This window comes from Anaerosalibacter sp. Marseille-P3206 (assembly GCF_900155565.1).
Lineage (GTDB): Bacteria > Bacillota > Clostridia > Tissierellales > Sporanaerobacteraceae > FUHM01.
The window spans coordinates 1-57,671 of record NZ_FUHM01000001.1 but is presented as its reverse complement, the minus strand read 5'-3'; the positions used below and the strand labels follow the sequence as shown (position 1 = coordinate 57,671).

Below are 57,671 nucleotides of genomic sequence, written 5' to 3'. Positions count from 1 at the left end.
AAAAAGCTTACTACGATAGAAATAAATACTACAATTGCACCAATCCAAATGAATATTATAGCCATACTCTTTATAGTTCTATTTGTTTCCCTAAGAGAAGTAATAAATCGAATAATTCCAATTATCTTTCCGTCAGAAGTAAGTGGATAGGATACAGCCATTACTGGAGCATCATCATATTCTACATTTCCAATCCAAGTACCTTTTTCTCCATTTAATGATTTTTTCACATCATCCGTCTGAACTACATTTGGATAGGAAACTCCTATTGAATCCATTAGTACATTTCCTTTTAAATCGAGTATTTGAACTTCTGCATCTGTCTGTTGCCAAAAAACATCTACATCATCAATAATCAAATCCTCAATAGATGAAGAAGAAAAATATCTTGAATAAAATTCAGCAGAAAATATTATTTGATTCGACAGTATCTCCTCAACACTTTCATGAAAATAATGAGTTACTGCATTTATCAAAAATATTTCTAGTACAATAACAGTTATAAATATAACTAACATAAAATTGCCTACAAGCCTAGTTCTAATACTCTTTTTCATAGTTTTCTCTATTCTTCCTCTCTGTTTTCCCATCTGTAACCAACACCCCATACCGTGCCGATATATTTAGGGTTACTTGGATCCTCCTCTATTTTTGCTCTCAATCTTCTCACATTTACATCTACTATCTTCGAATCTCCAAAAAAATCTACTCCCCATACCCAATTAAGAATTTCATCACGTTTAAAAGCCTTTCCCGGATTTTCCATGAATATTTTCATAATTGAATACTCTGTTGGGGTTAATTCTATCTCTTCATCATTTTTATAAAACTTTCTAGAATAAGTATCTATTTTAAAAGGTTCATCCAATAACAAATCTTCTTCCACAGTATTTACCATTTCCAATCTTCTTACAAGGGATTTAATTCGTAATACTAATTCCATTGGATTAAATGGTTTTACCATATAATCATCAGTACCATATTCAAGTCCCGTTATTTTATCTATATCTTGACTTTTAGCTGTCAACATGATTATTCCAATAGTAGGAAATTCTTTCCTAAGTATCTTACAAACTTCGTATCCATCTATGCCAGGTAGCATTATATCTAATACCACTATGTCAATTTCACCCAATCTAGCTTTTTCTAAGCCCTCTTCTCCAGTAGCCGCTTCTACTACATCAAATCCTTCTCTCTCTAAGTTGATTTTGATGAATTTCCTTATAGAATCCTCATCTTCAACAACTAATATTGAATATATCTTATTGTTCATAATCACACCACCTTCCACCAATATTATACCATTAATTAGACAATTAAAAGTTGCAAAATAATTACAAAAAAATAAGGAGACAGAAAACTGTCCCCCACCTCTCTGCTATTTAGTTGTTAAATAGATAATTAAAAATCATATTTACGCCATCTTCTCTTTTTAGTTCAGCCTTAGGGTTTAAGTAACCATTGTTTCCCTCTACTATTTTAAGTCCATAGGCAATAGACACATATCCCTTAAGCTCAGGATTGATATCTTTTGTATCTTTAAATAGCTCTTTATATATTTCATTTAAATCAGCAACTTTATCATATTTTAATGCTCTTATTATATATTTGATTGCTTCTTCTTTAGTGATTATTTTTTCTGGAGCCTTTTCATCTTCTTTTACAATTCCCATATTGATTAAATAATTGTATATAGTATCTTTTGAATCATCTAATTCAAAATAAGAACCATTTGCTTTAGCTAATAAATATAAGAAATCACTTTGAACCATCTTATCACTTGGCTTAAATTCATCTCCAGGTAATGCTATACCATATTGAGCTAAAATATTTATTTTTTCCTTTGCATAACTTTTATCAATATCACTATAGCTAACTAATGTAGGTTCCTTAAAAGGCTTCCCTTGATAATCTAATATTGTAGCAGTGTTAGCATCAATATTTGCTGGTTTTTCATTCTTAAGGCCATATACTAATATAGCTTCTTTCTTTTCTGTTGAATAATTACCATCATATCTATCAGGATTAATATATTTAAGTTCCATTCCAATTTCATTAAACAATATATCATAAGCTTTATCAATTGCTATTACCTTCTCTTGAGATGGTAATTTGTCTTTACCCCAACTAATTCTGTATTCGTTTATACTTCCATCTCTTGTATCAACTGAAACCTCTATACAATCATTTACAACATATGCATCCTTTTCTTTTCTTACAAATTCAAATCTATATTCTGTTTGCTCTTCTTCTACTGGTATATAATAATTATAGTTCTTTTTATACTCAATAAGATTAACTTTATCAGGATTCATCTTTGTGATGTATTCCTTTGCAATCTTTAGAGCTTCAGCTTCTTTGTATTGTACTTTTTTACTTGGATCTACATAACCAAATTTATCAAACTGTACAAGTTCCTTAGTCTTTGCATCTATACCAATACTTGCATAGAAATCTTTTGAATCTACTTTTTTAATGAAACTTATATTCCATGTATAATCATTTTTATTTCTCCAATTCTTATGCAAACTAATATACTCAATTTTATATTCTGAATCTATTTTTAGTAATTCTCTACCAACTTTTTCAGCTTCTTCTTTTGAAATAAGGCCTGAAATACTATCTACCGCTTCTTGTTCATCTGGATTTAATTCTGCTTCTTCTACGCCTTTCGCACCTTCAGCTTTGTCATAAGCTCTATAATAATTAGAATAGAAAGTAACCTCTCCATTTTTTGCATTGATACCTAAATTAGTATCCAATGGTCCATAGGCCAAATATTTATTCTCTTTTTGACCATCTAAATCAAAATTATAACTAGACTTAATTAAAAGCTTTAAACCGATTTTTTCCTTATATAATTCTTTTGCCTTTTCTGCAGAAATCATATCTTTTGCATCTGGAAATGCTATATTCATATCCCAATTTGTATAATAATTTTTTACTTCTCCTGTAGTATTGTCTACAGATATGTCAATAGAATTTTCATTAAAAGGAATACCATTAACAGTTCTTACAAAATAATAATAATAACTATCCGAATTTGGATTTAAAATTTCATCATTATCTACATATTTAATATTACTTGCAAATTCAGGATTAACCTTTTTTATAAAGTCTTTTGCTATTTTAAGTCCTTCTTCTTTACTTACCTTTGGAAGTTTTGGCTTATTATCTCCAAAATAAGGTTTCCACTTCCCATAGCTTAAAACTGTTCCATCTACTGTAATAGAAACATCAATATTACCTAATTTCCCCTTGCTGTCTGACCAGTTTAAATAAAATACTGTATTTTCATCATAAGAATTGATATTATGTTCAAACTTGTCATATTCACTGCCAATATTAAATAGCTTTTTACTTTTGACAATAGCTTCTTTTAATTGTTTATCAAAATTTTGTTGTGCAAATGAACTAAATGGAATGAAAGTTAAAATCATTGTCAATACCAATAAAATAGATATTTTCCTTTTCATTTAAATCCCCCTCTTATATTTCTCTTTTAGAAAAATCATCCTACAACTATATTATACTACCAAGTTAGGAAATATAAGTTACAAATAAGTTACGATTGAAGTATTTTTCTACTTAAGAACTCGTCTACTTTCTCTTTATCTTCTTTATAAACCTTTAGTATCAATGGATTAGTATCCTCATTAGTTATGGCCTTTCCTACTTTACTTTTATATACACCTAAATTTAATTTACAATACTTGACTACAATATCTCCATTCTTCTTCTTTGTTTCTTTTTCCCATTTATAATCTTTTATCTCTTCCCAAAACAAAGTAGATCCATCATAATAAATCCCCTCTTCCCATATCTCATCCCTAGTTAACCATGTATAAATATAATAAATTCCAATTATGATAAGCAATAATCCGGTATAGAAATTCTTACTTTTCCCTGCTAATCTAAATGTCTGAATAGCTAATACATCTTCGCCATCATTTAATAATCTATTTGCAATTGCATCTAATATTTTAGGATCTAATAGATTATAAATACTATCAACATATTTTGGTGACAAACTTGTATACAATTCCTTCATATCTCTCACAAAGAAATTAATACTAAAATAGGCAATTAAAAAATAGCTTATAAACATTGAAAAGTACTTTCCAAAGTTAATAGGTAAATATGCTATAACATAATCTCTTCTTTCTCTCCTTTTTACATCTTTAACAATAATAATTGTAAATACAATCAGTGCCATAATTCCAATAATAATTAAGTACATATTATATTTCATAATATCACCTACCATTTAATATTATTATTAATATTCTATAAATATCATATAAAACCTCTTTTTATATTTAAATTTGGATTCTTATCTCCTATGTTATAAAATGAGTCAAAAAAAATAAGCCCTAAAGGCTTATTTCATACTAATACCAAGGTTCATATCCATACCCTGGCCCATAACCGTACCCTGGTCCATAGTTATTGTAGGGACTCCTCCTTCTAAGCAATTCTGATATAAGTATTATTGATATTATGTCTCTTAAAAGCCTTCCTCTACCATAGAAAGGTCTTTGCATAGCCCTAAATCTTGGCATTCTCTGTCTTCTTTCCATAGGATCTTCACCTATTTCTGGACACTCTTCTAACATCTGTTCATACACTTCATTTACCATATTGTCCACTTTGTCTTGTGAGATAATTTCATCCATTTGAGTAAAACCAACATTTTTGTTTACCACATCTACTACTTTAGGATATATCCGATAGTACAGCTCTGGATATGGAATATTATAATTATTATCCATTACATAACCTCCCCATTTATATTACAATATTATGATATGAATGGGGAGGTACTTTTGAAACTTGTCTACTACTACAAAGCTTTAAATTGTGATTCATAGAGTTCAGCATATATGCCATTTAATTCAAGAAGTTCTTCATGTCTACCTCTTTCTTCAATACCTTCACTGCTTAATACAACAATCTCATCTGCATTTTTTATAGTTGATAATCTATGGGCTATAACCAATGTTGTTCTACCATGAGATAGTTCTTCTAATGATTTCTGTATAGCTATTTCTGTTTGATTGTCTAAGGCAGATGTAGCTTCATCTAATACTAATATAGGAGGATTTTTTAAAAATACTCTTGCTATAGATATCCTCTGTTTTTGTCCTCCAGATAACATAACTCCTTTTTCTCCAATATAGGTATCATATCCATTTGGTAAAGTTTCAATAAAATCATGGATACTAGCTCTTTTAGCTGCATCAATTATATCTTCATCAGTTGCATTTGGATTTCCATATAGTATATTGTCTTTTATTGTTCCTGTAAACAAAAATACATCTTGCTGAACTAAACCAATATTTTTTCTTAGAGATTTAAGCTTTATGTCCTTTATATCTATTCCATCAATACTTATTTTCCCTTCATCTATTTCATAAAATCTTGGAATTAAGTGACATAATGTGGTTTTTCCAGCTCCAGATGGGCCAACTATTGCCACCGTCTTTCCTGCATCAATATTTAAATTTACTCCTGAGAGAACTGTTTCCTTGCCATTATTATAACTAAATGAAACATTTTCAAAATCAATTTCTCCCTTAACATCTTCTAATGCAACTGAATTCTTGCTATCAACAATATCAGGTTCAATATTCATTATTTCCATAAATCTTTCAAAACCTGTCATTCCATCTTGATATTGCTGGGCAAACTCAGTAAGTCTTCTTATTGGTTGTAAGAAATGATTTACAAACAATATATAAGCTGCCAAGTCACCATATTTTATAATTCCTTTATAGACAAATAAGCCACCAACACTTAGTACGATTAGATTTAATATATTTGACATAAAGTTAATACCAGACATAAACTCTGCCATTACCTTATATGAAGCTTCCCTAGCTTCCATAAACGCTTCATTTCCTTCAGCAAACTTATCTATTTCATAATCTTCATTTGTAAAAGATTTAGCTACTCTTATTCCTGAAATACTATTCTCTAGTTGTGAGTTTACATTGGCTATTTTCTTTCTAACTTGCCTAAATGACTCTGACATTTTGTTTCTCTTAGAAATTGCAAACCATATCATTATTGGAACAAAAGCAAATATTATTAAAGTCAATCTCCACTCAATTCTTACAAGAATGATAAAAGTACCTATCAACATAACAAGAGATATAAATAAATCCTCAGGGCCATGATGAGCAAGTTCTGTTATTTCTCTTAAATCATTAACTATCCTAGACATGATATGCCCAGTTTTATTTTTGTCAAAATAAGTAAAGGACAATGTCTGAAGGTGTTCAAATATATCTCTTCTCATATCGTGCTCAATCCTAACGCCTACAACATGCCCCCAATAGTTTACAATATACTGTGCAATATATCTTAGTATAAAAAGTAATGCTAAATAAATTGTCCATCTAATCATTAAAGATACATTTCCATTTGGAATATAGTCATTAATAAAATTTTTAGTAACCACTGGAAATACTAAATCTAATATAGCTATAAAAAATGCACATACCATATCAAGAATAAATAATTTCTTATGTGGTTTGTAATATGAAACAAACTTTTTAATCATTTATTATTCCTCCTCTTCTAGATGTAAATATAAATTTTCTAATTGTCTAATAAGTTCATCAACATCTTCTTCCTTCATGTTTGCAATAGCATTTAAAACAAAAACACTACTCCTTTCTTTCCTAATAGTTTCTACTAACTCTTTACCTTCTTTAGTAATATTAACTCTTGTAATTCTTCTGTCTTCTAAATCATTAATTCTTTCAACTAATTTTTTTTCTTCAAGTCTAGATATTCTCTCTGACATGGTGTTTTGTGCTTTACAAAATTTATCAGCAATTTCACCAATAGTTGGTGTTAATTGAGAATGGTTAAGTACAACCAATATATGATACTGATCTATTGTTAAATTATGCTCTTGTGCTATTTCATGTCCTTTTCTATGAATTATTTTTTCACATTCTCTAATGTACTCATAAATCTTCTCCGCTTTTTCAATTTTTTTCATACTTTTCACTCCAAATTATAGTATCGTTATACGATATATTAGACTCACGAATATTATACATTCTTTTTGTTGAAAATTCAACTAAAATATACTAGAATTAGATGTGATGTCTTAAAGAGCAATCTGGTAATATGTCAAGAACAAATTTCTAAATAAAACAAGCGAAATGATTAAAAAAGGATAACTTCAATAAAACCTATGGTTATTTACCAAAAAATAGGCTATTGGAATAAAAATATTTTATTGTGTCTCTCCAACTTTATCGCTGGAGTAGATTTGATTCTTGGTCAGCAATCCAAAAATCAGGCGTACTAATTTACGAGATGTAAGTGCGAGTGCTCGTTTATGCTGGTGAGTAGTCACTTCACCGAATTTTTTAAGGTAATATTTATTGTATTCAGGCACATTGTTTTTAACACTATTAGCAGATTCAATTAAATAATATCTAAGATATTTATTGCCAGTTTTAGTCATGCTCGTATTGTCAGAGGTGTAATCTCCTGATTGGTTAACCCGCCAGGTTAGACCTGCATATTTAGCTAAAGCATTATGAGAACCAAATACACTAATAGAACCAATCTCTGCTAAGATACCACTAGCTAATACGGGACCAATACCAGGAATAGACTTTAGAGATTGATATTCAGTAGTATTAATGCCTTTAATATTCTTTTCAATAGCTTTATCAATAGTTTTAACCTCACGTTCAAAGGCTTTAATGAGGTTAAAAGAAGAAGCAATTGAAACATTTAAAGGTTCATATAATACTTTATCTAATCGATAAGAATCCCTAGCAGCTTTTTGTAGTAATTTAGCTGTTTTATTAGGATTACTAAATCGATTCTTACCTTTTTCTTTGATAAAAGCAACTAAATCTTCAATCGAAGAATAGGTAATATCATCTAAGGATAAAAACTCTGTTAAAACAGCGGCAGAGGTGGCACCATATTTATCAGAAAATGGTTTATCTTCCTTATCTAAAACTGCTAATTGACTAAATTTTAGATATATGTTAGAAATCATATAAGTTTTTTCACGTGTAATGCATTCAACTAAATGAAGTCTATGCCTGGTTAACCTTTGTAGAGCAAGAAACTGAGAACCACGCCAAGGAGAAGAGGTAATTCTTCCGCATCTGGCAAAATCAGCAATAACATATGCATCCAGTGGGTCTGTTTTATCCATGTCCACAAAAGACTTTCTATAGTTAACAATAGTCTTTGGATTAAGACAATAGACTTTAGGTTCAAACAAGGCTAAATTCTCATGTGAAGATAAGAAATTAGCCACATGAACACTATAGATAGAAGTAGATTCTAAGGCAATAACAGCATATTTAAGGTTATTAGAATTTAAACATTCCAAGATGCTTTTTAACATAGATTCGGCACCAGGATTGTTATTCGAAGCCTTTAGGTTGAGAAGTTTATTACCTTGAAAATCGAGAGCACATAAGACATTAGTCTTAGAACTAACATCAATACCAACAAACAAAGTTGATAAAATATTGTTCTTCATGTTATCACCACCTTTCATAGATAATAGGAGAACAATTAGAAAAAGAGATATCCTAATCCTAGCTACTAACTTCAACCTCGCATTATTAGCATTCATCTTTGAAAATTACCTTGCTGTTGGTCTAGTCAAAGAGATGCAGCATCTGAGTTGGAAGGTATGATAGCTAAGTCAGGAAGCATGCTTTTTAGGCAAAAACTATATAGTTTTGCAAGGAGGAGCAGAATTATCCTTCGCTAACCATTCTTTATTTAATTATAGCATTAGGATATCTCAATTAAAAATTGCTTTTAAAGTGCAAATTGTATATTAAGGTGAATCTGTGAGGTCGGCGCGCGTATTTGAATCTTCGGTCGGCTACGCCTCCCTACAATTCAAATACGCGCCTGAGATTAAAAATCTCATTTTGATAATAATTTAAAATTACATTTTCATTGTTACAATTTGCTAAAAATAAAATATGTTTAAAACATCTAATTTGATGTTCTAAACATATTATACGAGGAGGAATATTATGAACTTTTTTTTAATTTTTTTAACAGGATTTTTGATTCATTTAATAGTTTCTATGGAACTAAACTCTATAAGCCCTATAGCTCCATTTTTAGCCAACTATTTTAATATTGCAGATAGTTCAGTAATTAGATTAGGTTTAGGATTTTCATTAGTTGGACTATTTGTACCACTTTTAGGAGTTTGGGCAGATAAATATGGGAAGAAAAAGTATATCTCTTTTTCTTTGATTATTTATATCATAGGTACTTTGATTAGTGGTTTTGCAAAGACCCCATTAGTCTTTGCCTTCGGAAGAACCTTCATAGGCTTAGGATATTTTTCATTAAATGCTTCAGTTATATCCTACATAAGTGATTTTGTTCCCTTTGAAAAAAGAGGAAAAGCAGCTGGAATAATTCGAATTGCCTTTGGTGTTGCAATACTAGTAAGTCCACTATACGCAACTTACATAGTTAATACCTTTAATAATATTAAGGGAATATACATACCGTTTGCAATAATAGCACTTATATGCTTGACATTACTAACAAGACTTCCTGAATCTAAAAAATCAAATAATCAAAATATCAGCTTTAAGGATGTACTAGAAATACTTAAAAACCCAGTAGGTTTAAAACTTTTAATTATTCAATTTTTGTCAATAACATCACCTTATATTTTTTTCAGTTATTTAGGCGTTTATCTTAATAATGATTTTAATCTAAGTCAACTTCAAATAGGATATATATATACTATTTTAGGTTGTGGCACCGTAATAGGTGTAACACTATGTACTTTTATTTCAGATAAAATAGGCAAAGAAAAATTCACAAAAATATTCTTTACCCTAATGGTAATAACAATAATACCAATTGCCTATGTAAAATCTATTCCTGCATTTACTATAATTGCTACACTATATGCTATAGGAATAGATGGAGGCTGGAGTGCCTTTCAAGCTATATGTACAGAAGCATTTCCAGAGAAAAGAACAACATTTATGACATTATTATCCTTCACAAATGCACTAATGATTATTCTGTTTTCAATCTTTGGACCTTTCCTTTATGTTTTAAAGGGGTACAAGCTTATATTAACTATTTCTTCTATTTCTAGTTCCTTAGCATTGTTATTATTTTTTAATGTAACAAAAAAAAGATAATGAGTCAGGAGTCCCTAACTCATTGATTAAGCTTCACAATTTCTACTGGATTTACAGGATTTCCATTTTTCCATATTTCAAAATGTAAATATCTATTTCCACCTTCAGAATTGGTTCCAAGGGAACCAATTTTTTGTCCTTTCAAAACATTATCACCTTTATTTATATATATTTTCTTTAAATATCCATAAACTGCTTCAAAATCTTCATATTTAATAGTTACAAAATATCCTAAGCTATTCTTGTCTTCAACTTGAGTAACGATACCATCTCCTACAGAAAATATAGTGCTATCTCCACTTGGTATAATATCAACGCCCTTATTGAATATTTTCTTTTCCCTTGTAGTGCTAAGCTCACCAAAAGGCTTATAAATATTTCCCTCTACAGGTGGCGCAAAATCTAGATTTCCTCCTTTTATATTGAATACTTTCTTCACTTTTTCAGGGACAATCAATATTTTTTTAGATCCTTCTATTATTTTTTTACCATCTTCTTTTATACTAAACTCATAAGAGGTACCATTTTTGATTATTCTAATAACATTATCTGTAAAAGTTGAACTGATTTTTCTAAATACTACCACAATCAATAAAATTATTAGAACTATAATTATTCTGTTCAATAATTTTTTGTAGTACCTTTTATCTTTATAAAAATATCTATATCTATTAAGAATATTTCCTGTACTTTTCCTTTTCATAAAATCACCCACCTATTATTAATATGATATTTATAATAGATGGGTTTTATTCACATTATCAATTATTATTCATTATATTGAATTCACTATTTTTAAGTTTAAATTTATCTTCTAAACTCAAAGGTACAAAAACTTGTTTTTCCTTGGTAATAAACAATGCATCTACATTGTCAACTTCTTTTAACAATTCTTGTCCTTCTTCAATCCCAAGTATAAAAAGTGCTGTAGATAGTGCATCTCCGTCAATTGAATCTTTGCTTATAACAGATACAGCTGAAAGTTCATTTTGTGAAGGATATCCAGTTTTAGAATCAATTATATGATGATATCTCTTTCCATTAAGTTCAAAGTATCTCTCATAACCTCCAGATGTAACTATTGAATTATCTACTGCATTTATTATTCCTATATAGTTACTTAAGTCAAAAGGATTTTGTACTCCTATTTTCCAAGCTTCTCCTGAAGTTTTACTTCCATAAGCATAAATGTTTCCACCAAGATCTATTATAGCACTTTTAACACCTTTTTCTTTTAGGATTCTTTTAATCTCATCTGCTGCATATCCTTTTACAATTCCCCCAAGGTCGACTTTCATCCCCTTTTCTTTTAAAAAAACTTTGTTGTCTTCTAATAGTTGAAGTTTTTTGTAATCAACTTTTTCTAAAGCTTCATGTATATCATTCTCATCAGGTAATGATTTTACTTCACTTTCATTTTGACCTTTTATATTCCAAAGTTCAACTAATGGTCCAATGGTAGGTTCATATGCACCATTTGTTAGTTTAGCAAAATAAAGGGCCTTTTCAAGAACATAGTAAACATCTTCGTGAACTTGTACAGCTTCTATACCTGCTTTAGCATTTATATTACTTACATCACTTTTTTCTATAGTCTTACTCATCCTATTTTCTATTTCTTTTAAACGTTCAAATACTGTATCTAATAAATTTTCATCTATTTTATCATATATTTTAATGGTTATTACAGTATCCATCATAAACTCAGTTCTTGATATATTATCATCTTCTTTTTGTACTATATTTCCACAAGCAGTTAAAATAATCATAAAAAACATAATTACTAATAAAACAAAAGCTATCTTTTTATTTTTCATTTTATATCCCTTTCTAATAAATTAAAACCCTAACTTAAGCTAGGGTTTTAATTTATTTTACACATTTAAAATATTTTAATCTTATCCTACATTTTTATTCTTCATCTTTATAATAGGTATATTAGCTACTAATGAAGGTACAGGTTTATCATCACTTTCTCTAATAGATCTAGTAAGTTTAATATCTAATTCTTCTTCATCTATTACCATATATTCAGATAGGACTCTAGTGATATCATTTCTTATCATATCTAAATATTTAGGAGAAATATCTGCTCTATCATTTATGAGGACAAGCTTGAGTCTTTCTTTAGCCACTGACCTACTGTTCGCTTTGTCTTTAGAAAATATTTTAAACAGATCCAAACCAATTCCCCCTTTTATTTACCAAACAATATTTTAAAAATCTTAGTCAACTTTCCATCTTCAGTCTCTAAGTTCATCAACTCAACCTCTTCACCTAATATTCTTTTAGAAATATTTCTATAAGCTTTTCCAGAAAGAGCTCCCTCATCTGTAACTACAGGTTCTCCTCTATTTGTAGAAATAACTATAGCTTCATCATCAGGCACAACACCTAATAATTCTATAGCTAATATATCAATCATATCATCTATATTCATCATATCTCCTTTTTTAACCATCTCAGGTCTAAGTCTATTGACAATAAGCCTAGGATTATGTAACCCTTTTGCTTCTAAAAGACCAATAACTCTGTCTGCATCTCTTACTGCAGATATCTCTGGAGTTGTAACTATAATTGCTTCATCTGCACCAACTATTGAATTTTGAAAACCTTGTTCTATACCTGCAGGCGAATCTATTAGTACAAAATCAAACTCTTCTTTTAACTCATTACATAACTCAAGCATTTGTTCTGGTTTAATTGCATTTTTATCTTTTGTCTGTGCTGCAGGTAAAAGATAAAGCCCTTCATAACGCTTGTCCCTAATAAGACCTTGCTTTAATCTACAAGTTTTTTCTACTACATCTACTATGTCATAAACTATTCTGTTTTCTAATCCCATAACTACATCTAAATTTCTAAGACCAATATCAGCATCTGCTACAACAACCTTTTTTCCTAACATGGCAAGTCCAGTCCCTATATTAGCAGTAGTTGTAGTCTTACCAACCCCACCTTTACCTGAGGTTATTACCAATACTTTTCCCATATCATCAATCCTCCTCTACAAATTGTTTTTAGGTAAATATGTCTCAATTACCACTTCATCGCCCTCTATTTTAGCTATTTCTGGCCATCTTGAACTTTTAATAACTTCTCCATCAGGACTTCTAGCAATCAAATCAGCAATTCGAAGTTGAGTAGGCTGAAGGTCATAAGCTGAAACTATAGCATCTCTATTGCCATCACATCCTGCATGAGCGACACCCCGTAAAGTACCTAGAACAACAATATTACCTTTAGCTTCAATTATTCCTCCTGGATTTACATCACCGAGTACAACTATATTACCTCCATATTGAATTATTTGTCCAGACCTTACAGTTGTCCTAATAAATGAAGTCATCCCTTTCTCAATTCCTTGAAAACAATCACTTTTTTGAGCTTCTTCAATATTATCTTCCTCTATATTTTCTTTCTCTTTTAATTTTAATTTATATTTATCCTTAATGATATTTCTTAATTGGCTCTTTTCCTCCTCGGACAATCGCTTTCCCTTAAAAGCAACAATCTGACCACCTTTGAAAAACGAACCAGCTTTGCTAAGTTTCATATCTAACTCTTCTTTTATATAATTAAAATCTCCTTCTTTTATGTGGATATAAATTCCATCCTGTGTCCCTTTAAATGAAATAAAGTCATAATCCATTGCAAAACCTCCACAAACCTTCATTAATTAGTATTCTTCATTTTTTATTAAATTCCTTCTTATATTTTAAAAAAGTATTAATTTTATATTTTATTATCACTCATTCATTAAAACAAAACTGAATTGGTAGGCTTCTTACCTGTCCAATTCAGTTGTAAAAGGCAATTTCTCTATTTGTTCTTCCTTATTTAGCCCTAAATATTCTGCTATCACTTCTCTAGCTATAGGCCCCGCATAACCTCCACTTCCACCTTGAAACAGTACGACAGCCACAGCTATTTCTGGTTCTTCATATGGTGCAAAGGCTACAAACCAAGCAAAATCATCATAAGTATCTCCAGTAGCTGGATTGATTCCACTCTTTTGTGCAGTTCCAGTCTTTGCCGCTACTGAAACAGGAAAGTTTGGAAAAATACTTCTAGCTGTACCCTCACTAACTACTTTTCTCATACCGATCTTTACATGATCCAAATTATCATAATTATTAAGTTCAATTCTTTCTCCTTTATTTTCAATATCTTGTAAAACCATAGTATTATCATAATTTTTAATATTATCAACTACACTCACTTTGTGTCTATAACCACCATTAGCCAAAGTAGCAACATAGTTTGCCATCTGTATAGGAGTATAGGAATTTTCCCCTTGCCCTATAGAAATATTAAGTGTATCTACTATATTCCATTTTGCTTGATTCAAATAGTCATATTTTATCCTATCTGCTAATCCTTGTCTTTCTCCATTGACTTTCTTTTCTGGGTCGATTCCCATCTTATCTAATCTTCTAATAACTTCTCCCCTAGTTAAAACCTCTTCTAAATCAATCCAACTTACAATCTCCTCAATATTCTTTGTAAGTTGTTTGTCTGTAATCTTAACATCTTCTTTTATATAATTCTTGATATTTTGTTTTAAATATCTCTTTAATAATGCTTTTGTTGAAGCAATCTTTACTGCTGGATCTGGAACTCCTCCATGTGTTTCATTTGGAATATTTATTTCAATACCAGTTTTATCGTTTAATCCAAATTCTTTTGATAAAGCAACTATATCTTCTATATTTACCTTCATTCCTAAGTTTTCCCCTGTACGAGGATTTTTTCCCATTACAACAGAATAAAAGTAATAGTTACATGAATCTCTCAAAGCATCATAGATATTTTCAGGACCATGGGTCCCTCTATGGCTATTCCATAACCAACAGCCAAACCTTTTATTTCCAATATCAACATAGCCCATGTCCCTAATAGTTTTATTTGGACTTAAACCTTTTTCTAAAGCAGCTAAACCAGTTATCATCTTATACGTTGAACCAGGTTGTATCGCTGTTTGTATGGATATATTGTAAAGAGGTCTAGGTGCTAGTGGATCATCTTCATTTTCTGGAAAAAGGCTGGCCCAATCTGCACTAGATATACCTGTTGCAAATAAATTTGGATCATATGCTGGATAATTAGCAAGAGCTAACACTTCTCCAGTTTTTACATCTATAGCAACAACTGCACCTGAAGTAGCATTTACATATGGTCTTCCTTTTTTTCTATTTGTGCCATATTTATAATTACCCCACTTGCTCTCATATGTTCCACCTTTTTGTATTTGTTCAAGACTATATTTCAAAGATTCCTCAGCTACTTGCTGAAGTTTTGCATCTATTGTTAAATATAAATTATTTCCAGGCGTAGCTTTTTCTTCATCTAATACATTAATAGTGTTTCCAAACACATCAACTTCAACTTTCTTGATACCTTCTTCACCCTTTAATTGATCTTCAAACTTTTCTTCAACACCTGTTTTACCAATAATATCATTTGGAGAATATTTTTTTTCTTTTACATATTTATCAATTTCATTAGTCTGAGATATTTTCCCCAGGTAACCTAATATATGAGCTGCTGTAGAACCCATAGGATAATATCTGACAGGTTCTATAGAAACACTTACTCCAGGTAAGTCCATACCACCCTCTTCAATTTTAGCTACTGTCTTATCTTTTATACCATAAGCTATATTTATAGGTTGATAAGCTCTATAACCTTGCTTACTTAGTTGCTCATAAATAAGCAGCATACTTCTAACTTCATATACACTTAAATCATCACTTATTTTATATGATTTCCTAAGATCATTAAATGCTTCCTCTACATTATGTTTCTCTGGTATTTTAAATCTACTATACCATTCATTTTTATTATTTATAGAAACATACTCTATATTATCCAAATCAGCAATAGATATTTTTGGATTTACACCATTGCTTAACAAGATCTCTTGTGCTTTAGATATAATATCTTTATTAAGTATCATTTCATTTATAGCTTTAGTTTTTTTACCTTTATCAATAAGATACTTAATAGGGCTTTGTACATTGGAGGATTTATTTTCCTTAAATTTATAAGTAACTTTATTTTTTTCATCTACATTAAAAGTAACTAAACATTCTTCTCCTTTTTCTTCTATTAAATTAATTAATACCTCACCAGGTATAATCTTTTTAATTACCTTGCCGTCCTTACCTGTTTTTTCTATAATACTTTCTAACAAATCACTAATAGCAGTATCTAATACAATGTTTACAAAATCATCTTTTGCACTAGATTCCATCGTTACTCCATTAAAGTTTTTCATTAGATGTTTTTTCTGTTTAACATATTCTTCTTCAAATTCAAGAGAAAAGTCTTCCATCTTAATGTTGTTAATAAGTCCTTTCTCATTTAGCATATTATAAGTCAACTCTCTAGAAATAGGATGGTCTATAAGCTTTCTAATAACACTTTTGTCATTATTTATAAGATTTATTATAGCCCTCTTTGGTTCTATCTCAGAAGGTAAACTATTCTCTTCTTTCCATTTTTCAATATCCATATTTTCATAAAAAGTATAAACCACACTTTCCCCGTTTAATGAAGTAGATATAGGTATATCTATTCCTTTACTTTCTAAGGCATGTATAGCTTTATTTGCTGTTAAAAACAAAAAATGTCCTTCTCTTTGTCCTAAATAGTATGTGTCTAATAATTCAGCTAATAAATCGTTATTAATAATTACATCAATAATTTCATCTACAGGATCAACATTTTCTATTTCAAGTTTACTTTCATTAACATAATGAAATGTGTTTAATTTTATAGGGAATTCATCTATATAAACTACACCATCTTCTTCAAGCAACTTTACTAATTCTAAAATAACTTTATTTTTTTCCTTTTTATCTTTTATATTTAATTCATCTTTTAAAATTTGTACAGTAAAACTTGGCTTATTGCCAGCTAATAATCTCCCATATCTATCTCTTATTTCTCCTCTAGGAGGTGTGATAGCAATTTCCTTTACCCTTTTTGTATCAGATAATTCCCTATATTTATCTCCTTCTACTATAGTAAGAGTTGCCAACCTAAACGAAAGCACTATAAACATTAGAGAAAGAAATAGCATTATAATATTGTATCTGTTTTTTAATTTCTTTAAAAATTTCACTTACCTCACTCCTATCTCTTACCAAAACGAATGGAAGGAACGGTAAATATTTTTGAAAACCATTTATAAATGGGAATAGCTAAAATACTATTATATAGTATTTCAATCAATACTATTCTTTTAAAAAAGTAAGTAAATCTAATATTCGTACCTAAAAAAAACATTAAAACATAATATAAGCCATGATAAGCTAAGGTAGATATTGCAGTAATAATAAATGGAATAAATAAACTATCTTTATATAACTTTTGATCTGTCATACCTACTAGATAGCCAATAAAAAAAAGTACTAATGCATTAGGCCCTATAGTCTGACTAAACATAATATCTTGTATAAAACCAGCTAATAGACCTATTACACCACCAATATGTTTGCCTTTCAATATCGCTATACATACCACTATTATTAATGCAGTATTTGGCATAACACCAAATATTCTTGTATACTGAAATACTGTACTCTGTAATATAAAATTTATCACAACTATAATAAACATAATTAAACCTTGCAATGTAAATACCCCTTTATTAATTATTGGAAATAATATATACTTTATAAATCTTTTTAAAGTCAACTGCTGGTGAAACTGATATTCTTTTCATTAAATCTTCTTCTTTTTTTACTACATCACTTATTTCACCTATATAAAGGTCTTTTACATAAACTCCACCTAGTCCTGAAGTAAAAAGCTTGTCTCCCTTCATGACATCTGCCTTGCTATCAAATAAATAACCCTTTATTTCATTGTCTACATTTCCAGACAAAATACCACCATCTTGTGTTCTAATAATTTTAAAAGATATATTGCTACCTTCATCTATTATTGAAATAACCTTTGCCCAGTTATCTCCTACATCTGCTACCCTACCTATAATGCCTTCTTGAACTACATTTTGTTCAACTTCCACTCCTTGTATAACCGTATCACCTTTTTTTACTCCATCCTTTGTACCCTTATCTATTGTGAACTTATCAAACCAATTTTCTGGTTCCTTGCCAATAATCTGAGCAGAAATCAAATTATGTTTTGTACCCTCTTTAAGTTTGTATTCATTTCTCAAAAAATCAGTTTTAGAAATAATATCTTCATATTTTCTATTTTGATCTTCTAACTTCGCTATTTCATTTTTTAATTTTTCATTTTCTTCTTTTATTTTTCCTATATTACCTATAGTACTAAAAGCATCAGAAATAGATTTACCTATATTGAAAAAAAACTTTTGTACTGGAGATAGTATATTTCCAATGCTTTTTTCTATCCCTGTTAATTTAATTCGTTCACTACTAGTCATACCAATAATAACAATGAGAATGATAGTAACTACAGCTACTATCATTCTATTTTTATATTTTTTAAAAAACGACATTTATTATCACCACTTATTAATTTCTTTTATAATTTACAGTAGTCTTTTTAAGCACTTCTATACTATCTAAAGCTCTTCCAGTACCTATTGCTACACAATCAAGTGGATCTTCAGCAATATGAACTGGCATTCCAGTTTCACTTTTAATAAGTCTATCAATACCATTCAAGAGTGCTCCTCCACCTGTAAGCATGATTCCTTGTTCCATAATATCTGATGCCAATTCTGGTGGGGTCTTTTCTAGGGTGAATTTTATAGCATCAATGATATTTGATATTGGTTCTTTCATTGCCTCATGAATTTCCCTAGATGTAATCTCTAAAGTTTTTGGTAAACCACTGATTAAATCTCTTCCTCTTATTTGCATTTTTGTTTCTTTATTGCCTCCATCTGCTGAACCAATGACTATTTTTACTTCTTCAGCAGTTCTTTCACCTATCATAAGACTATATTCTTTCTTAATATAACTTACAATAGACTCATCAAGTTCATCTCCACCAATTCTGATAGATTTACTAGTTACAATTCCACCTAAAGATATAACTGCAACTTCTGTAGTTCCTCCTCCAATATCTACTATCATACTACCTGTTGCTTCATGTACTGGTAATCCTGCACCAATAGCTGCAGCCATTGGTTCTTCAATAAGATATGCATCCCTAGCTCCTGCATGTATTGTAGCTTCCTCTACAGCTCTCTTTTCAACCTCTGTTACTCCAGATGGCACACAGACTACCACTCTAGGTTGAAAAATTGAACGTTGACTATTTGCCTTTTTTATGAAATATTTCAACATATTTTGAGTTATATCGAAATCTGCAATAACCCCATCTTTTAACGGTCTTATTGCTACTATATGTCCTGGTGTTCTTCCTATCATCTTCTTTGCTTCTTCACCAACGGCTAAAACCTCATTTGTATTGGCATGTATTGCAACTACAGAAGGTTCTCTAGTTACAATACTCTTTCCCTTAATATAAACTAAAGTGTTCGCTGTACCTAAATCAATACCCATATCTTTAATAAAAGCATTAAATAATCCCATATATTTTAGCTCCTTCCTTGCATGTCTAATTTATATTATACTTCTCTCTTTAAAACTTATATATCTATTATCTCCTATAATGATGTGATCTAATACCTTAATGCCAATAATATTACCAGCTTCAATTATTCTATTGGTAATATTAATATCTTCCCTACTCGGTGTAGGATCTCCACTTGGATGATTGTGAATAAGTATAATTGCATTTGCACTACGTCTAATGGCTGCATTGAATACTTCCCTAGGATGAACAATCGATGAGTTTAAATTTCCAATAGAAATACCCTCAATACTTATTATTTGATTCTTAGTATCTAATATAGCAACATTAAAATGCTCTTTATTTAGATACCTCATCTCTTCCATAAGTAAATTAACTATATCTATAGGAGAAGTAACTTTTACTTTTTCTTCTCCACGCTGAGTACTAATCCTTTTTCCAAGTTCTATAGCAGACAGAATCTGAGATGCTTTGCATTTACCTATTCCTTTAACACTTGTCAATTCTTCAAAAGAAGCATCAGACAAAAATCCTAATCCTTTACTATCCATACTTAGAAGTCTATTTGCTAAATCAATAGCAGTATCTTCTCTATTGCCTGTTCGTATAATAACTGCAATAAGTTCTGCATTAGATAGTGATTTAACTCCATATTTATAAAGTTTTTCTCTAGGTCTTTCACTTAATGGCATATCTTTTATAGTGTAGCTTGTATTTAAATCTACATTGTCCCCCATAGTATTCTCCTTTCAATCATCATAATAGACTCATATCAAAATGCTTTTCTAAAAGCATTTCAAGCTTAGTAATAGGTAGTCCTACTACATTTGAATATGAGCCTTCTATTCCCTTTACAAGCACTTCTCCCTTTCCCTGAATAGCATAAGCTCCTGCTTTATCTTTGTATTCTAATGTCTCTAAATAATTTTTTATTTTTTTATCTGTTAACTGTCTAAAAACCACTTTAGTCTTTTCATAGTCTATTATTTTAATATCTGTGTTTGCTTTTAAAATCGCTATTCCTGTAATTACATGATGATAGTGATTACTTAACATTCTTAACATATTAAAAGCTTCCATATAGTCCTTTGGTTTTCCCAAGATAGTATTGTCAAAACATACTACAGTGTCTGCAGCAATTATTATTTCATTATCATTCAATTTATTTGCCACATCTAAAGCTTTTTCGTAAGCTAACGCCATGGTTATCTGTTCTGGTGTTTCACCAATATGTGTAGCTTCATCGATATTGCTTGATATAATTTTATAACTTAAGTTATACTTATCTAAAAGCTCTTTTCTCCTAGGAGAAGAAGATGCAAGAACTATTTTTTTCATAATAATCACCTATACTTTACTAATTTGTCTTGTATATTTTAGGAAATGTCTTTTTTAAATTTTTACTAATAAATATTGAAGCTAATCCAGTAAAATATCCAGTGAAAAGACTAGTCAATAGTAAAACAGGTAGATAAGAAAATATTTTATAATTATTCATCATCAGACTAGCTACTAATATTTGAGCAGTGTTATGAGCAACTGCTCCCAAAATACTAACCCCAATCAAACTAAAAATATTTGAAAAATATTTAAACACTAAAAACATAGTTATACAGCTCAATATTGAGCCTGATAAACTATAAAATAAACTTGAAATACTTCCTGTAGCTAGTGTAAAAACTAAGCTTTTAAGTATTCCAACAATTAAGGCTTCTTTGAATCCAAAAACTACAAGAGTTATCAAAACAACCATATTTGACAATCCTAATTTTGCTCCTGGAACAATAAATGGGATTGGAATGAAAGATTCAATGATACTTAAAGCAAGTCCAAGTGAAACTAATAAGGACAAAAAAATAAGTTTTTTTAAATTTTTCACTTTATCACACTTTCTTTAATGACTAATATAATCTAAATCCTCATCTATACTATCTCCCTTAATTTCAATTACTAATCTATTTGGTAAACAAACTATAACCTCTCCAGGATTAGATATATATCCTTGTTTAACACCTAATTTATCTGGACAATCTGATTCAATTATCCTTACCTTTCCATCTCCTATTTCAATTAGATTATATCCGAATTCGGTTTTTATTGGTATCTTTTTTCCTATAACTTCTGGCCCAAAAGATATTTTTTTATAGTCTTTACCATCTACTTGAATAAGTATATATTTTTCATCATATCTAGTAATAGCTTTTTTTGCATAAAATAGTGACAATAAACTAATTACTATAATAAAAATTATTAAATATTTATCCCCTTTTGTCAACTAAAAACACCCTTTTTTTTACTATGATTCACATATTAAGTTTACCATTAATATTTTTCATTTACAAGTTACAATTTTATGAATGAATAAAAAGAAAAAGGCCTAAACTAGGCCCTTTTCTTTTTATTTATCTGCTACTTTCTTTTTTTCTAGAATAGACCATATGGCACCCGTTGGACATTTTTCAGCACATAGTCCACAATTAATACATTTCTCATAATCTATATGAGGTACATTATTTTCGAATTGCATAGCTTTTGGTTCCGCAGGACATGCTCTTACGCACATTTGACATCCAATACATCCAGTACTACATTTTTCTTTTACTGGTTTACCAAATTCTAAACTTCTACATTTTACAACCAATTTTTGAGAATAAGGCACTAATTGTATAATACCCTTTGGACATGCTTTTATACATTGACCACAAGAAGTACATTTTTCTGGATCGATAACAGCAATTCCATCTACTATTTCTATAGCACCAAATTTACAAACATCTTTACAGCTTCCAAGACCTAGACAACCATATTGACAGGCTTTATCTCCACCTGATACTATATTTGCTGCCTTACAATCATGAATTCCAATATATTTATATTTCTTAACTGCTTTTGAATTATTACCTTGACATAATACTACAGCCACTTTCTTTTCAGTTTCCCCAGCTCCTACGCCCATTATTTTTGCAACTTTTTCAGCAACCGCTTTTCCACCTACAGCACAACCATTTACAGGTGCTTTTCCTTCAACAACTGAAGAAGCAAATCCATCACATCCTGGGTATCCACAGGCTCCACAATTCGCTCCAGGAAGAACACTTCTTACTTCTTCTACCTTAGGGTCTGTTTCAACTGCAAAAGCTTTTGAGGCTAATGAAAGAATTATACCAAATAATAATCCTAACCCTCCTAATACTAATAATGGATATAATATTATACTCATTTTTTTAACCCCCTATACAAGTCCATTAAATCCTAGAAATGCTATTGACATTAGCCCTGCTGAAATAAGCGCAATTGGAAAACCCTCTAATGGTTTTGGTATATCAGAAAGTTCTAATTGTTCTCTAACTCCAGCCATCAATACTAATGCTAGGCCAAAACCTACAGATGCTCCTATAGAGTTAACAATTGTTTGGATTAAATTATATCCTTCTTGAATATTTAATATTGCAACTCCTAATACAACACAGTTTGTAGTTATTAAAGGTAAATATACTCCAAGAGCACTATAAAGTGTAGGACTTGTCTTTTTCATAACCATCTCAACAAATTGAACTAATGTAGCAATTACTAAAATAAATACAATGGTTTGAAGATATTCAAGACCTAATTTATCTAATATAGCTTTTTGTATCATCCAAGTTATAACAGAAGCAAGTGTTATAACAAAAGTTACAGCAACTCCCATTCCAAATGCCGTTTCTGTCTTCTTTGAAACTCCTAAAAACGGACAGATACCTAAAAATCTAGCAAAAACATAATTATTAACAAATATAGTACTAATCAAAATCGTAAACAATGACATCTAACATTTCCCCCCTTACACTAAGCTTCAACAGCAGTTTTTTTACCTTTCATTTCATCTTTTTTCTTTTCTTCATTATTCATTCTAATTTTATTAAATATACCTATAAGAATTCCAAGAATAATAAAAGCTCCTGGTGGCATTATAGCTATAGATGCTGGTTGATATGCTTCAGGCATAATTTGATAACCTAAAATAGTCCCTGCACCAAATAATTCTCTTACAACCGCTAATATAGTTAATGCCATAGTATACCCTAGTCCCATTCCCAAACCATCTACTAGAGATGGAACTATTCCATTTTTTGAAGCAAAAGCTTCTGCTCTCGCAAATATTATACAGTTAACTACTATCAATGGAATAAATATTCCTAATGCACTATAAAGCTCTGGTGAATAAGCCTTCATAAACATATCAATAATTGTTACAAATGTAGCAATTACGACTATAAATGACGGAATACGAATTTTATCCGGTATTATATTTCTAATAAGTGATATTACAAGATTCGAACCCATTAATACAACTGTTACAGCAATTCCCATTGCCAAACCATTTTTAACTGATGTTGTTACTGCAAGGGTAGAACACATTCCAACAAGTTGTACAAATATTGGATTATCTTTAAACAACCCATCTTTAAATACTTTAGATAACTTCAATTTTTACACCTCCAAAGAGTAAATCCTTATTTCGCTAAAACTTCATTATATATCTCAATTGCTGAGTTAACTCCATTTACAACTCCTTTTGTTGTTATAGTAGCACTACTTATAGCTTGTATCTCATCATCGGAAGTTGTCTCTTCTTTTACCACAGTTAATTCGCCTTCTGCTGATTTATCTACAAATCTATTTTGGAAATCAGGTTCTGCTGCCTTAGCTCCTAAACCAGGAGTTTCACTATGATTTAAAACCTTAATTCCAGCAACTTTTTTATCTATTGTTATACCTACTAATAGTTCAACATTTCCATGATATGCCTTTGTATCCAAAGATATTGTATATCCTATTACGTTTCCATCACTATCAAAAGCTTTATATATTTCTTTTACTTCATTTTTATTTTCTTTTATGCTATCTAGAACTTCACTTTCTATTTCTTCAAATTCTTTAGCATCTTCAAACACTTCTCTTCTAGCTGTATCATTTAATATTTTTGCTTGCTCTTCTATTGCCACAGAAGTAACGTTATTTGATACTGCTAATACCACTGCTGATATAGAAGTGATTATTAGTAATATAAGTCCTAGTTTTAATGTATCATTCACTTACTTCACCTCCCCAAATACTTTAGGCCTAGTAAATCTTTCTATAAGTGGTGTTGCTACATTCATTAACAATATAGAATATGAAACACCTTCAGGATATCCTCCTTTTACTCTAATAAGAGCAGTTAAAAATCCCGCACCTATACCAAATACTATTTTACCCATAGGGGTAACTGGTGTTGATGAATAGTCTGTTGCCATATAAAATGATCCTAATATCAAACCACCGCCAAAAATATGGTATGGAATAAGATTTGGTTCTACTCCAAATAAGAATAACATTATAACAGTAGTTCCTATAAATGAAATTGGAGTCTTCCAATCAATAACTCCTCTTAATAATAGATAAACTGCACCGATTAATAATAACAGTGATGAAGTTTCTCCAATTGCTCCTCCAATATTACCTACAAACATTTGACTTAAACTTGGTAATGTTATTTCTGTTCCTGCTAAACCTTTCATAATTGCTAATGGTGTAGCAGTTGTAACTGCATCTGGACCTGGTGCTGTGAAAGTTGACATAATTCCAGGCCATGAAGTTAATAACATTGCTCTTGCAGCTAATGCTGGGTTCATAAAATTTTCACCCAATCCACCAAAAAATTGTTTTACTATTATAATTGCAAAAGCTGAACCTACAACTGGAATCCACCATGGTGCATTAGCAGGTAAATTGAAAGCCAAAAGTATACCTGTTACCACTGCACTAAAATCATCTATTGTAACAGGTTTTTTTAAAGCCTTTTGTGTTAAAGCTTCAAATACCACTGCTGATACAACGGATAATAATATAAGCTTAAATGCTTTAAATCCAAAAAAATATATACTACCTATTATCGCTGGTGTTAGTGCAATACATACATCTAACATTATCCTTTTAACACTCTCTTCTGATCTAATATGTGGAGAAGAAGAGGCGAATAGTGTATTATTCATTAGTTATTCCTCCTATCTTTATTTAGCTTTTTTCCTCTTTGCAATTATCTCTCTTTTTGCCACCCTAATTGACTCTACTAAAGGTCTTTTAGCTGGACAAATAAAAGAACATGAACCACATTCAATACAATCTAATGCCCTTGATTCTTCAGCTTTATCATATTTCTTATTTAAAGAAAATTTGCTAATATATAATGGTTGTAAATGAACTGGACATACTTGTACACATTTACCACATTTAATACATGGTGCTACTGGTTGTGGTTTTACTTCTTCTTCAGTTAGTATCAAAATACCTGAAGTTCCTTTGATAACAGGTATTTCATCTGTAAATTGACTTAATCCCATCATTGGTCCACCCATAATCAGTTTTCCAGGAGTTCCTTTATAACCACCACATTGTTCAATTACCTCATTAAAAGAAGTTCCAATTTTTACAATTAAGTTTTGTGGTTCCATAATTCCTTTTCCTGTAACTGTAACTATTCTCTCATATAATGGTTTTCCAAATTTAATAGCTTCTGCTATTGCATTTGCTGTACCTACGTTATCAACAACAACGCCAACATCCATTGGAAGTCCTCCAGATGGTACTTCTCTTCCTGTTACTGCGTTGATAATACGCTTTTCATCTCCTTGAGGAAACTTTGCCTTTAAAGTTACTAATTTAATATTTGTTTCCCCAGCACAGGCCTTTCTCATTGAATCAATAGCATCAGGCTTGTTATCCTCTATAGCTATAAAACCTCTATCTACTTCAACAGCCTTCATTATTGCTTTTAAACCTAATACGACCATTTCAGGTCTTTCTAACATTAATCTATGGTCAGCAGTAAGGTAAGGCTCACATTCTGCTCCATTTAATATTATGGTGTCGATTTTCTTCTCTGGTGGTGGTGATAATTTAACATGAGTAGGAAATCCTGCACCACCCATACCGGTAATTCCAGATTCCTTAATGATTTCAAGTACTTCTTTGGAACTAAGGGATTCTAATGTACCCTTTGGTTTCACACTCTCATCTAATTCATTAGTTCCATCTGACTCAATTGTTATACAATTGATATTCATTCCAGTAGGTGTAGTCATAGGTGCTATTTTTTTAACAATACCAGCTATGCTTGAATGAACAGGCGCTGACACAAATGCCTTAGCTTGTCCGATTTTCTGTCCTACTTTTACCCTGTCACCAACCTTTACCAGTGGATCACAAGGAGCTCCAATATGTTGTTGTAAAGGTATAATAACCATTTCTGGTTCTTTTGCACTTTTAAGGGGAATTCCTTGTGTTAATTCCTTATAATGAGGAACATGAACTCCTCCTTTAAAAGTAAGATTCTCTAGCTTCATCTTTTCCACCTCTCTTAATGATATTGTAAAAAAGGCTTCTATAATTTTTAATCCATGAAGCCCTTTTAACTTTTAACACATTTAAAAAATTAAGTACTAATTTTATCAAATACTTTTTTTAGTAAAACGGAAATATCATATTAAAAGACCCATAAATCTTCATTTGGGTCTCTTTCATTATGATATTTTAATTATAGCACTATTTTATAAACTTGTATATATTGTTAAAAAACTCACATAGTAGGCCTTTATACTTAAATAAAATAAATAAAAAAATAGGTTTAAGATATTTATTATAAAGTAAAAATATCTTAAACCTATTTTTAGTTGGTGCAGAGGAAGGGATTCGAACCCTCACAGCGTTTCCACCAATAGCCCCTCAAGCTATCGTGTATACCAATTCCACCACCTCTGCATAGATTTAAATCATTGTCTCAACTACTAATAGGTGGAACAGCAAATTACATATGCTAATTCCACCTTTTTTACAATCATTCATCCATAGTAATATTATAAACATTTTTTAAATATTATCAACCCTTATTTTTTATGGTATTCACTGGAAATATACCATTCTTCAATATTAGAATATATATTAAAAAAAGTAGGAGATATATTTCCTTTTATTTTCTTATCTACAAGTATTGATTTATTTCTAAAATAAAGGCTCACATAGGGTAGTTCTTCTACGATATGATTTTGTAACTTTTTATAGGCTTCACTTTTCATATTCCTATTTGGTGCACTAAAAGCGCCCACCAATAATTCATCCATTTTTTCATCACTATATCTTATAAAATTTGTTCCTTGTTTTATCTGAGACGAATGAAAAGCAAAGGACAAATCAGGAATACTTGCCAAATTCCACCCTAATAATGCTACATCAAAGTTTCCTTTGGAAATCTTTCCTTGAAACTTTTCCCATTCATTGTTTATCATTTCATCTGTTAGCTTATCAGGAATATTTGTATTATAATCTTTTATTACCTCTATTCCAATAGCATTTAAGTTCTCTGCAATCATATCAGCTGCTTTTATTCTAAGCAAGTTATTGTTATCTGTTGTCAATGTTATAGAAAGCTTATTCCCAGATTCATCTCTATAAATTCCATCAACATTAGTCCATCCGGCGTCTTCTAATATTTTTTTTGCAACAGTAGTATTATATCCATAGGCATTAGCATCTTCACTTACAAGCCAAGAATTAGGGTGAATTGGAACATCAATTTGAGTAGCATGTCCCAAATATACTTTTTGTATTATATCTTGAATATCTATACCATAAGCAATTGCCTTTCTAATTGCAACTCCAGATTCTCCTTGGAACATCTTCTTTGAAAAGTTAAAAGCTAGAAACTCATAGTTCTGCCCAATATATTCATATATTTTAACTCTTTCACTTTGTGCATATTTCTCCCAATCAATACCTACTGTATTAGCTAAATCTATCTGTCCTGTTTCAAAAGAAGTGAGAACCAATTCATCATCATCTAACATTTTGCCTATAATAGTTTCTATATAGGGTTTACCTTTCCACCAACTCTCATTTACTTTAAGTTTAATAGTTTTCAACTTCTCATATTCATCAAATTTGTAAGGTCCAGTTCCAACTGGAGTTATATTACTTGCTAAAGCATTTAAATAAGAGTCTTTTTCACTTTTTCCCATTGCAAATCTATGTTTTGGTATTATTGGAAATGTCAATATTTCTAATGCATTACTATAACTTTTATCAAATATTATTTTTAAAGTATAATCTCCTGTTACATTTACATCTAAAACATGACGTATATCAGATGAACCAAAAGGTTTAACCCCACTCAAAATCAAACTCCTATAAGCCGACTCACTACTTCCAAACTTTATCGAATCAATAGTAAACTTTACATCCTCTGCTGTAAATTTCTCTCCATCATGCCAGAACACATCATTCCTTAAATTTATATTAACTATTTTGCCTCCATTTTCTAGTGAGTAATCTTCTACCAAAACATTCTTTACATTCATATCATTATCTAATTCAAATAAACTCTCAAATATCAACTTGCTAAAATAATAGTAACTTACATTTTCACTCAAAAGAGGATTAAGAGATTTAATAGTTGTTATAGGCAATACTAATTCTCCACCATATTTAGGTTCTTCTTCTTTTGAAGTAGTTTGATTTTCTCCTTCTCTAAAATCAATGTTTTTTATTAGATTGTCCTTTTTATCACAACCCGATACCATTAATGAAATAACTATAATCAATAATATAGTCATAATGCTCTTTTTTTTCAAGTTTGTTTCCTCCTACCCAAACTAGATATTTGCTAAAAACTGTTTTAACATTTTTTTTAGTATTATTATGCTGTTTCCTAATAGAGAATCTAATTTGTTTTGCCCCTGTTCAAAAGTATTTTTATATATTTTTTTATACATACTATAGTTTTTTAATACCTTTTTTACATACTCATCTGTCTCTTTAAATGGAATATCATGTAGATTCTCTCCATCCTTACTGTACTCATCGTTTTTAAGCCATTTATTCACATTACCACTGCCACCATTATATGCAGCTAAAATCAGTTTTAAGTTTCCATTAAACTCCTCATTTAATACATTTATATACCAACAGCCAATTTGAATATTTGTTTTAGGATTATAAAGACTCTCTAAAGAAAAGTCTTCCATATTCAATTTATTTGAAGCCCATTTTGCAGTAGTAGGTGATATCTGCATAAGGCCTCTAGCTTCTTTCTGAGACTTAGCATTTACATCATAATTACTTTCAACATTGATTATTGCTGCAACTAAATGTGGATCTATCTCGTATTCACTAGAATACTTAATTATATACTCCGTATAATGAAGTGGATAAACTAATTTTAATCCAATATTAATTCCCATAAACAATAATAATATAAACAATATAATTATAATTATTTTTTTCAAAAACATCCCTCCGATGTCTACTTGAAAGGTTCAATTAGTTTTTTTACTTTTATTATTAATTCATCGATTCCATTATTGTTGTCTATTATCACAGTTGCATATTCTCTTTTCTTTTCTAAAGACATCTGTGAATTAATCCTAGCTATTGCTTCCTCGCAATCATATTTATCTCTTTTTATAAGTCTTTTCAACTGTTCTTCTCTATCTATATATACTAACCATATCTCATCTATATTCACATCATATAATTTGAAATTATCTAGTTCTTCAATTAATAGAGGGACATCAATAAATATTACCCTTTGACTTTTGCAATAATTATCAATTAAATGTACAATTTCTTCAAATATCTTAGGATGAATTATTTTATTTAACTTATCTATAAGATTTGAATCATTAAATACTAATTGTCCTAGTCTTCTTCTGTTGATATTTAAATCTGATTCTAATATTTCTACACCAAATGTATTTACGATTTCTGTATAAGCGGGTTTTCCTATTTCAACTACTTTTCTAGCAATTTTATCTGCATCTATTATTTTGAAACCTTCTTTTATTAATACCTCTGTAACAGTACTCTTCCCAGATGCTATTCCTCCTGTAATACCTATAACCTTACAACTATTTTGTTTCATACCAATTGTTACCTACCTTCATATCTACTTTTAATGGCACACTTAATGTTATAGCATCTTCCATAACTTCTTGCAACAATTCTTTTACCCTTTCTATTTCATCTTTATGTGCCTCTATTATCAGCTCATCATGGACTTGAAGTATCAATCTAGATTTGAATTTTCCTTTTTTTAGCTTGGTATAAATTTTCACCATAGCTACTTTAATTATATCTGCTGCACTTCCTTGAATTGGCGTATTCATTGCAATTCTCTCACCAAAAGATCTAACTACAAAGTTTTTAGATTTAAGCTCTGGTAAATATCTCCTTCTATGCAATATGGTTTCAACAAATCCATCTCTTTTTCCCACTTCAATTATATTATCCATATATTCATTTACTTTTTCATAGTTATTCAAATAATTATCTATATACTCTTTTGCTTCTTTCCTAGAAATATTCAAATCTCTAGACAAGCCATAATCACTAATCCCATAAACTATTCCAAAGTTTACTGCCTTTGCTCTACTTCTCATAAGAGGTGTTACCTCCTCTTTTGCAACCCCAAATACTTCGCTAGCAGTTTTTGTATGAATATCTTCATTATGATAAAAAGCTTCTTTCAATTTTGGATCATCTGAAATATGAGCTAATACTCTCAATTCAATTTGAGAATAGTCTCCATCAACTAACACATAATCTTGATTTTGTGAAACAAATGCCTTCCTTATTTCCCTACCTTCTTCAGTTTTTACTGGTATGTTTTGAAGATTAGGTTCAGTGCTACTTATCCTTCCTGTATTTGTAACGGTTTGATTGAAACTAGAATGTATTCTGTTTGTATCTTCATCTACTAATGCTATTAATCCATCAATATAAGTTGATTTTAGCTTTATTATTTGTCTATACTTTAGTATTTTTTCTATAATTGGATGTTTATCAAATAACTTATCAAGAACCTCTGCATTTGTAGAATATCCAGTTTTGGTCTTCTTAATAACTGGCAAATCTAATTTATCAAAAAGTATTTCTCCCAGCTGTTTTGGCGAGTTGATATTGAATTCTTCTCCTGCTAGAGAATATATCTCTTTAGTTAATCCTTCTATTTCCTCATCAAATTTTGTTCCTAAATCTTTCAATATGTCCATGTCTATTTTAAATCCATAGTACTCCATACTAGCTAATACCTCTATAAGAGGTAATTCTACATTATTAAAAAGTTCATTCATTCCTTGACTTTCAATGATACCTAGTATTTCATTTTCTAACATAAATACTAAGTCTAATATCTTTGAAGTATACTCTCCTCGTTGTTCTACAGTTAAAGATTTATATGTTTTTTTGTTTTTACCTTTACCAAGTAAATCTTCTTCACCTTCTATTTGAATATTTAAATACTCATTTGCTAACTCACTGATGCTATAATTTGTTTGAGAAGGATTGATTAAATATTGACCAATTATTGTATCAAAAGTAATAGATGTAACATTTATACCTAATTTGAAAAGTATTACTATATCATTTTTTAGATTATGACCTATTTTTCCTATATCTTCTCTTTCAAATATATTTTTAAAACTATTTATAAAACAAGGTAAAAGTTCATTTCCTTCAAAGTTTATGTAATAAGTATTAGAGTCTTCTGTTTTTATAGCTATACCTAATATCTCACCCTTATGTATGTTCTCATCTGATATTACAAACTTAAAAGCAAATTTTTTAGTTTTTTCTATATTCTCAATGATCTTTTCAAAATCTACTTTAGATTCAACAATAGTAAAATTAGTTTCAAATGTTTTGGTATCCACTTCTACTTTGTCATTTGGTATTTTTTCAATTAATGACTTAAATTCAAGCTTTTCATAGATAATCTTTAACTTTTCCCAATCAGGTTCAACTAATTCCATTTTTTCAATATCTAGATCAATAGGTACATTGGTTACAATTTCAGCTAATTTTCTGCTCATAAAAGCTTGTTGTTTATGCTCTATAAGAGATTCCCTTGTCTTATTCCCTCTTACTTCTTCAATATGTTCATAAATATTTTCCATTGAATTAAATTGCTTTAATAGTTTTAAACCTGTTTTTTCTCCAATACCAGGTACTCCAGGTATATTGTCAGAATTATCTCCCATAAGTCCTTTTAAGTCAATGAATTGCTCAGGTGTTATACCATATTTATTTGACATGGCATCTAAATCATATTCTTCAAGTTCAGTTATCCCTTTTCTTGTTAACAATACTTTACTCTTTTCAGATACCAACTGTAGATAATCTTTGTCCCCTGAAACTAATATAACATCTAAATCGTTCGCTTCTCCAAATTTAGCTACTGTACCAGCTATGTCATCAGCTTCAAAGCCATCAATTTCTATTTGATTTACATTCATTGCATTTAAAACATCCTTTAAAATTGGAAATTGTAATGACAATTCATTTGGTGCCTTATCTCTATTAGCCTTATATTGTTCAAATTCTAAATGTCTAAAAGTTGGACCTTTTTTATCAAAGGCAACACATAAATATTTTGGATCATATTCCTCTTTAATTTTATATAACATAGTCAAAAATCCATATACTCCATTTGTATATATGCCATCTTTTGTAGATAAGAGTGGTAGAGCATAAAATGCCCTATATATTAAACTACTTCCATCTATTATCATTAATCTATCTTTTCCCAAAATAATCATCCCTTCTATATTAGTATGTATTTAGTATATCGTAAAAAAAGTTTTGAGTAAACAAATAAAATCCTTGATTTTTAATTTGTTTTATGTTATTATATCTTTTGTAATTGAATGAGCCGAAGTGGTGGAACTGGCAGACGCGCTGGACTCAAAATCCTGTGAGGCTTAACCCTCGTGCGGGTTCGATTCCCGCCTTCGGCACCATTGATAAAATAATAGTTTAAATATAACAGCTAGTCTATTAAGACTAGCTGTTATATTTAATTAAAATCGCATTTCTATGCTTATATGCTTCATTAGCGCAGTTGGTAGCGCAACTGATTCGTAATCAGTAGGTCGGGGGTTCAAGTCCCCCATGAAGCTCCAAAGCCACCTTATAAAGGTCGCTATTTTATTACATTTTTTATATCTTTCGTATGAAAATATTTATCTATTATAAAAATTAAAGCTAATGCTATCACTCCAATTAAAATATCAGTAGTTGTATTTGTATATATAAGCATTTTTCTAGCTATGGCATATAACATTACTTCTAACACATTAGCTGGAGTATGCTTTATTAGCATAAGAGCAAGCTCTAATCCTACTACTAAAAGTAGTAAATGAGATAAGAATTTTTGAAATATATCATAAGAATTTATTGCTTCAGTAACATATACTTTATAAATTATATTTATTAAATCCTTACCACTTAAAAATACTGCCATCATAATCAAAATAGCAAGTATTACTTCAATCCATTTTATCACCTTTTCAAGTTTATTTTCTACAATAACTAGTTTATCTTTCTTCTTATCTTCCATCAAATCACCTCGTAAATCATTTACTTATAAGCATATTAACATCCATTAGTTTTTGCTGTAATTCTAATAATTTATTCTTTAGATTATCATAATCTTCACTTAAAAATTTAGGATCTATTAATTCGTCTGTTCTATATACTAAAGATTCAAATTGATTGTATACTTCTTGAAGTTCTCTTTTAATGTCTTCGCTTTCCTTAATAGGTTCTAAAACAACTCCAGTATGACTCTGTTTAACAACCTCTTCTATCTTAAATCCATCTCCTAAATTTGGTACTATAGTTTCTACACTTAATTTTGTTTCTATAAGTTCCGCAAATTCTTCTGATGAGTCTTTTTCTCCATGAACAACAAATATTTTCTTTGGTTTTTGTTCAAATTTGTTTAACCAATCCATAAGAACGTTTTGATCTGCATGACCTGAAAAACCTTCTAAATTATATATTTCTGCTTCAACCTTTATATCTTCTCCTAGTATTTTTACGTTTTTTTCTCCATCTAAAAGTCTTCTACCTAAGGTTCCTTCAGCTTGGTAACCTACAAACACTATACTATTACTACCCTTCCAAAGATTGTGTTTTAAATGATGTCTTATCCTTCCAGCTGTACACATTCCACTTGATGAAATGACAACTCTAGGAAAATTGTACTTATTTAATTTCATGGATTCTTGCTGGCTCTTTACATAAAATAAATTTGGAAATTCAAAAGGATTATCCCCATTTAAAATCATTTTTTTAGTTTCCTCATTAAAACAGTTTGGGTTAGCTTGAAAAGCTTCAGTAGCTCGCACTGCCATTGGACTATCTACATATACTGGAATTCTCATATACTCTTCTACACTCTTATCGTATTCATAATATTTATTTAACTCGTATATGATTTCCTGAGTTCTTCCAACTGCAAAAGAAGGTATGATAACAGATCCCCCTCTTAGAGCAGTAGTATTTATAATGTCTACCAATTTTTTAGCACTAGCTTTTATATCTTCATGAATCCTATTTCCATAAGTTGATTCAATAATTAAATAATCTGCTTCATCAATATACTCAGGCTTTTTGATTATAGGTCTTCCAGGCATACCTAAATCTCCTGAAAAAACTATTTTGGTAAATTCCTTTTTCTCCTTAACCCATAACTCTATAATTGATGAGCCTAAAATATGCCCTGCGTCCTTAAATCTAACTATTATATCTTCATTTAAAGTAATTTTTTGATCATATAAATATGTTTCAAAATATTTTAAACTCAATTCAGCATCATCTACTGTATAAAGTGGTTCTATAGGTTCCTTACCAGCTCTTTGCCTTTTTCTGTTCTCCCACTCCACGTCTGACTGTTGAATATTTGCGCTATCTATAAGCATTATCTTGCACAAATCAAATGTAGCACTAGTACATATTATCTTTCCCTTAAACCCTTCTTTTACAAGCTTCGGTATTCTTCCACTATGGTCTATATGGGCATGGCTCAAGATTAAATAATCAATATCTGCAGGATTGTAACTGAATTTTTCAAAATTTAATTTTTCAAGTTCTTCACTTCCTTGGAACATCCCACAGTCTAAAAGAATTTTGTACTTATCTGTTTCAATCAAGAAATTTGAACCTGTTACTACTTTAGAAGCTCCTAAAAATCTTATTTGCATCATAAAACCCCCTGTTATGTTTAGGAATAGTTTATAATATAATTATAATACATTTATACAACAAAAGTATATATTTTACTACTTTTTTAAAAAACTCTAGGGAAAATCCCTAGAGTCTTTTCTATTCTTCAACTAAAACTTCTGTCCATATCCTTGAATATTCCTTTACAAAATCCCCCGGATCTTTAAATATTTCTGTTTTAACTAAATCTTTATCTTCTGGATATGCAGATTTATCCTTTTGCAATTCCTCAGGTAGTAATTTAAATGTTTCTACATTTGGAGTTGAATAACCTATATATTCAGTGTTCTTTAACCCAACCTCTGGCCTACACAAATAATTTATAAACAATTCAGCTTCTTCTTTGTTTTTGCTAGTATTTGGAACAACAATATTGTCAAACCACAAATTTGTACCTTCTTTTGGAATGGCATATTCTAAATTCTCATTTTGTTCTTTCATAAATACAGCATCTCCAGACCAAACTACTGCCATAGCTGCTTCTTCACCTATCATCATGTCTTTAACTTCGTCACCAACATAAGCATATACTAATGGTTTTTGTTTTACCAAAAGTTCTTTAGCTTCTTGTAATTCATTTAAATCTCTTGTGTTCATTGAATATCCAAGTTTTAAAAGAGCTACAGCTATAGAATCTCTTTGACTATTAAGCATAAGTATTTGACCTTTATATTTTTCATCCCATAGTATATCCCAACTATCTACATTTTCCTTAACCATGTTTTTATTGTAAATAATCCCTACAGTTCCCCACATATATGGAACAGAGTACTCATTGTTAGGATCAAATTCAAGATTTTTAAATTTGTCATCTATATATTTATAATTAGGTATATTATTCATGTCTAATTTCAATAGCATATCTTCTCTTATCATCTTCTCAATTATATAATCAGATGGAAATAACACATCGTAACTAGTACCACCTGATTTTACTTTTACATACATATCTTCATTGGTATCAAAAGTACTGTAATTAACTTTAATATTGTATTCCTTTTCAAAATCCTTAATAACTGATGGGTCAATGTAATCTCCCCAATTATATACATTTAATGTCTTTTTGTCTCCACCTTTACCACAAGCGGATAAACTAACACTAATTAAGACACCAACTAAAACCATCAACAAAATTTTTACACTTTTTTTCATTACATTTCACCTCTTCTTTCAATATCTTTTGAAGTTCTATTGTTAATAATCAAAAGCAATACTAATACTGTAATAAACATAAGGGAAGAAAGAGCATTTATTTCTGGTTTGATCCCTCTTCTAGCCATAGAATATACAGTAATACTTAAATTTGTGACTCCAGAGCCCGTATTAAAGAAGCTTATTACAAAATCATCAATTGACAATGTAAAAGCCATCAGCGCTCCCGTAATTATACCTGGCATTATTTCTGGAATAATCACTTTTCTAAGTGCATAAAACGGAGTGGCTCCTAAATCCATTGCTGCCTCAGCTAAATGCTTATTCATCTGTTTTAACTTAGGTAGTACTGATAGAATTACATAAGGTATACAAAATGTAATATGTGATAATAACATTGACAAAAACCCTAATTCCAAATTCATAAATCTAAATAATGTCATTAAAGATATTGCTGTAACTATATCTGGGTTTAGTACAGGCAAATAATTTAAATTTAAAACTACTTTTTTACCAAAATAATTCATATTATATATACCTATTGCCGCAAAAGTACCTATTACAGTAGATATCACAGCAGATAATATAGCAATTGTTATAGTATAATAAAGAGCCTTCATTATTTCCTGATTTTTAAACAATTCTATATACCACTTAAATGTAAAACTATCCCAAGTTCCTCTTGATTTAGAGCTATTAAATGAAAAAACTATTAGTATTATAATGGGAGCATACAGAAATAGAAAAATTAGTGTAGTATAAAGTCTTTTTAAAAATTTATTTACCATAAGCCCCCTCCTTCCTTATCTTTATCAAATTTAGTAGTTATTATCATGGCAATTAAAATAAATATCATCATTATTATAGAAATTGCTGAACCAAAATTCCAATCTCCTGCCAATAAGAATTGTTGCTCTACTAAATTACCTATTAAATAATATTGTCCTCCTCCTAAAAGTCTTGATATAACAAAAGTACTTAATGCTGGCATGAAAACCATAGTAATTCCTGAAATAACACCAGGTAAGCTAAGTGGAAATATTACTTTTGAAAACACTTCCAATTTACTTGCACCTAAATCTTCTGCTGCTTCTATAAGACTTTTATCAATCTTTATAAGTACTGAATATATTGGTAATACCATAAAGGGTAGAAAATTGTATATCATTCCCATAAGTACAGCACTATCATTATATAATAAATTAAGTGGTTCAAATCCCATTTTAGTTAATAAAAAATTTATAACTCCATTCTTACCCAACAAGGTCATCCATGCATATGTTCTAAGTAAAAAGTTCATCCACATTGGAAGTACAAATAGTAAAATCATAGCATTTCTCTTTTTTATACTCTCCTTAGAAATAATCATAGCTATAGGATAACCCAAAATAAGGCAAGCCAATGTAGATTTTAATGCTAAATCTACAGATTTCCCTAGTACTTTTAAGTAAAGGGGCTGAAAAAACTTTTTAAAATTTTCAAGAGTAAATGTCAAATCTCCCGGTAAATCTCCCGTTGTAAAACTAAAAACAAGTACAAGCATAAGTGGAATAACTATAAATAAAATCATCCAAAATACATAAGGATAAGAAATCCATTTTAGTTTCATTTTTTTCTCACCTTCTTCATAACATGAATATTTTCTGGAATTATACTCATTCCAATTTCAGTATTTACAGGTTTCATTATTGTACTATGGACTTTCCATTGAAAATCTCCACTGTCTACAATCATTTCATAATGCACACCCTTAAAGGTAACAGATTTAACTATGCCCTTTAACATGCCTTCGTCTGCAGTGACAATATTTAAATCTTCAGGTCTTATAACTACATCTATTTCTTCATCATTTGCAAAACCTTTATCTACACATTCAAAAGTTTTACCAGCAAACTCAACGACAAAATCTTCATGCATAATTCCATCTATAATATTGCTTTCACCTATAAATTTGGCTACAAAAGCATTTTTAGGTTCATTGTATATATCAACAGGAGTGCCAATTTGTTGTATTTCTCCTTTATCCAAAACAACAATAGTATCTGACATGGTCAATGCTTCTTCTTGATCATGAGTTACATATATAAAAGTAATGCCAACTCTTTTTTGCATGTTCTTAAGTTCTATTTGCATTTCTTTTCTAAGTTTTAAATCTAGTGCTCCCAAAGGCTCATCTAGTAACAATACTTTTGGTTCATTTACTAAGGCTCTAGCTATAGCAACTCTCTGTTGCTGACCCCCACTAAGTGAATCAATTGATCTATTTTCAAATCCCTCTAAGTTGATCATTTTTAACATAGACGTAACTTTTTCTTTGATTACACTCTTATGTATTTTCTTTATTTTTAAGCCAAAGGCTACATTATCAAATACATCCATATGTGGGAAAAGTGCATATTTTTGAAAAACCGTATTTATTTGTCTTTCATAAGGTGGAATACTAGTTATATTTTTCCCTTCAAAAATAACTTCACCACTAGTAGGTTGTTCAAAACCTCCTATAATTCTAAGTGTAGTTGTTTTTCCACAACCACTAGGTCCTAATAATGTAAGAAATTCGTTTTCCCTCACATAGAGATTGATATTTTTCAAAACTTCTACCCCGTTATATTCTTTGTTTACATTTTTCAAGTCAATTACTTTATTATTCTTCATTTCAATCCCCCCTACTAAATATTAAAAACTTGGTGGAGTGCTCACCCATATGATCCTTGCAATTGTTTTTCCTGCATTTTCTACATAATGATTAGCATTTGCCTTAAAATAAAAACTCTCACCTTTTCTCACCTTAAAAACTTGACTTCCTATATATATATTTATACTTCCCGAAATCACATATCCAAATTCTTCTCCTTCATGGGGTGAATCTTCTTTGGATCTTCCACCCTGTTCAATTTCTAAAAGTATAGGCTCCATAAGATTCTTTTGTGCATTTGGGATAACCCACTTTAAGGTGTATTTATAGTCTTCATTTACAGTTTCAAAAGCATCTTCTTTAGAAAAAACTATCTTTTCATCTTCTACATCATTAAAAAAATCTTTTAAGTTTGTTCCAAGTCCCTCTAAAATATCTACCAAAGTAGCAATTGAAGGAGAAGTTAAATCTCTCTCTACTTGTGAAATAAAACCTTTGGTTAATTCACAACGTTCTGCTAACTCTTCTTGAGTTAGAGAATTTTTGTTTCTTAATCTTCTTATTTTCTCCCCAATATTCATAATATCACCCCTATAAAACATATCATATATTAAACTAATGGTTTAAAGATACTAAACATTTTTATTAACTATACCATTATAATCAAAGTTTTATAAAAAAGTCAATACTTTTTTATAAAATAAATAAATGTTTTAAGTGTTACAATTAGAAGGGTTCAGACAATTCAATATTTTTTATTGTTTAATAAATAAATCTTTTTACTTAATAAAAAAAACTAGCTATTAAACTAGTTTTTTATGATTTATTTTAATTTTATTCATTTAAACAAAAACCAAGCTGGTAATACCAGCTTGGCTTTTAATTATGCATCTTGCAATGCTTCTTTTTGTTGTTTTTTCTTTTCTGATTCACTCCATAATTTTTCTGCTGTCTTAGCCCATTCTTTTGATATAGCGTCAGTCTTTGCAGTCAAATCTTCTACTTCTTCCCTATCTATAGGTTGAGTGGAATATGCATCTGATTTTTCAACCATCATCCTTAACTTTTCTGGATTATCCAGTAATGGACATGGTCTTAAATGATTTTCATTAAATGGTTGATTTTCTTTATATTGCATGAATAGTGGAGATTGTAATGCTTCGATTAAACTTACATCTTTTATATTTAAATTTGAATAGTGAATAAAAGCACATGGTTCTACATCACCATTAGCATTTATGTGTAAGTAATTTCTACCTCCTGCAATACAGCCATTTACATATTCACCATCATTCCAGAAATCTAATGTAAATATAGGTTTTTCGCTTCTGAATTTTCTAAGTTGATGGTACATAAATTCACGTTGCTCTGGAGTTGCTAACAAATCTGTTACAGCATCTTTTCCTATTGGTATATAAGTGAAATACCAACCAAACATACATCCTTTTTCAATTAATAAATCTAAGTACTCTTCAGAACCCACTACATCTGTATTATATTTATGATAGCAAGTTGAAAATCCAAATACAACTCCTTCTTTTTTAAGAAGATCCATCGCTTCCATTACCTTTTTATAGGTTCCGTCGCCTCTTCTCATATCTGTTTCTTTTTCAAATCCTTCAACACTTATTGCAAGTCCAAAGTTTCCAAGCTCACCAAGTTTTTTAGCAAATGCCTCATCAACTAATGTAGCATTTGTAAAAGACAAGAAAGAACAATCATCATGAGTTTCAGCAAGTTTAATTAAATCATCTTTTCTTACAAGTGGTTCTCCACCAGAGAATATATACATATATATTCCAAGTTCTTTTCCTTCTTTTATTATTCTATCAAGAGTTTCATAACTCATCGAATCATTCTTTTGGTATTCTGCTGCCCAACAACCAGTACATTTTAAATTACAAGCACTTGTTGGGTCCATTAATATCGCCCAAGGTATATTACAATTATATTTCTTCTTCATCTTGTCTTGAATTGGAATACCAACAATACCTGAGTTAATCATATAATTAATTAAAAATTTCTTTCTAGTACTTGGTGATAATTCAGAGAAGTATCTCTCCATTAATTGATACCAGTTATTGTCTTTATCTTCAACAATGTCTTTGAATTTTTGTAAGTATCTCTTATGATTCTCCCTTGTTACAATTTTTTCTGCCCAATTCAAAAGCTTAGGCATGTTTTCCATTGGATTTTTTTCTATATACTTTACTCCTTCATTCATCAATGCAGTGCTAACAACTTGTTTTACACTTGCCACGATAACTCCCCCTTTTTTACAAATATCTATGCTTTTAATCCATCAATCAAAGTATTTACAGAATCTATTCTACCTTGAATATCCTTATTGTTACTAGATAACATTTGAAAAGTGAAAGATTCTATAAAAGAATATATAGTATCTGCCATACTTTCACTGTCAATAGGTTTAATCTCTTTAGCTTCAATACCTTCCATAATTAATTTTTTAATGGACATTTTTAGCTTCTCCGTATGTTCCTTAATAGATTTCTGTATTTCATTGTTCTCCCTTTTTACTATTATCCATATTTCTGCAAGCAGTACAAATATATAATTGTGTTCATATTCGCTAGCTAGTTCAAAAACTAATTGTTTAAGTTTTTCAATAAAACTTAGATTATCATCTTCTACAATAATTTCTACTTTTTCATGTATATCAGCTAAAGTATCTCCTACGGTATAATAAAAAATTTCATCCTTATTTTTAAAATATTGATAAATAGTTGTTCTACCCATCCCACAACTCTTTGATATGTCTGATAGATTAGTATTATAATATCCTCGTTTTGCAAACACTTCTCTAGCACTTTCTATAATTTCTTGCTTTCTTTGTTCATAATCAACTATTTTGGGCAAATAATATATTCTCCTCCTTCCTTTAATATGGACATGTCTGTCTATATTATTTTATCATAACTGACATCATTGTCAATAATAACATTTTTAGATTTTTATTTTTCTATTAGAATGGTGAAATAAGTGTATAAACCATATTGTCTAAAACATCATTAACAAGGCCCTCTACATCTAGATTTTTTTCTGACTCTTCTATGTCTTCAACTTTTGGTTTTGTAAGTGGATGTTTTGGCAAAAATACTGTACAGCAATCTTCAAAAGGTAGTATAGATGTTTCATAGGTTTCAATATCCTTGGAAATATCTATTATATCAACCTTGTCAAATCCTATTAAAGGTCTTAATACTGGAATATTAACTGATGAATTGGTAACAGCAATACCTTGTATAGTCTGACTAGCCACTTGACCTAAGCTCTCACCTGTAATAAGTGCATCAATTCCTTCTCTTTCTGCTATTTTTTCTGCTATTCTCATCATAAATCTTCTAGAAATTATAGTCATTTGATTTTCTGGACATTTTTCATTTATCTCTTTTTGTATTCCTAATATATTAACACTATAAAAAGGTATATCTCCACAATAATTAGCCATAATTCTTGCTAACTCTTTTACTTTTTCCTCTGCTCTTTCACTAGTGAAAGGATAGCTGTGAAAATGAACTGCACTTAAAGACACACCTCTTTTGGCCATCATAAATCCAGCTACAGGACTATCTATACCACCTGATAATAGTAACAAACCCTTACCATTTGTACCAACAGGCAATCCCCCGTAGGCTTTAATTTTTTCTGTATAAACATAACACTTATCCTTTATATCTATATATACATATACTTCTGGATTATGTACATCTACACTTACACCTTCAACATTCTTAAGCAATACTGCTCCTATTTTCCTAGATACTTCAGGAGATTTTATAGGAAAATCTTTGTCCACTCTTCTTGTTTGTACCTTAAACGTACTTATATTATTTTTCTCTATGGCTTCCCTTAATGCAATTATAGAAGCTTGTTCAATAGACTCCATATCTTTATCGATTCTAATACAAGGACTTATATAAACTATCCCAAAAACCTTCTTAAGTTTATCTATAATTTGTGAAGTGTATTTTTCCTCGGCTTCAATATACATTTTTCCTTGTTCTCTATAAGTTTTTGGAGCACCATATTCTATTGTAACTTTTTTAATTTGCTTTTCTAACCTATTTTCAAAATACCCTCTATTTAATCCTTTTAATGCAACTTCTCCAAGACTTACACTAATAACTCTATCCACATTATCACCTCATAGTTATTTTTCTAATTTCATCTATTGATTTTTTCAATTCTTCTACTACATAATCTATTTCTTCTTTTGTATTTGAATAAGAAAAACTAAATCTTAAAGTTCCCTCTATTTCATTGTCATTACGACCAATTGCTTGTAAAACATGACTTTTACCTTTTCCATGTGATGAACAAGCTGAAGCTGTAGATACATAAATCTCCTTGTTCTCTAAGTAATGTAACAACACTTCACCTCTAACATTTAAGAATGAAATATTAACTATATATGGGGAAAATTTGTCATCAATAAGGCTATTAACTCTAATATTTGATATTTCTTCTTTAATTCTTTCGACAAAATATTTCTTTAATTGAAATACAGATTTACTCTCACTTTTGAAGTTACTATCAATAATTTCCACAGCCTTTCCCATTCCAACAATACCGGGAACATTTTCAGTTCCTGAACGAAGCCCTTCTTCTTGATTACCTCCAAATATAATAGGGTTTAAGAGTATATTTTTCTTAACATACAATCCTCCAATTCCCTTTGGCCCATATATCTTGTGACCACTAAAAGAAAAAGTATCTACATTCCACCTAGCTAAATCTAACGGTATCTTCCCAAAAGCTTGTATACCATCAATATGTAATAAAGCTTTTGAATTTTTTTTATTCATTATTTCCCTAACTTGTGTTACAGGCTCTATAGTTCCTATTTCATTATTAACTAACATTATTGAAACTAATATTGTTGAATCATCTAAGCATTCTTCGAATTGATTTAAATCAATAACTCCTTCTTCATCTACATCTAAATAGGTAATCTTAAAACCCTCTTCTTCATAATGTTTCATTATATTTAATACAGAAGAATGCTCTATCTTAGTAGTAATAATATGATTTCCCTGTCTACTATATTTATTGATTAGACCTTGTATGGCTATATTATTACTCTCTGTTCCACCTGATGTAAAATAAATTTCATCATTTCTAACTTTTAAGAAATTCGCAATTCTTTTTCTAGCTTCCTCAACCTTTTTTTCTGCCTGAAAACCTAAGTGGTGAAGGGATGAAGGATTACCATAGCAAATTTTAAGCATATAGTTCATTTCCTCAATTACTTCATCTCTAGGTCTCGTCGTGGCACTATTGTCCAAATAAACCATCATCTATATCACCTCATCATCAGTTAATAATCTAATATAATATATTATGCCTTATTTATCTTTATTATATAGGAATTTAATACATTGTAAAAGCTATATAATATATTTTTTTATATTTTTTAAAAAAAGGTGTTGCAAAAGCTGTCGTAATTTGTTATAATTTGTTCGTGGTTATCCCCCTGGTAACCTCAAATAAGATCTCTATTCCCAATACCCCTTTTGAACGGTTTTATGACATCCATAATTGGATGTAAGACTCCTTCGGGAGTCTTTTTTTTATGCATTTTTTATGATTTCATGTTAAAATATTATATGGTATATATTTTATTATTAAAATTTTAATATGGAGGTGTCAAAATGCAAACTTCAAAAAAAGTAGCAATTATATTTACTGGTGGCACTATTTCAATGAAAGTTGATCCTAGAATTCATGCAGCAATCCCAGCATTATCAAGTGAAGAAATATTAGGTATGGTTACAAATGTAGAAAATTTTGCGAATATAGAAATTATTAATTTTGGTAATTATCCAAGTCCTCATATCACACCGAATATGATGATGGACTTATCTAAATTAGTTAAAAAAACTATTTCTAGAGATGATATCACTGGAGTAGTTGTTACTCACGGAACAGATACTTTAGAAGAAACAGCTTATTTATTAGATCTAACTGTAAAAAGTGAAAAACCTGTAGTCGTAGTAGGTGCAATGAGAAATAGTTCTGAACTAGGCTATGATGGCTCTAGTAATCTTTCTGCTGCTATTTGTACTGCAATTTCTGATAGTTCTAAAAACAAAGGAGTTCTTGTTGTAATGAACAACGAAGTCAATGCAGCAAGTGAAGTAACAAAAACCAATACCCTTTCACTAGATACTTTTAAATCCCCTGAATTTGGTCCCTTAGGTATTGTAGATAATGACGAAATCCTTTATTATAGAGATATTATTTCAAGAGAACATATTAATACAGATAATATTGAAACAAAAGTTCTCCTACTTAAATCTGCTCCTGGAGTAAATTCTGATATTATTAATTATTGTATTGATAGTGAATACAAAGGCATCGTCATAGAGGCAATGGGAAGAGGTAATTTACCTCCAGAAATGATTGATGGAATAGTAAGGAGTATTTCAAAAAATATCCCCGTAGTATTAGTTTCCAGATGTCCAACTGGAAGGGTTCTAGATACATATGGTTACGAAGGAGGGGGAAATCATTTAAGAAAATTAGGTGTAATATTTGGAGGTAATCTTCCAGGTCAAAAAGCTAGAATTAAACTAATGCTTTTACTTGCTAAGACAAATGATATGAATAAAATAAGAGAACAATTTGAAAAAGATGAATATAAAAAATTAAATTAATTTTTAAGGTAAGTCAAGGACATTTCTCGACTTACCTGTTTTTATATCTATTAAAATATCCTCTACTGCGACTATTTAGATATTCTTCTATATATTGTACTCTTTCTTCAAGGGAATCTATCTTTTCTAGTGAATTATTGTCTATATTATCCTTTTTTACCTTTATATCATTGGAATTTTTGAAATTAAAAATTTCTTTTTTTTTAAAGGTATTTCTATAATATTGTCTAGTGGCCCAAATCCTAAAAATGAAATATCAGGATATACTTTTCCAAAAGAATAGTTTAATTTTTTATTACTATCTTTCGTAGGATATTCAGCATATTTATACCTTACAAAATCTATATGCTTCGATTCCCTCCATTGATAAATATTGCTCCATTTACTACCATCATCTGTACTGTATCTACTAAATATGCTTTCATATTCTAACCATATAATCCACAGTTTATCTAAATATTTTATGAGTATAGGATGAGAGCAATTTTCTATATTTGACATAATAGACTCAACTTTCTTGTGAAAACTATTATTTGAAATGTCAAAATTAATATATGATATTCCAAAATTACCATCTATATATTTACTATAGGTTAAATGCAATATATTATTTTCTAATAATGTATCTAAGTACAGTTTTGAACTAGTATCGTAGGTAAGTCTTGTTTTATTAGACCATATTTGCTCAAAAATATCATAGGTTTTAACAAAAATTTCTTCATTTTCAACAAGGTCATAAAAAATAATATATATTTTTTCATTTTCACAAATTATATTTATTGGATTTAGTATATTTAAAACTCTTGTATCTTCTACAATATTTGTATTCCAATGATTGTTGTTGTAATGATGATGATAAATCCTATAAACTTTATTTCCTTCATCAATCAATATATCATAAAATATATGTATGTCATCTCCATCTAGCAGTAATTGTAAATTATACACATGTGGAATTGGACTTTCAGTAATCTGTGTAATTTCTTTTTCTTCTTTAAATATGTTTGACAAATATAAGTGTTTGTCATTACCTTGATAAATAAGATATATACAGTCATCACTTCTGATTGCTACATCATACTCTTCTAAAACATTATTGGCGATTTCTACCTTCTCTATTTCTTCCTCAAACCTATTAAAATAATATCCAATGATAACCCCATCTCTCCACTCTAAATTAAAAATATTTCCTAGACTATCAGTTACAATAGAAGACTTTTGATTATAAAAACTCATAGCTACACCACCTATATGAAAATATATTTCTATATATAGGTATTTAAAACAAATTGATAATATGCGAAATTTCTATAATCAGTAACACTTGTTTAATAATAAGAATATATTAGCATTGAGAAGAAAAAGTTTTGTTAGGAGGGAAAATATGAATCCTGAAATTAAATCTGATGTATTTGATTTAGGTATTACTGATAGATGTTGCCAAGGTACAACTGGATGTGAATGGGATGGAACATTGAGAAGAGTTCGTACTGAACCTATATTTGTTCAAAAGGTATATGATGCAACTCTTGTTAATCTTCAAGCTTTAAGAACTATTACTAATCAGCCTTTTACTCCAGCACTTGGCCCAAATGCAAGGATTGTTAGAATTGCCGATATAAGATGTAGAAAGTTTTTCAACCCTAAAAATGCCTTAGATCCTAATAATCTAGTAATAGATCCTGATACAGTATTGTCTGGAGGAGAAATAGTAAAAGATGGCAAAGGATGTCCAATAACAGTTGTAGGCCCAGATGGATTGAAATCAGAAAAAATAATCTTTGCAGATACATCTGAATGTGATGAAGAAGGAAAAGGTACTCCAGTTTTTGGAACTCAAACAGTAAAAATATCTGGAAATGTAGTTGTAGAAATTGATGCTGTTGTTTCTGATAATAGAAATAGAAGAACTACAGTTACACTTACTAGCAATATACCAATTGCGCCAAAGTCTAATCCTATTGTTATGACTAGTTTCTTTGAACTTTGTATTCCATCCGTATTTGACTCTGCATTTTTACCAAGATTTGCAGAATTCTGTAATTCAATTTGTGAAACTAGATTGGCAACCAATAGTATCTCTAGAGATATAACAATTGATCCTATTACTGGTGCTGTTAGGGCTAACTTAATTATTGCATTATGTATAACTTGTGAAAAGAAAGTAATAGTTCCAGTTCAATTATGTGTACTATCTACTGGCTTCCCAGTATTATCACCTGAAGTTTCACCAATTTGTACTACATTCCCAAGCCTATTCCCTAAACAAATTGATGAATCAAGCAATCCTTGCCCAAGACCTAGAAGTTTAGATGAGGAAGAAACAGGTGTAATAACTGCAGGAGAAACATACGAAGATAGCTTTGACAACTTTGAATAAAAACTTAAAAGAGGTGCCTTGAAGGCACCTTTTTGGTTAAATTTATTTTAAAATATCTACTACTTTAATATCCCGTTCTTTAAGAAAATCAACAAATTTATCTCCTACCTTTACTATAGGTATTGTAGGTTTATTAGGATAAATATAAACTATTTCACCAATCTCTCCATTACTTAACTTTACTACATTTCCAACATAAAAATTTGATATATTATCTAAAAATATTCTTGTAATTCTAGGATCTAAATTTTTAAAACTACTCTCATCTAAATGTTCAGCTGCTAGAAATGGAGATTGTTTACTTTTATATACCCTATCTGAGGTCATAGCATCATATATATCACATACTGCTATAATCTTTGCAAACTCATGTATCTTATCTCCTCTAACCCCATGAGGATATCCTCTTCCATCCTCCCTTTCATGATGTTGTAGTACCCCTAATGCTACATTTTTACTTATACCAACTGTTTCACTTATGATATTAAAACCATATATTGTATGTTTCTTAATTATCTCAAACTCTTCTTCAGTCAATTTATCTGGTTTATTTATAATGTTTTTTGATATTTTCATTTTCCCAATATCATGAAACAATCCTGCTAATGATAATTGTTTTAACTCAACTTGATTATATCCTAGCCACTTACCTACCATTGTTGACAACATACAAACATTCATAGAATGATTAAATGTATAATCATCAGTTTCCTTTAATTCCCTTAATCTACCTAGTATATTATCATTTTTCGTCAATTCTATTATCAACATATCTACTTCTTCACTAACCTCAGATATAACTACTTTTTTACCAATCTTAACATCGCTAAAAACTGATTCTACTTTATCTGATAATACTTCAAATTTAATTATTAAATTATCTTCAGGATGTTCTTTTAAATAAGCAGCTTCGTCTAATATATCTATTTGTCTTATTCCTAAATTCTTTATGAGTAAAATAAGTCTTCGATTTAAAACTGTTCCATTTTTCACTAATATTGATCCCGTTTTATAATCATCTATATCTTTATTTACAACCATTCCAGGCTTTAAATCATTAATCTCAACAATAGCCACGCTTCTCTACCCCCTAACCATCCATAATTATTTATTCTACAAAACAATCAAAAATCCTTTTTTATATAAGAATTTATACAAAATTTCGTCTTTAATTTCCATTTTATCAATTTTTTTCGAAGCAATAAATACTATATATATTTTACACTAATATTGAATTAATTTCATTAAAAAAAATAAACCTCAAGTATTAACTTAAGGTTTAAGCTAGTTTAATATTGTCTTTACTCATATTAGACCACTTTCCACATTTATCTCCATATCTTGCAAGAACCTGATTATCAGCCCAAATTTCAAGTATCTCACACATATTAGAGCATCCATTACATTCTATACCTTTCACACAATATTCAACATCAGCAATATCTAATCCTTTAAAGCTTGATTCCTTTTTAGATTTAACTTCTTCTTTTGCCAATATAGCTACTCCTAATGCACCCATTACATCATAGTTTTCAGGTATATATACCTCTACCCCCAATGCATCTTCAAATGCTCTTTTTATACCTATATTTGCCGCTACTCCACCTTGAAACATAACTGGACTAGAAATATCTTTCCCCTTACCCACATTATTTAAATAATTTCTAACCAGTGCTTCACATAATCCCCATATTATATCCTCTTGATTGTGTCCTAGTTGTTGCTTATGAATCATGTCTGATTCAGCAAATACTGCACATCTTCCTGCAATTCTAACTGGGTTTTTAGACTTTAAAGCTATTCCTCCAAAATCCTCAATACCTATTCCTAATCTATAAGCTTGCCTATCTAAAAACGAACCTGTACCTGCAGCACAAACAGTATTCATAGCAAAATCTACAACTACCCCATCCTTAATTATTATTATTTTAGAATCTTGCCCTCCTATTTCAATCACAGTCTTAACATCAGGTATATAGTTTAGTGCTGCTACAGCATGAGATGTTATTTCATTTTTAACCACATCTGCCCCTAACATTAAATTTGCTAAATACCTTCCACTACCTGTTGTGCCAACTCCCTTAATATTAATATTTCCCATTTCTTTTTTTAAATCATGTAAACCATCTTTTATAATTTCAATTGGTTTTCCTTGAGTTCTTAAATATTTTTTACTTATTAGATTATTGTCTTCATCCATGAGAATAATATTTGTACTTACTGAACCAACATCAACGCCCATATAATAATTTTCCATTCTTTTCTTCCTCCCTTTTCCTTATGAGTAAATCTACAAATGCTTCAAGTCTTGTTAAATACCCACTTTCTCCTGTCATCTCATCTAAAACCAGTGTCATAATAGGAATATTGTAGTCCCTTTGTACCCTAGGAAGTATACTCTTTGCAACTATTTCTGGCATACAATTAAGAGGTAATAATTGAATAACTCCATCAAAACCATTAAGGGCATAATAAATAGCACTCCCTACTGTTTCCCTTCCATGTCCTCCCACTAATGTTGAAAGATAAGGCTTAGCTAGTTTATATTTTTCATTTTCTTCTTTAGACCCAAAGGGGAATTTAGTCACATGATGATTTACCCACTTGGTAGGAGTTAGAGACTTTTCTACTAATACTCCCATATGTCCTAGTTTCTTTTCAATTTCAACATTTACAAAGGGTTCAATTATTGTATATATTTCTCCTATTATACCTATTTTTATAGGGTTTTTATCTTTATCAATTTTTATTGCCTGTAATTTTTCTTCAGTTTGATTTATCAAATTAAGCATATTTTCAGCACCAAAAGTAGTTTCAACTTCACTATGATATTCATTCATTATCCTATCTACTTGATAACTATCTATTGCATAAGCTCTCTTTTCATTTGATAGTTGAGTTAAATAATCTGTTCGCTGTATTAATTGCCAACCAAGCTTACCTGCTCGTATTAAATCTTTATAACTTTTTATATTAAATGCTTTATTAAATCCATCTTTAAGTTGACCTATTCCTTCCCTTATGGGATCAAACACAATAAAATCCACATCATATCCTAAGTCTTTTAAAATATTTTTTTCTAGTACAGAATAATACCCAAATCTACAAGGACCACAACTCCCAGTAATAAGAATAGTATCAGCACCTTTTTCAATACTCTCTATATAGTTTCCAATGTTGATTTTGAAAGGTAAGCACATTGTCTCTGGTGAGTACTTGGTTCCAATTTCTAATGTCTTTCTAGTACATGGAGGTGGTGGAACTACTTCCTGTCCAAGTTCTTCTAAAAAAGCCTTCCCAGCAATATGAACATTACCTAAGTGTGGAAATGTAAGCACCATTTTTATACCTCCATTTAATCATATCTATAAAAGCTTCAATCCTCGTATTAACACCTGCCTCACCACTCTGCTCATCTAAAGTTAAAAGAGTGAAAGGGACTTTATAGGTATTGGCCTTTCTTTCAATTAAATCTATTAGAATAGAGTCCATACCACAGCCAAAAGACGATAAATATATTATCCCATCTATCTTATCTTCTTCAATAAGGTTAAAAGCTGAACCAACTATTCTTCTACCATGAGTCCAAAACATTCTCTTTGGAAGTTTGTTTGAATATTTTATGATATTTTCTTCAGATACCATTTCTGGAGTTAAAACTTTTATATTATTATCAATCAATTTATCTATTAAATTCATATTTAAATATTCATCATATAAATTATAAGGATGCCCAGCAACCATTATAGTCATATTTGACTTTTTTGAGTTGACATTCAAATCTTTAAAAGCCTTATTATATAGCTTAATTGCTTCTATAGGAATAACACCTCTATTTAATAAATAAGTATATCTTGCAAAAGAGTCCGTTGCACTTTTATAAGCTCTTCTTATAGTTTTTATATCTTTATCCAAACACTTACCAGTTTCATATATTGCAGTCTTATATTTTCGATCAAATTTAAATAAATTTAAGTTTGTATCTAATAATGGTGGTAATTTATCTATTGAAAATCTTACCATGTCAGGTAATCCTAATATTTTAGGACAACAATATTCTTTTTTTCGAATACTTATTATCTTGGGTATAAATATATAATCTACTTTATCCTTTAAGTAGTTTACATGACCATGTAATATTTTTACTGGTAAACATGCTTCATCAACACTTGAAAGAATTCCACTATCTAATATATCTTTATTAGTCTTTGGTGAAAGTACAACCTCTGCTCCCAATTCCTTAAAAAATTCATTCCAAAGAGGATAATAATCATAATATAGCATTCCTCTAGGGATTCCAATTTTGTACATTTTTTATCCCTCCAATCATCACACTAATATAGTATTGACACATTAGAAGGATAATATAACTATAATATGGAATAATAAAAAAAATAAGGTGGATTACCACCTTAAACTTTAATTATCTATATTCATCATATAATTTATGTTCTTCATAGCCATTACAATTTCTTCTTTGCTAGTAATTCTAAAATCTAATGAAGACTCAATATAATCTGTAAAATCTTCCGGGTCTTCAAAAGGAAATTTTAAACTAGATAATAATCTGCGCATTCTAAGCTTTCTTTCGTCATTAGACATAATCCTAATACTTCTATTTAAAAAATGAATATAATTATTTAGCACTTCTTCTAAATAATCCTTATCTAATACATGGTCTTCCTCTTCATCATAAAATAATATTTCATCACTCATAAAAGAAAAATCATTATAATAAGTAAGAACTTTTTTTGTAATCATCATTTTTTCATTTAATTTTTCATCAATTAAATCCTCTCTATTTACTGACTCCATAATGATTTTTTCAAATAGTTCATTGGTTTTTATCATTTCATTTTCTAACTTATTTGTCTTATGATTTAATGCATCTTTTAATTTTTTGTAATCTTCTTTTGTATCCTTCAGATAATCATTCAATAATTCTAAAATGTTTTTATCTAAACAAAAATCAATATCAAAAGTTCTAATCAAAGATACTGATATCAGCTTGTTAACTACAATTCCCATATGCTTTATTAAAGAATCTAAATCTTCCATTTCACTTAAAAGTATCGATGTCTTTTGAGAATATGAACCTAGCTCTTCTACTGTCAAAGATTTTAAATTCTTATGCTTTTTTAGCTCTAAAACTTTTCTAAAATAATCATCATAACAAGTTCCAAATGAAGATTCCATAGAACCATCAAAAATCCTTTTGTAGTTTTTTATTTCATATTCTACAAGAGAACTTGTGTAATTAGAAAAGTCTCTTCTTAATGTATTAGTTACTATTTCAAAAAACTTTTCCTTTGTTATCCTATAGGGTAAAGCTGTTATTATCAAAGATATTTTCTCAACAAATACTTCATATTCATCAACATCTTTCATTAAAAAGGTCATAACTTGATAAACAAAGTTATTTATCATTTCTTCATCAATATCAAATTCTTCTTTTTGCTCATTGATTAATTTTTTAATTAAATAATAATTAAACTTTTCATCTAAATAGGAAGTTTCAACTATATAAGGTTCTAGATCTGTTAATAGAACTTCTAGATTATTTCGCAAAACCTTTAGTTCTTCTAATTCACTATCATCACTTATCATTCTTTCATCTAGATTTTCAAGAAATTTAAGTATTGATTTGAAATGTTTTTCTAGCAATTGTATTTCTTCTTGTGATTGTATTTTATCAAATATATTATCTTTATTAATATGATATATAATATCTAAACAACCAAAAATAGAATAATATATAGACATTTCACCTAATTTACTCAATTGAATATCATTTAATCTCATTAAAATATCTTTTAATTCTTCATCAGTCAAAGTACTTATATCTTTTTCTTTTAGCTCCTTCAGTTCAATTATATCTACCATGTAACTACTCCTTTCAATATCTAAACTTCATTATATAAATTTGATTAAAAAGGAAATCGAATATATAATAATAAAAGACTAATATACATTATAACATGTTTTTTATTAAAGGAGAATTAAAATGGAAACTCTTACATATAAACTTAAATATGATGCCTTGGATATAAAAACATATTTTGATACTCATAATATATGTTTCTTTGATATTGAAACCACAGGTTTTAACAGAAATAAAGATATTGTATATCTAGTAGGTCTCCTCATATATAATGGTAAAGACTATATACTAAAACAATATCTATTAGAAGAAGTTGATGAAGAGAAAATTCTTTTAAATTGTTTAATTAAGGATTTTAATGATTGTGAGTGCCTTATAACTTTTAATGGTGATTCTTTTGACATACCTTTTTTAGATAGCAAATATAAAAATCATCATATTGATTATAAAATACCTATAGAAAAAAGTTTTGACATATACAAGATTATTAAATCAAATAAATATTTATTTGATTTAAAGAACTTTAAGCTTAAATCTATCGAAAAATATTTAGGAATAAATAGAAAAGATACCCTGTCTGGGAAGGAATGTATTGATCTTTTTTATGACTACTTAGATAATAAAAATGATAAAAGTAAAAAATTAATATTGCAACATAATTATGATGATCTATATTACCTTCCTTATGTACTTAAAATATTAGATATAATTGAGTATAAAAAAACTATAGTACTTTCAAGCAATTCTTCAAATAAAATAAAACTTAAAATTGAAGATTTCAAAGTAATAGATGATATGATGAATATTAATTGTATAACAAACTCTATTGAAATTGAACCTCTAATCATATATGAAAGTGATTATAATATTAAGTGGAATACAAAGAAAGGAGTTTTAAATGTACAATTTCAAGTAAATAACGGTATGTTGTCTACCATGGAAAAATGCCTATATATAGATTTACTTGAATTTGATATAGGTCTATCAGTTAAAGATTCTACTAACTTTCAACTACCTCGTAATATAATATTAATCCAAATAGGAAAAGACTTTGTAATGGATAATATTAAAAACATTGTATATCAAATTGTTTATACTTCTACAAAAACATTTTTTAACTAAAAAGTTTAATATCATAATCAAAAAAGAGTAGAGATTTTCTCTACTCTTTAAAAATAAATGGTGCCCAGAGGCGGAATCGAACCACCGACACGGGGATTTTCAGTCCCCTGCTCTACCTACTGAGCTATCTGGGCAAAAGAATGGTGGGCCTTCAGGGACTCGAACCCCGGACCTACCGGTTATGAGCCGGGCGCTCTAACCAACTGAGCTAAAGGCCCCTAATTACTTCATTAAACGAAGTTTTTAGGTTTTATAATTTGTACTTGGTGGGCCTGGGTGGACTCGAACCACCGACCTCACGCTTATCAGGCGTGCGCTCTAACCACCTGAGCTACAAGCCCATGTAACGTTTATACTATTTTCAACACGTAGTGTTAAATTTGGTGGGCGCAATAGGGCTCGAACCTATGACCCCCTGCTTGTAAGGCAGGTGCTCTCCCAGCTGAGCTATGCGCCCTTATTGACTTTTGTAAATAGGCTGGCAGGGGTGGCAGGATTTGAACCCACGGCATTCGGTTTTGGAGACCGACGTTCTACCACTGAACTACACCCCTATAGCCTTTTGATTAGAAAGTTTGGTATGGTGGGCCTTCAGGGACTCGAACCCCGGACCTACCGGTTATGAGCCGGGCGCTCTAACCAACTGAGCTAAAGGCCCAAACTTACTAATGGCGGAGAAGGAGGGATTTGAACCCTCGCGCCCCGTGAAGGACCTACTCCCTTAGCAGGGGAGCCTCTTCAGCCACTTGAGTACTTCTCCTTGCCCTAGTTATTAAAAAAATGGCGGAGAGGGTGGGATTCGAACCCACGCGGGCCGCAAGACCCAAACGGTTTTCAAGACCGCCCCGTTATGACCTCTTCGGTACCTCTCCATTTTTGGTGACCTATCGGCGACTCGAACGCCGGACACCCTGATTAAAAGTCAGGTGCTCTACCGCCTGAGCTAATAGGTCATATATGGCTGGGATGGCAGGACTCGAACCTGCGGAATGCTAGAGTCAAAGTCTAGTGCCTTACCGGCTTGGCTACATCCCAATATTGTGGTGCACCTAGGAGGATTCGAACCCCCGGCACACGGATTAGAAGTCCGTTGCTCTATCCAACTGAGCTATAGGTGCATGGAGCGGGTGAAGGGAATCGGACCCTCGCAACCAGCTTGGAAGGCTGGGGCTCTACCACTGAGCTACACCCGCAAATAATACATGGTGGAGGAGACTGGATTCGAACCAGTGAAGGCGTAGCCAACGGATTTACAGTCCGTCCCCTTTAGCCAACTCGGGAACTCCTCCTTGTTTTTAATCTTTAAAACGGATTAATGGAGCTGGTGAGAGGACTTGAACCCCCAACCTACTGATTACAAGTCAGTTGCTCTGCCAATTGAGCTACACCAGCATAAGCGCTTACGCGCAATTTGCTACCGTAGGTAGCATATTTGGCGACCTGGAAGGGACTCGAACCCTCGACCTCTAGCGTGACAGGCTAGCATTCTAACCAGCTGAACTACCAGGCCACATAAGCCTTACGGCAATTTTCAACACGTAGTGTTGAATTTGGTGGGCGCAATAGGGCTCGAACCTATGACCCCCTGCTTGTAAGGCAGGTGCTCTCCCAGCTGAGCTATGCGCCCCTAACTACACTTGGTAGTTGAAATGGTGACCCTACCGGGATTCGAACCCGGGATACCGCCGTGAAAGGGCGATGTCTTAACCGCTTGACCATAGGGCCATGTATTGTTTAATAAAATTATGGTTGGTCCTATCGGACACTCATATCATAAAACTAAATTATGGTTGCGGGAGCTGGATTTGAACCAACGACCTCCGGGTTATGAGCCCGACGAGCTACCATACTGCTCCATCCCGCGATAGTATTTAATATTAAATTAGGTAATAATGGTGCCGGGAACCGGAATCGAACCGGTACGATCTTTTAAGGATCGCAGGATTTTAAGTCCTGTGCGTCTGCCTGTTCCGCCACCCCGGCAGTATTATGGCTCCCAGGGTGGGATTCGAACCCACAA

At 30.3% G+C, this 57,671-nt stretch carries 52 protein-coding genes and 22 tRNA genes (1 of these 74 running past the window's edge); 6 read left to right on the top strand and 68 right to left on the bottom strand.

The window, feature by feature from the left end:
* From BQ9840_RS00370 to BQ9840_RS00335, 8 genes are all read right to left on the bottom strand, one after another.
* Window positions 1-590, bottom strand: the 5' portion of a protein-coding gene (locus BQ9840_RS00370; protein ID WP_234978584.1) for a sensor histidine kinase. 847 nt of this gene lie to the left of the window's left edge; the window shows 590 of its 1,437 coding nt (coding positions 1-590); the start codon lies at window positions 588-590; its stop codon lies off the left edge, out of view.
* Complete coding sequence (locus tag BQ9840_RS00365; RefSeq protein WP_077366968.1) at window positions 566-1,273, bottom strand: response regulator transcription factor; 708 nt, start codon at window positions 1,271-1,273, stop codon at window positions 566-568. Before BQ9840_RS00365 ends, BQ9840_RS00370 begins: the two co-directional genes overlap by 25 nt.
* 109 nt (window positions 1,274-1,382) lie before the next feature.
* The gene (locus tag BQ9840_RS00360; protein WP_077366966.1) at window positions 1,383-3,476 is read right to left on the bottom strand and encodes a YcdB/YcdC domain-containing protein; all 2,094 of its coding nucleotides are present in this window, start codon (window positions 3,474-3,476) and stop codon (window positions 1,383-1,385) included.
* A gap of 89 nt (window positions 3,477-3,565) precedes the next feature.
* The gene (locus BQ9840_RS00355; protein WP_077366963.1) at window positions 3,566-4,252 is read right to left on the bottom strand and encodes a hypothetical protein; all 687 of its coding nucleotides are present in this window, start codon (window positions 4,250-4,252) and stop codon (window positions 3,566-3,568) included.
* Between the two features lie 139 nt (window positions 4,253-4,391).
* The gene (locus BQ9840_RS00350) at window positions 4,392-4,772 is read right to left on the bottom strand and encodes a hypothetical protein (RefSeq protein ID WP_077366961.1); all 381 of its coding nucleotides are present in this window, start codon (window positions 4,770-4,772) and stop codon (window positions 4,392-4,394) included.
* 71 nt (window positions 4,773-4,843) lie between these two features.
* A complete protein-coding gene (locus tag BQ9840_RS00345; protein WP_077366959.1) occupies window positions 4,844-6,565 on the bottom strand; it encodes an ABC transporter ATP-binding protein in 1,722 nt (573 codons plus the stop codon).
* Between the two features lie 3 nt (window positions 6,566-6,568).
* The gene (locus BQ9840_RS00340) at window positions 6,569-7,012 is read right to left on the bottom strand and encodes a MarR family winged helix-turn-helix transcriptional regulator (RefSeq protein WP_077366957.1); all 444 of its coding nucleotides are present in this window, start codon (window positions 7,010-7,012) and stop codon (window positions 6,569-6,571) included.
* Window positions 7,013-7,252: 240 nt separating this feature from the next.
* The gene (locus tag BQ9840_RS00335; protein WP_077366955.1) at window positions 7,253-8,530 is read right to left on the bottom strand and encodes an IS110 family transposase; all 1,278 of its coding nucleotides are present in this window, start codon (window positions 8,528-8,530) and stop codon (window positions 7,253-7,255) included.
* A gap of 511 nt (window positions 8,531-9,041) precedes the next feature.
* Here BQ9840_RS00335 and BQ9840_RS00330 point away from each other — a divergent pair.
* Window positions 9,042-10,184 (top strand): MFS transporter, encoded by a 1,143-nt coding sequence (locus BQ9840_RS00330; RefSeq protein WP_077366953.1) that lies wholly within the window; start codon window positions 9,042-9,044, stop codon window positions 10,182-10,184.
* A gap of 19 nt (window positions 10,185-10,203) precedes the next feature.
* On the opposite strand, the gene BQ9840_RS00325 is transcribed toward BQ9840_RS00330, so the two are convergent.
* The 24 genes from BQ9840_RS00325 to polA all read right to left on the bottom strand — a co-directional run bounded on the left by BQ9840_RS00325 (window position 10,204) and on the right by polA (window position 33,334).
* Entirely contained in the window at window positions 10,204-10,887 is a 684-nt protein-coding gene (locus BQ9840_RS00325; RefSeq protein WP_077366951.1) for a murein hydrolase activator EnvC family protein, read from the bottom strand.
* A 58-nt stretch (window positions 10,888-10,945) separates the two neighbouring features.
* Entirely contained in the window at window positions 10,946-12,001 is a 1,056-nt protein-coding gene (locus BQ9840_RS00320; RefSeq protein ID WP_077366949.1) for an FAD:protein FMN transferase, read from the bottom strand.
* 81 nt (window positions 12,002-12,082) lie between these two features.
* Complete coding sequence (minE, locus tag BQ9840_RS00315; RefSeq protein WP_097677438.1) at window positions 12,083-12,367, bottom strand: cell division topological specificity factor MinE; 285 nt, start codon at window positions 12,365-12,367, stop codon at window positions 12,083-12,085.
* A gap of 14 nt (window positions 12,368-12,381) precedes the next feature.
* The gene (minD, locus tag BQ9840_RS00310; RefSeq protein WP_077366945.1) at window positions 12,382-13,176 is read right to left on the bottom strand and encodes a septum site-determining protein MinD; all 795 of its coding nucleotides are present in this window, start codon (window positions 13,174-13,176) and stop codon (window positions 12,382-12,384) included.
* A 15-nt stretch (window positions 13,177-13,191) separates the two neighbouring features.
* On the bottom strand, window positions 13,192-13,836 hold the full coding sequence (gene minC / locus BQ9840_RS00305; RefSeq protein ID WP_077366943.1) for a septum site-determining protein MinC: 645 nt from the start codon (window positions 13,834-13,836) through the stop codon (window positions 13,192-13,194).
* Window positions 13,837-13,971: 135 nt separating this feature from the next.
* Window positions 13,972-17,313 (bottom strand): penicillin-binding transpeptidase domain-containing protein, encoded by a 3,342-nt coding sequence (locus BQ9840_RS00300; protein ID WP_077366941.1) that lies wholly within the window; start codon window positions 17,311-17,313, stop codon window positions 13,972-13,974.
* Window positions 17,314-17,324: 11 nt separating this feature from the next.
* Complete coding sequence (gene mreD, locus BQ9840_RS00295; protein WP_097677447.1) at window positions 17,325-17,825, bottom strand: rod shape-determining protein MreD; 501 nt, start codon at window positions 17,823-17,825, stop codon at window positions 17,325-17,327.
* A 16-nt stretch (window positions 17,826-17,841) separates the two neighbouring features.
* Complete coding sequence (gene mreC, locus BQ9840_RS00290) at window positions 17,842-18,681, bottom strand: rod shape-determining protein MreC (RefSeq protein ID WP_077366939.1); 840 nt, start codon at window positions 18,679-18,681, stop codon at window positions 17,842-17,844.
* A gap of 16 nt (window positions 18,682-18,697) precedes the next feature.
* Window positions 18,698-19,726: a rod shape-determining protein gene (locus BQ9840_RS00285; RefSeq protein ID WP_077366937.1), complete on the bottom strand. Its 1,029-nt coding sequence runs from the start codon at window positions 19,724-19,726 to the stop codon at window positions 18,698-18,700.
* A gap of 30 nt (window positions 19,727-19,756) precedes the next feature.
* Window positions 19,757-20,464, bottom strand: coding sequence for a RadC family protein (gene radC, locus BQ9840_RS00280; RefSeq protein WP_077366935.1), 708 nt, complete (start codon window positions 20,462-20,464; stop codon window positions 19,757-19,759).
* A 19-nt stretch (window positions 20,465-20,483) separates the two neighbouring features.
* Entirely contained in the window at window positions 20,484-21,065 is a 582-nt protein-coding gene (locus BQ9840_RS00275; protein ID WP_077366933.1) for a Maf family protein, read from the bottom strand.
* A 19-nt stretch (window positions 21,066-21,084) separates the two neighbouring features.
* Window positions 21,085-21,606, bottom strand: a complete 522-nt coding sequence (locus tag BQ9840_RS00270; RefSeq protein ID WP_077366931.1) for a Gx transporter family protein — start codon at window positions 21,604-21,606, stop codon at window positions 21,085-21,087.
* Window positions 21,607-21,621: 15 nt separating this feature from the next.
* The gene (locus BQ9840_RS00265; protein WP_077366929.1) at window positions 21,622-22,002 is read right to left on the bottom strand and encodes a NusG domain II-containing protein; all 381 of its coding nucleotides are present in this window, start codon (window positions 22,000-22,002) and stop codon (window positions 21,622-21,624) included.
* Between the two features lie 123 nt (window positions 22,003-22,125).
* Entirely contained in the window at window positions 22,126-22,947 is an 822-nt protein-coding gene (locus BQ9840_RS00260) for an RnfABCDGE type electron transport complex subunit B (protein WP_077366927.1), read from the bottom strand.
* A 12-nt stretch (window positions 22,948-22,959) separates the two neighbouring features.
* Window positions 22,960-23,532, bottom strand: a complete 573-nt coding sequence (rsxA, locus tag BQ9840_RS00255; protein WP_077366925.1) for an electron transport complex subunit RsxA — start codon at window positions 23,530-23,532, stop codon at window positions 22,960-22,962.
* A gap of 20 nt (window positions 23,533-23,552) precedes the next feature.
* Window positions 23,553-24,194 carry an electron transport complex subunit RsxE gene (gene rsxE / locus BQ9840_RS00250; protein ID WP_097677437.1) on the bottom strand — a complete coding sequence of 214 codons (642 nt, stop codon included), beginning with the start codon at window positions 24,192-24,194 and terminating at the stop codon, window positions 23,553-23,555.
* A gap of 26 nt (window positions 24,195-24,220) precedes the next feature.
* The gene (locus BQ9840_RS00245; protein ID WP_077366923.1) at window positions 24,221-24,802 is read right to left on the bottom strand and encodes an RnfABCDGE type electron transport complex subunit G; all 582 of its coding nucleotides are present in this window, start codon (window positions 24,800-24,802) and stop codon (window positions 24,221-24,223) included.
* Window positions 24,803-25,741 carry an RnfABCDGE type electron transport complex subunit D gene (locus BQ9840_RS00240; RefSeq protein WP_077366921.1) on the bottom strand — a complete coding sequence of 313 codons (939 nt, stop codon included), beginning with the start codon at window positions 25,739-25,741 and terminating at the stop codon, window positions 24,803-24,805.
* An 18-nt stretch (window positions 25,742-25,759) separates the two neighbouring features.
* Window positions 25,760-27,091 carry an electron transport complex subunit RsxC gene (gene rsxC / locus BQ9840_RS00235; protein WP_077366919.1) on the bottom strand — a complete coding sequence of 444 codons (1,332 nt, stop codon included), beginning with the start codon at window positions 27,089-27,091 and terminating at the stop codon, window positions 25,760-25,762.
* A 328-nt stretch (window positions 27,092-27,419) separates the two neighbouring features.
* Window positions 27,420-27,506: transfer RNA gene (locus BQ9840_RS00230), tRNA-Leu, on the bottom strand.
* A gap of 125 nt (window positions 27,507-27,631) precedes the next feature.
* Window positions 27,632-29,371 carry a peptide ABC transporter substrate-binding protein gene (locus BQ9840_RS00225; RefSeq protein WP_077366917.1) on the bottom strand — a complete coding sequence of 580 codons (1,740 nt, stop codon included), beginning with the start codon at window positions 29,369-29,371 and terminating at the stop codon, window positions 27,632-27,634.
* Between the two features lie 21 nt (window positions 29,372-29,392).
* Window positions 29,393-30,025 carry a lytic transglycosylase domain-containing protein gene (locus BQ9840_RS00220; protein ID WP_369800148.1) on the bottom strand — a complete coding sequence of 211 codons (633 nt, stop codon included), beginning with the start codon at window positions 30,023-30,025 and terminating at the stop codon, window positions 29,393-29,395.
* 17 nt (window positions 30,026-30,042) lie between these two features.
* Window positions 30,043-30,660 (bottom strand): dephospho-CoA kinase, encoded by a 618-nt coding sequence (coaE, locus tag BQ9840_RS00215; RefSeq protein WP_077366913.1) that lies wholly within the window; start codon window positions 30,658-30,660, stop codon window positions 30,043-30,045.
* Window positions 30,647-33,334, bottom strand: a complete 2,688-nt coding sequence (polA, locus tag BQ9840_RS00210) for a DNA polymerase I (protein WP_200804831.1) — start codon at window positions 33,332-33,334, stop codon at window positions 30,647-30,649. Before polA ends, coaE begins: the two co-directional genes overlap by 14 nt.
* Before the next feature lie 112 nt (window positions 33,335-33,446).
* Between polA and BQ9840_RS00205 the strand changes: the two genes are divergently transcribed.
* Window positions 33,447-33,535, top strand: a tRNA-Leu gene (locus BQ9840_RS00205).
* Window positions 33,536-33,621: 86 nt separating this feature from the next.
* Window positions 33,622-33,697 (top strand) — tRNA-Thr (locus BQ9840_RS00200).
* 20 nt (window positions 33,698-33,717) lie between these two features.
* Here the strand turns inward: BQ9840_RS00200 and BQ9840_RS00195 are convergent.
* The 11 genes from BQ9840_RS00195 to BQ9840_RS00145 all read right to left on the bottom strand — a co-directional run bounded on the left by BQ9840_RS00195 (window position 33,718) and on the right by BQ9840_RS00145 (window position 44,909).
* Window positions 33,718-34,134, bottom strand: a complete 417-nt coding sequence (locus BQ9840_RS00195; protein ID WP_077366909.1) for a hypothetical protein — start codon at window positions 34,132-34,134, stop codon at window positions 33,718-33,720.
* 16 nt (window positions 34,135-34,150) lie between these two features.
* Window positions 34,151-35,782 carry an MBL fold metallo-hydrolase RNA specificity domain-containing protein gene (locus BQ9840_RS00190; RefSeq protein WP_077366907.1) on the bottom strand — a complete coding sequence of 544 codons (1,632 nt, stop codon included), beginning with the start codon at window positions 35,780-35,782 and terminating at the stop codon, window positions 34,151-34,153.
* Between the two features lie 121 nt (window positions 35,783-35,903).
* Window positions 35,904-36,956, bottom strand: coding sequence for an ABC transporter substrate-binding protein (locus tag BQ9840_RS00185; protein ID WP_077366905.1), 1,053 nt, complete (start codon window positions 36,954-36,956; stop codon window positions 35,904-35,906).
* Entirely contained in the window at window positions 36,956-37,744 is a 789-nt protein-coding gene (locus BQ9840_RS00180) for an ABC transporter permease (RefSeq protein WP_077366903.1), read from the bottom strand. The genes BQ9840_RS00185 and BQ9840_RS00180 overlap by 1 nt, the downstream gene beginning before the upstream one ends.
* Window positions 37,738-38,565, bottom strand: a complete 828-nt coding sequence (locus tag BQ9840_RS00175; RefSeq protein ID WP_077366901.1) for an ABC transporter permease — start codon at window positions 38,563-38,565, stop codon at window positions 37,738-37,740. Before BQ9840_RS00175 ends, BQ9840_RS00180 begins: the two co-directional genes overlap by 7 nt.
* Complete coding sequence (gene potA, locus BQ9840_RS00170) at window positions 38,562-39,611, bottom strand: spermidine/putrescine ABC transporter ATP-binding protein (RefSeq protein ID WP_077366899.1); 1,050 nt, start codon at window positions 39,609-39,611, stop codon at window positions 38,562-38,564. The genes BQ9840_RS00175 and potA overlap by 4 nt, the downstream gene beginning before the upstream one ends.
* 21 nt (window positions 39,612-39,632) lie before the next feature.
* Window positions 39,633-40,172, bottom strand: coding sequence for a helix-turn-helix domain-containing protein (locus BQ9840_RS00165; protein WP_077366897.1), 540 nt, complete (start codon window positions 40,170-40,172; stop codon window positions 39,633-39,635).
* 302 nt (window positions 40,173-40,474) lie between these two features.
* The gene (locus BQ9840_RS00160) at window positions 40,475-41,851 is read right to left on the bottom strand and encodes a radical SAM protein (RefSeq protein ID WP_077366895.1); all 1,377 of its coding nucleotides are present in this window, start codon (window positions 41,849-41,851) and stop codon (window positions 40,475-40,477) included.
* 26 nt (window positions 41,852-41,877) lie between these two features.
* A complete protein-coding gene (locus tag BQ9840_RS00155; RefSeq protein WP_077366893.1) occupies window positions 41,878-42,468 on the bottom strand; it encodes a TetR/AcrR family transcriptional regulator in 591 nt (196 codons plus the stop codon).
* 106 nt (window positions 42,469-42,574) lie between these two features.
* Window positions 42,575-43,747, bottom strand: a complete 1,173-nt coding sequence (gene thiI / locus BQ9840_RS00150; RefSeq protein ID WP_077366891.1) for a tRNA uracil 4-sulfurtransferase ThiI — start codon at window positions 43,745-43,747, stop codon at window positions 42,575-42,577.
* A 4-nt stretch (window positions 43,748-43,751) separates the two neighbouring features.
* Window positions 43,752-44,909 (bottom strand): cysteine desulfurase family protein, encoded by a 1,158-nt coding sequence (locus tag BQ9840_RS00145; RefSeq protein WP_077366889.1) that lies wholly within the window; start codon window positions 44,907-44,909, stop codon window positions 43,752-43,754.
* Between the two features lie 354 nt (window positions 44,910-45,263).
* Between BQ9840_RS00145 and BQ9840_RS00140 the strand changes: the two genes are divergently transcribed.
* Window positions 45,264-46,268 carry an asparaginase gene (locus tag BQ9840_RS00140; RefSeq protein ID WP_077366887.1) on the top strand — a complete coding sequence of 335 codons (1,005 nt, stop codon included), beginning with the start codon at window positions 45,264-45,266 and terminating at the stop codon, window positions 46,266-46,268.
* A gap of 162 nt (window positions 46,269-46,430) precedes the next feature.
* Here BQ9840_RS00140 and BQ9840_RS00135 read toward each other — a convergent pair whose 3' ends face one another.
* A complete protein-coding gene (locus BQ9840_RS00135; RefSeq protein ID WP_077366885.1) occupies window positions 46,431-47,504 on the bottom strand; it encodes a hypothetical protein in 1,074 nt (357 codons plus the stop codon).
* Window positions 47,505-47,652: 148 nt separating this feature from the next.
* Between BQ9840_RS00135 and BQ9840_RS00130 the strand changes: the two genes are divergently transcribed.
* A complete protein-coding gene (locus BQ9840_RS00130) occupies window positions 47,653-48,648 on the top strand; it encodes a hypothetical protein (RefSeq protein ID WP_077366883.1) in 996 nt (331 codons plus the stop codon).
* A gap of 42 nt (window positions 48,649-48,690) precedes the next feature.
* Here the strand turns inward: BQ9840_RS00130 and BQ9840_RS00125 are convergent, their stop codons facing one another.
* From BQ9840_RS00125 to BQ9840_RS00105, 5 genes are all read right to left on the bottom strand, one after another.
* Entirely contained in the window at window positions 48,691-49,725 is a 1,035-nt protein-coding gene (locus tag BQ9840_RS00125; RefSeq protein WP_077366881.1) for an HD-GYP domain-containing protein, read from the bottom strand.
* A 202-nt stretch (window positions 49,726-49,927) separates the two neighbouring features.
* Complete coding sequence (locus tag BQ9840_RS00120; protein WP_077366879.1) at window positions 49,928-50,905, bottom strand: acyl-CoA dehydratase activase; 978 nt, start codon at window positions 50,903-50,905, stop codon at window positions 49,928-49,930.
* Window positions 50,880-51,989, bottom strand: coding sequence for a CoA protein activase (locus BQ9840_RS00115; RefSeq protein ID WP_077366877.1), 1,110 nt, complete (start codon window positions 51,987-51,989; stop codon window positions 50,880-50,882). Before BQ9840_RS00115 ends, BQ9840_RS00120 begins: the two co-directional genes overlap by 26 nt.
* Window positions 51,961-52,959 (bottom strand): acyl-CoA dehydratase activase-related protein, encoded by a 999-nt coding sequence (locus BQ9840_RS00110; protein ID WP_077366875.1) that lies wholly within the window; start codon window positions 52,957-52,959, stop codon window positions 51,961-51,963. Before BQ9840_RS00110 ends, BQ9840_RS00115 begins: the two co-directional genes overlap by 29 nt.
* 108 nt (window positions 52,960-53,067) lie before the next feature.
* A complete protein-coding gene (locus BQ9840_RS00105) occupies window positions 53,068-54,531 on the bottom strand; it encodes a hypothetical protein (RefSeq protein ID WP_077366873.1) in 1,464 nt (487 codons plus the stop codon).
* 121 nt (window positions 54,532-54,652) lie between these two features.
* Here BQ9840_RS00105 and BQ9840_RS00100 point away from each other — a divergent pair, with 121 nt between their 5' ends.
* Window positions 54,653-55,651, top strand: a complete 999-nt coding sequence (locus tag BQ9840_RS00100; protein WP_077366871.1) for a ribonuclease H-like domain-containing protein — start codon at window positions 54,653-54,655, stop codon at window positions 55,649-55,651.
* Window positions 55,652-55,709: 58 nt separating this feature from the next.
* Here BQ9840_RS00100 and BQ9840_RS00095 read toward each other — a convergent pair.
* The 19 genes from BQ9840_RS00095 to BQ9840_RS00005 form a co-directional block, all read right to left on the bottom strand.
* Window positions 55,710-55,785: transfer RNA gene (locus BQ9840_RS00095), tRNA-Phe, on the bottom strand.
* 7 nt (window positions 55,786-55,792) lie between these two features.
* Window positions 55,793-55,869, bottom strand: a tRNA-Ile gene (locus BQ9840_RS00090).
* A gap of 46 nt (window positions 55,870-55,915) precedes the next feature.
* Window positions 55,916-55,992, bottom strand: a tRNA-Ile gene (locus BQ9840_RS00085).
* A gap of 40 nt (window positions 55,993-56,032) precedes the next feature.
* A tRNA-Val gene (locus BQ9840_RS00080) sits at window positions 56,033-56,108 on the bottom strand.
* Window positions 56,109-56,130: 22 nt separating this feature from the next.
* A tRNA-Trp gene (locus tag BQ9840_RS00075) sits at window positions 56,131-56,205 on the bottom strand.
* A gap of 27 nt (window positions 56,206-56,232) precedes the next feature.
* A tRNA-Ile gene (locus BQ9840_RS00070) sits at window positions 56,233-56,309 on the bottom strand.
* Between the two features lie 11 nt (window positions 56,310-56,320).
* Window positions 56,321-56,411, bottom strand: a tRNA-Ser gene (locus tag BQ9840_RS00065).
* Window positions 56,412-56,432: 21 nt separating this feature from the next.
* Window positions 56,433-56,523: transfer RNA gene (locus tag BQ9840_RS00060), tRNA-Ser, on the bottom strand.
* A gap of 5 nt (window positions 56,524-56,528) precedes the next feature.
* Window positions 56,529-56,604: transfer RNA gene (locus tag BQ9840_RS00055), tRNA-Lys, on the bottom strand.
* A 5-nt stretch (window positions 56,605-56,609) separates the two neighbouring features.
* Window positions 56,610-56,686: transfer RNA gene (locus BQ9840_RS00050), tRNA-Gln, on the bottom strand.
* A gap of 6 nt (window positions 56,687-56,692) precedes the next feature.
* A tRNA-Arg gene (locus tag BQ9840_RS00045) sits at window positions 56,693-56,769 on the bottom strand.
* A 1-nt stretch (window position 56,770) separates the two neighbouring features.
* A tRNA-Gly gene (locus BQ9840_RS00040) sits at window positions 56,771-56,844 on the bottom strand.
* Between the two features lie 10 nt (window positions 56,845-56,854).
* A tRNA-Tyr gene (locus tag BQ9840_RS00035) sits at window positions 56,855-56,940 on the bottom strand.
* A gap of 27 nt (window positions 56,941-56,967) precedes the next feature.
* Window positions 56,968-57,043 (bottom strand) — tRNA-Thr (locus tag BQ9840_RS00030).
* A 41-nt stretch (window positions 57,044-57,084) separates the two neighbouring features.
* Window positions 57,085-57,161: transfer RNA gene (locus BQ9840_RS00025), tRNA-Asp, on the bottom strand.
* Window positions 57,162-57,202: 41 nt separating this feature from the next.
* A tRNA-Val gene (locus tag BQ9840_RS00020) sits at window positions 57,203-57,278 on the bottom strand.
* Window positions 57,279-57,301: 23 nt separating this feature from the next.
* A tRNA-Glu gene (locus BQ9840_RS00015) sits at window positions 57,302-57,376 on the bottom strand.
* A 62-nt stretch (window positions 57,377-57,438) separates the two neighbouring features.
* Window positions 57,439-57,515: transfer RNA gene (locus BQ9840_RS00010), tRNA-Met, on the bottom strand.
* A 29-nt stretch (window positions 57,516-57,544) separates the two neighbouring features.
* Window positions 57,545-57,634: transfer RNA gene (locus BQ9840_RS00005), tRNA-Leu, on the bottom strand.
* Between the last annotated feature and the right edge of the window lie 37 nt (window positions 57,635-57,671).

Coding starts and splice junctions, on each gene's coding strand:
- mreC (WP_077366939.1), bottom strand. CDS start 18,681: ATGTCGTTTTTTAAAAAATATAAAAATAGAATGATAGTAGCTGTAGTT.
- BQ9840_RS00110 (WP_077366875.1), bottom strand. CDS start 52,959: ATGTACAAAATTGGAATCCCTAGAGGAATGCTATATTATGATTATTAT.
- BQ9840_RS00240 (WP_077366921.1), bottom strand. CDS start 25,741: ATGAATAATACACTATTCGCCTCTTCTTCTCCACATATTAGATCAGAA.
- BQ9840_RS00340 (WP_077366957.1), bottom strand. CDS start 7,012: ATGAAAAAAATTGAAAAAGCGGAGAAGATTTATGAGTACATTAGAGAA.
- BQ9840_RS00330 (WP_077366953.1), top strand. CDS start 9,042: ATGAACTTTTTTTTAATTTTTTTAACAGGATTTTTGATTCATTTAATA.
- BQ9840_RS00190 (WP_077366907.1), bottom strand. CDS start 35,782: ATGCAAATAAGATTTTTAGGAGCTTCTAAAGTAGTAACAGGTTCAAAT.
- potA (WP_077366899.1), bottom strand. CDS start 39,611: ATGAAGAATAATAAAGTAATTGACTTGAAAAATGTAAACAAAGAATAT.
- BQ9840_RS00180 (WP_077366903.1), bottom strand. CDS start 37,744: ATGGTAAATAAATTTTTAAAAAGACTTTATACTACACTAATTTTTCTA.
- BQ9840_RS00260 (WP_077366927.1), bottom strand. CDS start 22,947: ATGAGTATAATATTATATCCATTATTAGTATTAGGAGGGTTAGGATTA.
- BQ9840_RS00335 (WP_077366955.1), bottom strand. CDS start 8,530: ATGAAGAACAATATTTTATCAACTTTGTTTGTTGGTATTGATGTTAGT.
- BQ9840_RS00345 (WP_077366959.1), bottom strand. CDS start 6,565: ATGATTAAAAAGTTTGTTTCATATTACAAACCACATAAGAAATTATTT.
- BQ9840_RS00175 (WP_077366901.1), bottom strand. CDS start 38,565: ATGAAACTAAAATGGATTTCTTATCCTTATGTATTTTGGATGATTTTA.
- BQ9840_RS00145 (WP_077366889.1), bottom strand. CDS start 44,909: ATGATGGTTTATTTGGACAATAGTGCCACGACGAGACCTAGAGATGAA.
- BQ9840_RS00355 (WP_077366963.1), bottom strand. CDS start 4,252: ATGAAATATAATATGTACTTAATTATTATTGGAATTATGGCACTGATT.
- BQ9840_RS00140 (WP_077366887.1), top strand. CDS start 45,264: ATGCAAACTTCAAAAAAAGTAGCAATTATATTTACTGGTGGCACTATT.
- minC (WP_077366943.1), bottom strand. CDS start 13,836: ATGGATTATGACTTTATTTCATTTAAAGGGACACAGGATGGAATTTAT.
- coaE (WP_077366913.1), bottom strand. CDS start 30,660: ATGAAACAAAATAGTTGTAAGGTTATAGGTATTACAGGAGGAATAGCA.
- BQ9840_RS00350 (WP_077366961.1), bottom strand. CDS start 4,772: ATGGATAATAATTATAATATTCCATATCCAGAGCTGTACTATCGGATA.
- minD (WP_077366945.1), bottom strand. CDS start 13,176: ATGGGAAAAGTATTGGTAATAACCTCAGGTAAAGGTGGGGTTGGTAAG.
- BQ9840_RS00275 (WP_077366933.1), bottom strand. CDS start 21,065: ATGAAAAAAATAGTTCTTGCATCTTCTTCTCCTAGGAGAAAAGAGCTT.
- BQ9840_RS00130 (WP_077366883.1), top strand. CDS start 47,653: ATGAATCCTGAAATTAAATCTGATGTATTTGATTTAGGTATTACTGAT.
- BQ9840_RS00320 (WP_077366949.1), bottom strand. CDS start 12,001: ATGAAAAATAAAAAGATAGCTTTTGTTTTATTAGTAATTATGTTTTTT.
- BQ9840_RS00120 (WP_077366879.1), bottom strand. CDS start 50,905: ATGGAAAATTATTATATGGGCGTTGATGTTGGTTCAGTAAGTACAAAT.
- BQ9840_RS00365 (WP_077366968.1), bottom strand. CDS start 1,273: ATGAACAATAAGATATATTCAATATTAGTTGTTGAAGATGAGGATTCT.
- BQ9840_RS00360 (WP_077366966.1), bottom strand. CDS start 3,476: ATGAAAAGGAAAATATCTATTTTATTGGTATTGACAATGATTTTAACT.
- radC (WP_077366935.1), bottom strand. CDS start 20,464: ATGGGGGACAATGTAGATTTAAATACAAGCTACACTATAAAAGATATG.
- BQ9840_RS00115 (WP_077366877.1), bottom strand. CDS start 51,989: ATGGTGCTTACATTTCCACACTTAGGTAATGTTCATATTGCTGGGAAG.
- BQ9840_RS00100 (WP_077366871.1), top strand. CDS start 54,653: ATGGAAACTCTTACATATAAACTTAAATATGATGCCTTGGATATAAAA.
- BQ9840_RS00325 (WP_077366951.1), bottom strand. CDS start 10,887: ATGAAAAGGAAAAGTACAGGAAATATTCTTAATAGATATAGATATTTT.
- rsxA (WP_077366925.1), bottom strand. CDS start 23,532: ATGTCATTGTTTACGATTTTGATTAGTACTATATTTGTTAATAATTAT.
- BQ9840_RS00165 (WP_077366897.1), bottom strand. CDS start 40,172: ATGAATATTGGGGAGAAAATAAGAAGATTAAGAAACAAAAATTCTCTA.
- polA (WP_200804831.1), bottom strand. CDS start 33,334: ATGATTATTTTGGGAAAAGATAGATTAATGATAATAGATGGAAGTAGT.
- BQ9840_RS00185 (WP_077366905.1), bottom strand. CDS start 36,956: ATGAAAAAAAGTGTAAAAATTTTGTTGATGGTTTTAGTTGGTGTCTTA.
- BQ9840_RS00135 (WP_077366885.1), bottom strand. CDS start 47,504: ATGAGTTTTTATAATCAAAAGTCTTCTATTGTAACTGATAGTCTAGGA.
- BQ9840_RS00285 (WP_077366937.1), bottom strand. CDS start 19,726: ATGGGATTATTTAATGCTTTTATTAAAGATATGGGTATTGATTTAGGT.
- rsxC (WP_077366919.1), bottom strand. CDS start 27,091: ATGAAGCTAGAGAATCTTACTTTTAAAGGAGGAGTTCATGTTCCTCAT.
- BQ9840_RS00105 (WP_077366873.1), bottom strand. CDS start 54,531: ATGGTAGATATAATTGAACTGAAGGAGCTAAAAGAAAAAGATATAAGT.
- BQ9840_RS00195 (WP_077366909.1), bottom strand. CDS start 34,134: ATGGAAGATAAGAAGAAAGATAAACTAGTTATTGTAGAAAATAAACTT.